Origin of the sequence: Streptomyces sp. NPDC055966, from assembly GCF_042269865.1 — a bacterium.
Classification (GTDB): domain Bacteria; phylum Actinomycetota; class Actinomycetes; order Streptomycetales; family Streptomycetaceae; genus Streptomyces.
In genome coordinates, this window is record NZ_JBHJYK010000027.1 from 1 (window position 1) to 57671 (window position 57671).

At 70.2% G+C, this 57671-nt stretch carries 50 protein-coding genes and 4 pseudogenes (1 of these 54 running past the window's edge); 29 read left to right on the top strand and 25 right to left on the bottom strand.

Annotated features, from left to right (window positions below):
• From ACFC8N_RS40390 to ACFC8N_RS40400, 3 genes and pseudogenes are all read left to right on the top strand, one after another.
• A pseudogene (locus ACFC8N_RS40390) lies at positions 1-219 on the top strand (hypothetical protein); the annotation flags it as partial.
• A 446-nt stretch (positions 220-665) separates the two neighbouring features.
• Positions 666-1619 carry a LuxR C-terminal-related transcriptional regulator gene (locus tag ACFC8N_RS40395; RefSeq protein WP_376294288.1) on the top strand — a complete coding sequence of 318 codons (954 nt, stop codon included), beginning with the start codon at positions 666-668 and terminating at the stop codon, positions 1617-1619.
• Positions 1620-1806: 187 nt separating this feature from the next.
• Positions 1807-2358, top strand: coding sequence for a hypothetical protein (locus ACFC8N_RS40400; protein WP_356025272.1), 552 nt, complete (start codon positions 1807-1809; stop codon positions 2356-2358).
• Positions 2359-2728: 370 nt separating this feature from the next.
• Here ACFC8N_RS40400 and ACFC8N_RS40405 read toward each other — a convergent pair whose 3' ends face one another.
• From ACFC8N_RS40405 to ACFC8N_RS40460, 12 genes are all read right to left on the bottom strand, one after another.
• Positions 2729-3679, bottom strand: coding sequence for a JmjC domain-containing protein (locus ACFC8N_RS40405; RefSeq protein ID WP_376294292.1), 951 nt, complete (start codon positions 3677-3679; stop codon positions 2729-2731).
• A gap of 44 nt (positions 3680-3723) precedes the next feature.
• Positions 3724-4521: an ABC transporter permease gene (locus ACFC8N_RS40410; protein ID WP_356025276.1), complete on the bottom strand. Its 798-nt coding sequence runs from the start codon at positions 4519-4521 to the stop codon at positions 3724-3726.
• On the bottom strand, positions 4508-5269 hold the full coding sequence (locus ACFC8N_RS40415) for a hypothetical protein (protein ID WP_376294294.1): 762 nt from the start codon (positions 5267-5269) through the stop codon (positions 4508-4510). The genes ACFC8N_RS40410 and ACFC8N_RS40415 overlap by 14 nt, the downstream gene beginning before the upstream one ends.
• Positions 5266-6261 carry an ABC transporter ATP-binding protein gene (locus ACFC8N_RS40420; RefSeq protein WP_376294297.1) on the bottom strand — a complete coding sequence of 332 codons (996 nt, stop codon included), beginning with the start codon at positions 6259-6261 and terminating at the stop codon, positions 5266-5268. Before ACFC8N_RS40420 ends, ACFC8N_RS40415 begins: the two co-directional genes overlap by 4 nt.
• Before the next feature lie 33 nt (positions 6262-6294).
• On the bottom strand, positions 6295-7926 hold the full coding sequence (locus tag ACFC8N_RS40425; protein WP_376294299.1) for a B12-binding domain-containing radical SAM protein: 1632 nt from the start codon (positions 7924-7926) through the stop codon (positions 6295-6297).
• A 72-nt stretch (positions 7927-7998) separates the two neighbouring features.
• Entirely contained in the window at positions 7999-8940 is a 942-nt protein-coding gene (locus ACFC8N_RS40430) for an asparaginase (protein ID WP_376294301.1), read from the bottom strand.
• Between the two features lie 27 nt (positions 8941-8967).
• Positions 8968-10005, bottom strand: coding sequence for a hypothetical protein (locus ACFC8N_RS40435; protein ID WP_376294303.1), 1038 nt, complete (start codon positions 10003-10005; stop codon positions 8968-8970).
• Positions 9993-11186, bottom strand: a complete 1194-nt coding sequence (locus tag ACFC8N_RS40440) for a cytochrome P450 (protein ID WP_376294306.1) — start codon at positions 11184-11186, stop codon at positions 9993-9995. Before ACFC8N_RS40440 ends, ACFC8N_RS40435 begins: the two co-directional genes overlap by 13 nt.
• Before the next feature lie 74 nt (positions 11187-11260).
• Positions 11261-12280, bottom strand: a complete 1020-nt coding sequence (locus ACFC8N_RS40445; RefSeq protein WP_376294309.1) for an amino acid--tRNA ligase-related protein — start codon at positions 12278-12280, stop codon at positions 11261-11263.
• Between the two features lie 82 nt (positions 12281-12362).
• A complete protein-coding gene (locus ACFC8N_RS40450; protein ID WP_376294311.1) occupies positions 12363-13811 on the bottom strand; it encodes a cysteine peptidase family C39 domain-containing protein in 1449 nt (482 codons plus the stop codon).
• A gap of 375 nt (positions 13812-14186) precedes the next feature.
• Complete coding sequence (locus ACFC8N_RS40455) at positions 14187-15557, bottom strand: hypothetical protein (RefSeq protein ID WP_376294312.1); 1371 nt, start codon at positions 15555-15557, stop codon at positions 14187-14189.
• 150 nt (positions 15558-15707) lie between these two features.
• Positions 15708-15929 (bottom strand): helix-turn-helix transcriptional regulator, encoded by a 222-nt coding sequence (locus ACFC8N_RS40460; RefSeq protein WP_356025294.1) that lies wholly within the window; start codon positions 15927-15929, stop codon positions 15708-15710.
• Positions 15930-16441: 512 nt separating this feature from the next.
• Here ACFC8N_RS40460 and ACFC8N_RS40465 point away from each other — a divergent pair.
• On the top strand, positions 16442-17137 hold the full coding sequence (locus tag ACFC8N_RS40465; protein WP_376294314.1) for an alpha/beta fold hydrolase: 696 nt from the start codon (positions 16442-16444) through the stop codon (positions 17135-17137).
• 19 nt (positions 17138-17156) lie between these two features.
• On the opposite strand, the gene ACFC8N_RS40470 is transcribed toward ACFC8N_RS40465, so the two are convergent.
• From ACFC8N_RS40470 to ACFC8N_RS40480, 3 genes are all read right to left on the bottom strand, one after another.
• Entirely contained in the window at positions 17157-17780 is a 624-nt protein-coding gene (locus ACFC8N_RS40470) for a response regulator (RefSeq protein WP_376294539.1), read from the bottom strand.
• A 101-nt stretch (positions 17781-17881) separates the two neighbouring features.
• Positions 17882-18046, bottom strand: a complete 165-nt coding sequence (locus ACFC8N_RS40475; RefSeq protein WP_356025300.1) for a hypothetical protein — start codon at positions 18044-18046, stop codon at positions 17882-17884.
• 28 nt (positions 18047-18074) lie between these two features.
• Positions 18075-19238: a sensor histidine kinase gene (locus tag ACFC8N_RS40480; protein ID WP_376294316.1), complete on the bottom strand. Its 1164-nt coding sequence runs from the start codon at positions 19236-19238 to the stop codon at positions 18075-18077.
• A 237-nt stretch (positions 19239-19475) separates the two neighbouring features.
• Here ACFC8N_RS40480 and ACFC8N_RS40485 point away from each other — a divergent pair, with 237 nt between their 5' ends.
• The 8 genes and pseudogenes from ACFC8N_RS40485 to ACFC8N_RS40520 all read left to right on the top strand — a co-directional run.
• Entirely contained in the window at positions 19476-19859 is a 384-nt protein-coding gene (locus ACFC8N_RS40485) for an MmpS family transport accessory protein (protein ID WP_356025304.1), read from the top strand.
• Between the two features lie 4 nt (positions 19860-19863).
• Positions 19864-20628 (top strand): ABC transporter ATP-binding protein, encoded by a 765-nt coding sequence (locus ACFC8N_RS40490; protein ID WP_376294319.1) that lies wholly within the window; start codon positions 19864-19866, stop codon positions 20626-20628.
• A 2-nt stretch (positions 20629-20630) separates the two neighbouring features.
• On the top strand, positions 20631-23153 hold the full coding sequence (locus tag ACFC8N_RS40495; RefSeq protein ID WP_376294322.1) for an FtsX-like permease family protein: 2523 nt from the start codon (positions 20631-20633) through the stop codon (positions 23151-23153).
• 500 nt (positions 23154-23653) lie between these two features.
• On the top strand, positions 23654-24961 hold the full coding sequence (locus ACFC8N_RS40500) for a molybdopterin-dependent oxidoreductase (RefSeq protein WP_376294324.1): 1308 nt from the start codon (positions 23654-23656) through the stop codon (positions 24959-24961).
• Between the two features lie 2 nt (positions 24962-24963).
• Positions 24964-25467 (top strand): hypothetical protein, encoded by a 504-nt coding sequence (locus tag ACFC8N_RS40505; RefSeq protein ID WP_376294541.1) that lies wholly within the window; start codon positions 24964-24966, stop codon positions 25465-25467.
• Entirely contained in the window at positions 25464-26141 is a 678-nt protein-coding gene (locus tag ACFC8N_RS40510; protein ID WP_376294326.1) for a class I SAM-dependent methyltransferase, read from the top strand. The genes ACFC8N_RS40505 and ACFC8N_RS40510 overlap by 4 nt, the downstream gene beginning before the upstream one ends.
• 264 nt (positions 26142-26405) lie before the next feature.
• On the top strand, positions 26406-28229 hold the full coding sequence (locus tag ACFC8N_RS40515; protein WP_376294329.1) for a glycoside hydrolase family 15 protein: 1824 nt from the start codon (positions 26406-26408) through the stop codon (positions 28227-28229).
• 69 nt (positions 28230-28298) lie between these two features.
• A pseudogene (locus ACFC8N_RS40520) lies at positions 28299-29372 on the top strand (transposase); the annotation flags it as partial.
• A gap of 506 nt (positions 29373-29878) precedes the next feature.
• Here ACFC8N_RS40520 and ACFC8N_RS40525 read toward each other — a convergent pair.
• A pseudogene (locus tag ACFC8N_RS40525) lies at positions 29879-30927 on the bottom strand (fatty acid desaturase family protein).
• A gap of 238 nt (positions 30928-31165) precedes the next feature.
• Between ACFC8N_RS40525 and ACFC8N_RS40530 the strand changes: the two are divergent.
• The 4 genes from ACFC8N_RS40530 to ACFC8N_RS40545 all read left to right on the top strand — a co-directional run bounded on the left by ACFC8N_RS40530 (position 31166) and on the right by ACFC8N_RS40545 (position 34179).
• Entirely contained in the window at positions 31166-32143 is a 978-nt protein-coding gene (locus ACFC8N_RS40530; RefSeq protein ID WP_376294332.1) for a magnesium transporter CorA family protein, read from the top strand.
• A gap of 194 nt (positions 32144-32337) precedes the next feature.
• The gene (locus tag ACFC8N_RS40535; protein ID WP_376294333.1) at positions 32338-32874 is read left to right on the top strand and encodes a DUF5994 family protein; all 537 of its coding nucleotides are present in this window, start codon (positions 32338-32340) and stop codon (positions 32872-32874) included.
• Between the two features lie 7 nt (positions 32875-32881).
• Entirely contained in the window at positions 32882-33409 is a 528-nt protein-coding gene (locus ACFC8N_RS40540) for a hypothetical protein (RefSeq protein ID WP_376294335.1), read from the top strand.
• 284 nt (positions 33410-33693) lie between these two features.
• Complete coding sequence (locus ACFC8N_RS40545) at positions 33694-34179, top strand: DUF5994 family protein (RefSeq protein WP_376294338.1); 486 nt, start codon at positions 33694-33696, stop codon at positions 34177-34179.
• 38 nt (positions 34180-34217) lie between these two features.
• On the opposite strand, the gene ACFC8N_RS40550 is transcribed toward ACFC8N_RS40545, so the two are convergent.
• From ACFC8N_RS40550 to ACFC8N_RS40565, 4 genes are all read right to left on the bottom strand, one after another.
• Positions 34218-35486 carry an ATP-binding protein gene (locus tag ACFC8N_RS40550; RefSeq protein ID WP_376294340.1) on the bottom strand — a complete coding sequence of 423 codons (1269 nt, stop codon included), beginning with the start codon at positions 35484-35486 and terminating at the stop codon, positions 34218-34220.
• A 118-nt stretch (positions 35487-35604) separates the two neighbouring features.
• Entirely contained in the window at positions 35605-36468 is an 864-nt protein-coding gene (locus tag ACFC8N_RS40555; RefSeq protein WP_376294342.1) for a slipin family protein, read from the bottom strand.
• A gap of 150 nt (positions 36469-36618) precedes the next feature.
• Positions 36619-36900, bottom strand: coding sequence for a hypothetical protein (locus tag ACFC8N_RS40560; RefSeq protein WP_376294345.1), 282 nt, complete (start codon positions 36898-36900; stop codon positions 36619-36621).
• Between the two features lie 10 nt (positions 36901-36910).
• Complete coding sequence (locus ACFC8N_RS40565) at positions 36911-37600, bottom strand: DUF5994 family protein (RefSeq protein WP_376294346.1); 690 nt, start codon at positions 37598-37600, stop codon at positions 36911-36913.
• Between the two features lie 379 nt (positions 37601-37979).
• On the opposite strand from ACFC8N_RS40565, the gene ACFC8N_RS40570 reads away from it, so the two are divergent.
• Positions 37980-38528 carry a DUF5994 family protein gene (locus ACFC8N_RS40570; RefSeq protein ID WP_376294349.1) on the top strand — a complete coding sequence of 183 codons (549 nt, stop codon included), beginning with the start codon at positions 37980-37982 and terminating at the stop codon, positions 38526-38528.
• 347 nt (positions 38529-38875) lie between these two features.
• Here the strand turns inward: ACFC8N_RS40570 and ACFC8N_RS40575 are convergent, their stop codons facing one another.
• Both ACFC8N_RS40575 and ACFC8N_RS40580 read right to left on the bottom strand, forming a co-directional pair.
• The gene (locus ACFC8N_RS40575) at positions 38876-40117 is read right to left on the bottom strand and encodes a PP2C family protein-serine/threonine phosphatase (RefSeq protein WP_376294352.1); all 1242 of its coding nucleotides are present in this window, start codon (positions 40115-40117) and stop codon (positions 38876-38878) included.
• Between the two features lie 463 nt (positions 40118-40580).
• Positions 40581-41378: pseudogene (locus ACFC8N_RS40580) on the bottom strand (SRPBCC family protein); the annotation flags it as partial.
• A gap of 269 nt (positions 41379-41647) precedes the next feature.
• Here ACFC8N_RS40580 and ACFC8N_RS40585 point away from each other — a divergent pair.
• The 9 genes from ACFC8N_RS40585 to ACFC8N_RS40625 all read left to right on the top strand — a co-directional run bounded on the left by ACFC8N_RS40585 (position 41648) and on the right by ACFC8N_RS40625 (position 48775).
• Positions 41648-42142, top strand: coding sequence for a hypothetical protein (locus ACFC8N_RS40585; protein ID WP_376294354.1), 495 nt, complete (start codon positions 41648-41650; stop codon positions 42140-42142).
• Between the two features lie 13 nt (positions 42143-42155).
• Entirely contained in the window at positions 42156-43445 is a 1290-nt protein-coding gene (gene pcaC / locus ACFC8N_RS40590) for a 4-carboxymuconolactone decarboxylase (protein WP_376294357.1), read from the top strand.
• 46 nt (positions 43446-43491) lie between these two features.
• Positions 43492-44127: an MBL fold metallo-hydrolase gene (locus ACFC8N_RS40595; protein ID WP_376294359.1), complete on the top strand. Its 636-nt coding sequence runs from the start codon at positions 43492-43494 to the stop codon at positions 44125-44127.
• Positions 44128-44163: 36 nt separating this feature from the next.
• Positions 44164-44943, top strand: coding sequence for an exodeoxyribonuclease III (locus tag ACFC8N_RS40600; RefSeq protein ID WP_376294362.1), 780 nt, complete (start codon positions 44164-44166; stop codon positions 44941-44943).
• A 15-nt stretch (positions 44944-44958) separates the two neighbouring features.
• Complete coding sequence (locus ACFC8N_RS40605) at positions 44959-45378, top strand: DUF6278 family protein (protein ID WP_376294364.1); 420 nt, start codon at positions 44959-44961, stop codon at positions 45376-45378.
• A 170-nt stretch (positions 45379-45548) separates the two neighbouring features.
• Complete coding sequence (locus tag ACFC8N_RS40610; RefSeq protein ID WP_362820773.1) at positions 45549-46292, top strand: amino acid ABC transporter ATP-binding protein; 744 nt, start codon at positions 45549-45551, stop codon at positions 46290-46292.
• Between the two features lie 16 nt (positions 46293-46308).
• Positions 46309-47259, top strand: a complete 951-nt coding sequence (locus ACFC8N_RS40615; protein WP_376294367.1) for a glutamate ABC transporter substrate-binding protein — start codon at positions 46309-46311, stop codon at positions 47257-47259.
• Positions 47256-47900, top strand: coding sequence for an amino acid ABC transporter permease (locus tag ACFC8N_RS40620; RefSeq protein ID WP_376294370.1), 645 nt, complete (start codon positions 47256-47258; stop codon positions 47898-47900). Before ACFC8N_RS40615 ends, ACFC8N_RS40620 begins: the two co-directional genes overlap by 4 nt.
• Entirely contained in the window at positions 47897-48775 is an 879-nt protein-coding gene (locus ACFC8N_RS40625) for an amino acid ABC transporter permease (RefSeq protein ID WP_376294372.1), read from the top strand. The genes ACFC8N_RS40620 and ACFC8N_RS40625 overlap by 4 nt, the downstream gene beginning before the upstream one ends.
• Before the next feature lie 49 nt (positions 48776-48824).
• On the opposite strand, the gene ACFC8N_RS40630 is transcribed toward ACFC8N_RS40625, so the two are convergent.
• Together ACFC8N_RS40630 and ACFC8N_RS40635 are read right to left on the bottom strand one after the other, a co-directional pair.
• On the bottom strand, positions 48825-50411 hold the full coding sequence (locus ACFC8N_RS40630; protein ID WP_376294375.1) for an alpha/beta fold hydrolase: 1587 nt from the start codon (positions 50409-50411) through the stop codon (positions 48825-48827).
• A gap of 108 nt (positions 50412-50519) precedes the next feature.
• Positions 50520-51263 (bottom strand): hypothetical protein, encoded by a 744-nt coding sequence (locus tag ACFC8N_RS40635; RefSeq protein WP_376294378.1) that lies wholly within the window; start codon positions 51261-51263, stop codon positions 50520-50522.
• A 142-nt stretch (positions 51264-51405) separates the two neighbouring features.
• Between ACFC8N_RS40635 and ggt the strand changes: the two genes are divergently transcribed.
• Positions 51406-53205 carry a gamma-glutamyltransferase gene (ggt, locus tag ACFC8N_RS40640; protein ID WP_376294381.1) on the top strand — a complete coding sequence of 600 codons (1800 nt, stop codon included), beginning with the start codon at positions 51406-51408 and terminating at the stop codon, positions 53203-53205.
• A gap of 22 nt (positions 53206-53227) precedes the next feature.
• On the opposite strand, the gene ACFC8N_RS40645 is transcribed toward ggt, so the two are convergent.
• On the bottom strand, positions 53228-55765 hold the full coding sequence (locus ACFC8N_RS40645) for an ATP-dependent Clp protease ATP-binding subunit (RefSeq protein WP_376294384.1): 2538 nt from the start codon (positions 55763-55765) through the stop codon (positions 53228-53230).
• A gap of 616 nt (positions 55766-56381) precedes the next feature.
• Between ACFC8N_RS40645 and ACFC8N_RS40650 the strand changes: the two genes are divergently transcribed.
• Both ACFC8N_RS40650 and ACFC8N_RS40655 read left to right on the top strand, forming a co-directional pair.
• Entirely contained in the window at positions 56382-56633 is a 252-nt protein-coding gene (locus tag ACFC8N_RS40650) for a helix-turn-helix transcriptional regulator (protein WP_356025348.1), read from the top strand.
• A gap of 116 nt (positions 56634-56749) precedes the next feature.
• On the top strand, positions 56750-57671 hold the 5' portion of the coding sequence (locus ACFC8N_RS40655; RefSeq protein WP_376294387.1) for a hypothetical protein. The gene runs 638 nt beyond the window's last position; the window shows 922 of its 1560 coding nt (coding positions 1-922); it begins with the start codon at positions 56750-56752; its stop codon lies beyond the right edge, outside the window.

A 57671-nucleotide genomic window follows, 5' to 3' on the forward strand; every position in this document is an offset into this window, starting at 1 on the left:
CCGGATGACCGGGAAACCGTCATGTCCGGTTCGGCGGGAGGCCGCGCGGAACAGGACCTGCCCCGGCGGGCACCTCACCGCGCGGCCGACCCAACCTCCTGGCTCCATGGCTTCCACCGCCTGCGCATCCGCTGGGAACGACGTGATGACCTCCATGAAACCTTCCTCGGCCTCACCACCTGCCTCATCACCCACCGTCACGTCCAGCGACTTCGTTAGGATCTCTTAGGAAACCAGGGTCATGTGGCATGTCGTGCACGAGCCTCCCCAGGAGCTGTCTCCCTCCGTTGTCGAGCCGCCGCTCGCAACGACCTGGTGTGTTGCGGCGGGACCAGGAGCCGTGGCCGAGGCGAGGGCCATCATGGCGCAGGTGAGGGCGGCGAGAACGAAGCGGCGCAGAACCATTGTTAAGCTTCCTTAGGTGGCGTGAGCGGCCCGGATCCCCGCAGAGCGAATCCCCGGAACGTGACTGAATGGCTTCAGCCTGTCGGCTCGGCGGGAACATGGCCATACGGGACACGCCTCACCAAGTTGCCTGGCATGAAGGCGAGCCGGACCCAAGGGGGGACATAGTGTGCGATTCCTCTGGCAATGTGCCGTCCGGACAACTCGGAGTGCATGAAACCGCCTTGTACGGGTGGGTGTTGGAGCAGCGGAGTGCGGACGTGGAACGTGCCGCAGAGCACCTGGGCCTCCCGGTCGGCGCAGTGTCCGCTGCCCTGGCGAATCTGACCTCAATGCGTCTGGTCATTCCCGACGGGACTACTCCGTCGGGAGCCAGGGCGGTGGACCCGGATGCGGCCAAGGCCGCGCTAGCCAGGCCGCTTTGGGATTCCATCCGCTATCAGCAGGATCAGTTGGAGCGCTTGGAGCAGGGGTTCGGCGTCCTCCGTGACCGCTTCTTGCGTCGCTGTGACCATGAGGCGCTCTCCGCCGTAGAGACCATACCCAGCATGGAGGAGGTGCGAGCGGCACTCAACCGTGCCTCCGCGGAATGCCAGAAGGAGATGCTGAGCAGTCAGCCGGGCGGCACCCGCGTACCGGAGGCCATGCAGGAGGCCCTGAGTCGCGACATAGCCATGCTTGACCGTGGTGTCCGTATACGCACGCTCTATCACCACACCGCGCGATTCAACGGCCCCAGCCAGGCGTACGTCGCTGCCGTCGGCGCACGTGGTGCCGAGTACCGCACTGCGCATGAACTGTTCGGTCGCATCATCGTCTTCGACCGGGAGGTGGCTTTTATCCCCGACCATCGCGGGACGTGGGGAGCTGTGGTGATCCGTGAACCGTCCATAGTCGCCTACCTGTGCGAGGTCTTCGAGCAGACCTGGACCCACGCCACGCCTTTCGCCGATGCCGGGCAGGACGGTTTGGAGCAGGTCGCCAAGGACTTGGACCAAACCATCCTGCGCCTGTTGGGGTCCGGTCTGAAGGACGAGTCAATCGCCCGGCGCCTCGGGATCTCCCTGCGCACCACGCGGCGGCACATCGCTGACATCTTGGAGACACTGGGAGCCGAAAGCCGGTTCCAGGCAGGCGTGCTGGCGGCCAACGCCGGCTTGATGAACGCCGACTGCGCACCTGGTGGGGAAGACGAGCAGGCCGCCGGGCTCTGACGGTTCTGCCGCACCGCCCAGACTTCGGTGCCGCGAATCCGTGACTGGTCCGCGAGGAGCGCCGCACACGACACTGGAGGTCTACGGATCTTCGCGTCGACACGCTGTAGTTCCCGGCCTCGACGGGCGATTCGGCCTGCCGTGCATGTGGGTGGCGACGCGGGGGCAGCACGGGCGGAGGGGCAGAATGAACAGCGATCCAGACGCGGCGGCGCTGGACTCGGAACTCGACGGTTTCGTCAGGGAAATCGCGTTGTCCGTCTCCATTCATCGCGATCGCAGCCCTGCCATGGTGTGGCCAGAACACGAACCCGTGGCCCTGCTGACGGGACTCGCCGATGTGGCGGCCGCCCGCCTGGAACTCCTGTCCGGACGCTGGTGGAACGTATTGTCAGCAGGTCCCGAGGCCACTGTGCTGGCCGACCGGCTTCAGGCCGCGCTGGGCCGCCTGGTACGTGCCGACTACGCGGCGGCTCCGTCCTGGCAGGACAGCAGTGAGCTGAACGTGGACGGTGAAGCCTTGCTCCTTCCGCTGCGAGGCGGCTACGACTTCACTGTCTTCCCGCCGGCTGCCGCAGGGCGGCTTGGGGAGTCGCCGGCCGGTTCGACGACTCCCCTGCGGCTGCGTCTGCACACCGCCGAAGTCCTCTACGCACCGACGGGGTGGCGCTTGTCGGTCTCCGGCGGCACCACGGCCGCTGTGCTGCTGGTGCTGCACCTGACGGCACCCGGCGCCTGAGGCGAGGACTCCGGGGACCGGCGGCGGGATGGGGAGGCGGGTGCCGAGTGTTCATGTCAGCGCCGGGTGTGAAGGACGGGCCCAGAGGTCAGGCCGTGGTCACGGTGCGGGGCGGCAGCCGGACTTGCCGCTCACAGTGATCACGGCCACCTTTCTGATCTGCCGCCGGACCTTGTCGGGGCTTGCGGGCCCCGATCGCCTCCTTCGCAGCGACACCGCCGGTCGTGGGCTGCGGCCTCTCGCGTCCTGGTCACACCGTTCGGTGTGGCCACAAGGTGCCTCTGCTCCGAAGCCGGGATCCGAGCGAGAGGTTCTGCGGCGAGAGGTCCGGGCATTGGCGGCGCCACTGCGGGCTGCCTGCCGGGAGGGATCAGCTCTCTTTCGCAGCCAGGTGCCTGGCCATTGTCATCAGGCCAGGGTCTGGGTGTGCGGCGCTCTCCTTTCGCAGGCTGTCACGGGCAGATGCGACCAGGCCTTCTGCGGTGGTCTGTTGCAACTCGCCGGTCAGACGGCCGATGAGAACACGGGCTTGATCGATCAGATCTGCGTCGTCGAGCGGACGCGGTAGTGGCCGGTGTCTCGCGGAGATCAGGCGCAGCAACTCCTTGTGCAGATGCGATCCGCCGATCTCCCGGACGGTGAACGACAGATGGGCGGACAGGCCGCGGGACCCGGTGGCGCAGTGTGCGAACCCTCTTGGGATGTACAGCACTTCACCGGTCTGCAGGGGCGTGGTCAGCAGCACCGGACCCGGGTCCGAGACCGGGCCTGGGTGCCAGTTCCCGTCGGCGGTTCCGGGGTGGATCTGCCAGTCCTTGCTGCCGTTGACCTGGAGCACGAACACGTCAGCGTCGTCACGGTGGACGCGCAGCCCCTGCCGGCCAGGAGGGGTGACGAAGAAGAACGCCTCTGTCTTGCGGCTGAGTTCCCGGCCGAACCGGTCGGCCAGTTCGGCGGTCGCGCTGTGCCACTGGTCGACGCATCGCAGGAGTAGCGTCGCCCCCTCAGACAGCAGCTCTCGCACCTTTGTGGCGTCCGCGAAGCCGTTGTGCGCCGTCTGGTTGACGGTACGTGAGGTGCAGTAGTCATCCTCGGGAATCATCCGGTCCGGGCGCGTCATCTCCAGGTAGGGCGTGCGCAGCAGGCCCTCCTGGAGCATCGTGTCCACGGAGCCGAGCGTCAGGGGCGGGACGAGCGGTGCTGCCGGGTGGAAAACGCCTGGTTGCCGACGCCAGAAGCACGCCAGAAATGTCTCGGCGTCGCCGACCCACCGGGCTAGTTCGGGCGAGGGTGCAGTGCGGTCGGTGTCCGTGATCGTCACGTAGAACTCCACTTGTTCTCGTCGTCGTTCGGCGGTGGGGGAACTCAGAGCAGAAAGTCCCTGCCGGTCCGCCTCGATCGGCTGTCCTGGAATCGCAGGCCCACCATGGCGAGCACGCACCACAGGGCGCCGACCAGGGCTTCGCCGGACGCGGTGGCGAGCACCGGACCGTGCCCGGAGTTCAGTGCACGCAGCGCGGCGATGCCGTGCGACAGCGGTAGCGCGGCGCCGACCACGGCTCGCATCCCGCCGCCGGGCACCGGCGAGAGCACCCCGCTGAGCGCGAGGACGAGGTAGGTGGCCAGATTGGTCAGGAAGACGTCGGCCCGGCCGTTCATGGCCAGGACGGCGATGGTGAAACCGAATGCGCTGCTACTGAGGACCATCAGCGTGTACAGGGGCAGGGCTGCGGGCAGCGTGCGCAGCATCCGTCCGTCTCCGGCCACGAGAGCGGCGACCGGGGCTGCCACCAGTACCGCTGTCAGCGCTTCCGCCGCGTACACCGCCCAGCGCGCGGCTACCAGGCCCGGCAGCGGGAGAGCTGTCATCCGAAGCCGGTACAGCGTGCCCTGCACCTGCTCGTTGATGAGTACATCGGGCGCTTTGTTGACAGTGGCGGTGACCATCGCGAACGCCGACGCGCCGACGCCGGCGGCCGACGCACCGGCCGGGCCGCCCACCGCCCGGCCGAGTGCGGTGAGGAAGAGGACCTGCAGGATGGTCCGCGGCAGAACGGCGGCGAGAAGCACTCCGGGTGGATACTCCACCAGGTACTCGCGCAGGCCGAGCCGAGCTGTGCGGGCGAATGCGCTCGCGAGCACCGGAAGGTCAGAAGATTTCAAGGGTGCCCTCCCTGCGGGCGCGGTGCAGAACGCGGATGAAGGCCAGCCGTGCCGCGACGGTGTAGCAGAGGCCCGTCGTCAGAAGGCCTGCCCAGGCCGCCCCGTCCACTGGTCCGGTCATCGCACCCGCCAGCAGCACGTAGGCCCAGTGCAGGCTCAGCGCGTCGGCCGGCGGGCGCAGCACAGGGGGCAGCATGCTGAGCGGCACGAGCAGGCCGCCCATGAGGACGACCGGATAGACCAGGGTCTCGGCGATCCTGATCGCCGACCGGGTGAGCAGAAACAGGCAGGAGACCAGCAGGCCGAGAGGCAGAGTACTGACCAGTGCGGCCGCCAGCGCGGCGGCGAAGAGCGCGGGTCGCTCGACCGCGAGCGGGTGCCCCTCGAGGGCCGAGGTCGCCACGATCGAGATCGCCGTCATGCTCGCCGACAGTGCCACCGATGCCACCGACTTGCCGACCAGCACGGGGCCGAGACCGCCAGGACGGGAGCAGATCGAGGGCAGGGTGCCCGACCAGAGCTCCCGGCGCAGCACCATCCCCGCCTGCCACAGCGTGATCGTCCAGACGGCGAGCAGGCCGCTGCCGAGCACCACGGCCTGGGGTGCGACCCCGCCGGGGCGGTCGGCTGCGAGCGTGATACTCACATATGCGGCGGGCTGGACGGCGGCGGCGATGAGGATCGACAGCCAGGAGGTCCCGCGCAGCTGTAGCAGGAAGGAGTTCCACGCGACCCGGACACCGGTCATGCGCCCACCCGTGTGCCGTCGGCGAGTTCGTTGAAGACCTGCTGCAGGCTGGAGGGGGTGACCCGGACGTCCAGGAGCTGTCCCTCGGGCCAGGCGTCGGCGAGCGTGCGCAGCGAGTCGGGGGTCCAGCTACGCACGTGCAGGACCATCGTCCATCCCGAGGCCGTGGGTTCGACCTTCTCGACCCACGCCTGGTCGGCGAGGCCGTGCGGTGGCACGGCCGGTGCGTGGCCCCGCCCGTTCAGGGTGATCACGGCCGCGCTCGTCGCCCGTTCCAGGAGCCGGGGCAACGGCAGATCATGCAGGACACGGCCCCGGTGCAGGACCACGACGCGCTCTGCGAGTTGCTCGATGTCGTTGAGGTAATGGCTGGTCAGGACGATCGCCGTACCTTCGCTGCGCATTCGAGCCACCGCAGCGCGGATGTTCTGTGCTTCCGCCGGATCCAAGCCGACGGTGGGTTCGTCGAGCAGGAGCAGGTCGGGACGGGTCACCATGCCGATGGCCAGGTGCAGCCGCTGACGCATGCCCTTGGAGTACGTCTCCACCGGCCGGCCGGCGGCCTCGGCGAGACCGACCGACTCCAGGGCCTGCACCGAACGCCGCGCCAGATCTCGGCCGCGGACCCCCGTGAGCATGGCGAAGAAGCGCAGGTTGTCGTGGGCAGACAGGCGCAGATACAGGCCGCGGTCGCCGCCCAGCACCACGGACAGTCGCTGCTGCGCCGCGCGCGGGTGGCGGGCGACGTCGTGGCCGCAGACCTCGACGGTGCCGCTGGTCGGCAGCAGCAGGGTGGAGACGATCTTCAACAGGGTTGTCTTTCCGGCACCGTTGAGACCGAGCAGGCCCACCAGCTCGCCGGGGCGGACATCGAAGGAGACCCCGTCCAGTGCCTGCACCTGGCCGGTGCGCGCGGGGAAGCTTCGTGTGACCTCGCGCACCCGAAGGACGTTGCCGTGGGCGGGTGGAGACGATACGGCGGTGGAAATCATGGCGTACGGAATCCTCGGGTCGGGAAGGAGCCGTCAGGCGGCGGTCGCGAAGAGGGAGAAGCCGGTGCTTGCCTGGCGGGCGTCCCTCACCAGAGCGGTGATGTCTTCGCGGCCCAGGTCGATCGCCGGGTCGTCGAGCCGCCGCAGCAGATGACGGTAGTAGTCGCTCACCACCTGGACCTGTTCTGCGGTCCGGCCGGCGGTCAGTGCCTGCCAAACGTGCTCACGGAAGTAGAAGCGGGCATCCACCACGGCCTGCAGCCGGTTGAGATCAGCCTTGCCGATGCCCTCGCAGACGGTGGGCAGACCCACCGGTGAGGCCAGCCCGTACTTCTCGACATTCGGTACCAGCCGCAGCATCCGGCCTCGGCGGACCACCTCGTCCCCGTAGTGGCCCGCCTTCTTCGCCCGCACGAACTCCACCGTCGCCGGGTCCGGAGAGAGGATGGTGCAGCTCATCGCGTAGAGCGGCAGGTTGAGGAACTCCTCCATCTCGTGCACGACCTTCTCCACCGTGTGCTGGGGTGCGCCGATGATGAAGCCGGTGACGCAGTTGATGCCTGCCTCGGCGAGTGCGGCGATCGCCGAGCGGTTCTGCTCCACCGTCACCTGCTTGTTGTAGTAGTCGAGGACCGCCTGGTCCATGGACTCCAGTCCCACGAACGCCCTGCGGCAGCCGGCGGCAGCCATCCTGCGGGCCCGCTCGGCGCTCATCCCGTCCACCCGCAGATAGCAGAACCAGGGAAGTCCCAGCTCACCCATGACCTCGACGAGTTCGTCGAACTCAGGGTGCTGGGTGAGATCGTCGTCATGGAATTCGACGCTGTCACAGCCCGTGGTGCGCACCATGTCCTCAAGGTCGTTCCGGACCAGCCGCAGGGGCCGGGCCACCGTGCGCCCGTGGATCAGGTAGGTGGAGCAGAAGGTGCAGCGCCCCCGGCAGCTCTGGGTGCAGATGTACAGCTGGGGCCGGTCGCCGAGCATGCGGGTGAAGTTGGTGGCGTATACCGGCGACTCGACGACCTGCGGCGGCAGTAGGTCGTAGGCGAATGCCGGGCCCTTTGCCTCCTGCAGTGAACGGTCGAAGCACGGTGGTGAGACGACCTGCCGGTCCTCGGTGCGATAGTGCAGCCCCCGCGTCCCTGCGCCCTGTCCGAACGAGGGCGTGCCGAAGGTCGACAGGACGTGGAGGAGGGCCGGCGCGCCCTCGCCGCGCACCGTCATGTGGACGTTGTCGATATCGGGCGCGACCGACGCATGGGCGCCTCCCACCATGACCAGATAGCGGTCGGCTGCGAAGGAGCCCAGGAAGTCCTCCAGGCGGTCGATCGTCCCGGTGTAGGAACTGGCCGCGATGACCGGCCGTGCACTGCCGTCCAGCCAGTCGCTGATCGCTTCGCGGAAGGCCACCTCGTGCGGGTGGGCGTCTTCGTCGAAGTATCGGACCTCGACCGGGGGGATGCGCCCCTCGGCGGCCGCCGTGCGGACCGCCTGGGCGAGGTTGAGCAGACCGAGCGCGGGAAAGTGAGCCTTGAAGAAGGACTCCTCCAGCCCGCGGCTCAGCCCGACGGAACGGAAACTGCGGTGGATGAAGGCGATGCGGGTCCCGGCTTCGGGATCGGCTGCGAAGTGTCCGCCCTCGAGCAGCGTTTCAAGTGTGTACATGGCCATCTTCAGGTGTTCTCCGGGAAGTCGGGCACAGGGGGGAGGGGATGAGCAGAGCTCGATGCGGCGGCTTTACGACAGGGCGACGGTGGCGCGTACCTCGTCGGCATCCGTCTTGGCGCCCGGCAGCCGGGACCGGCATACGGCTTCGACCTCAGGGCCGGCGATGCCCAGGCGGCGCAGCACGGCGGCGACCACCGGCCCCACGGCCCGGCGCGCGCCGTCCTCCACTGACAGCGCGAGCGCTCGACCGTCCGGGAGCGCCACGCACTGCATGCCCTCGGCTCCCGACTTCGCCAGAAGTCCGGGCACGGTTTGCATCAGCCGGGTGTCGAATCCCTCCGTGCCGGCGACGAACCGCGGATGAGCGATCATGGCTGCCGCCACCTCGGCGGCGGGGGTGCCGGCGGGGGCGGTGGCAAGGCGTTGGAAGGCACGGGCGAGGCCGAGGAGGCTGAAGGCCGGAACTGGCACCCCGCAGCCGTCCACGCCGACATGAGCGGTCCGCTCCCCGGTCAGCTCCTCCAGCGCGGCGCGCACCCGCAGCTGCACCGGGTGTCCGGGACGGAGATAGCCCTTGGTCGTCCAGCCCTCGGCTACGCAGACGGCGAGCATCGCGGCGTGCTGGCCCGAGCAGTTCATGAGGATGGACCGGGCACGGCCCCCTTGGCGCAGATAGGGTTCGGGCGGCCAGGGAAGCGCGGCGGGCGTGCCGAGGCAGGTCTCGTCGAGGCCCGCCGCTCGGAGGATCTCGCGTACCGCCGCGACGTGGTAGGGCTGGCCTTCGTGGCTGCCCGCAGTGATCGCCAGCGTCTGGCCGGCGAGCGCGACGACGGGGTGCACGAGCGCCACGGCCTGGAGCGGCTTGGCCGACGACCGAGGGAAGACTGGTCGCTGCACGTCGCCGGCCCGGAGGGTGGGCGAGCCGTCCGTGTCCAGGACGACAAAAGCGCCGCGATGGCGGGATTCGACGAACCCGCTGCGGACCGCTTCGGCAATAACGGGGCTGTCCATGGGGTGCAACACCTCCGGTCACACTGGTCAGCAGGGAACAGGACGGGTGGCCGCGGCCGCTTCATCCGCGCGATGGTGGTGGCGGTCGCCGAAGAGGAACGCGTAGGCGTTCTCGTGCAGCAGTCGCTCCCGGGGCGCGCCGACGGCAGCAGCAGCGGCCAGCAGGTGTGCGAGTGACTCCTCGGCGGGCGCACCCAACAGCCGTCCGCTCGCCCAGTGCTCAAGGTGCCAGGGGGAGTCGAGTGAAAACATGAGTCGGCTACCGCTGGAGGCCAGTAAGGTGCCGAGCCGCTCGTCGTGGCCGGTCGGCGCGGGCGCACCCAGGGTGCGCTCCCGCAGGGCCTCCCACGGGCCCAGGTCCGCGTAGACGCCCGGCGCTGTCAGGACCTGCGGCAGGGCCGGGTCCAGATGTCCGGCGTGCGCGACGCCGATCCGTACGCCCGCCTCGGCCGCGCGGGCCAGCAGCTGCGTGCGTAGCGCGGGTAGATCGCCCATCCGTCCTGCGGGGGCGCAGTGCACGACGATCGGCACGTCCCACTCGGCGGCCAGTTCGAGATAGCCGAGTGCCACATGGGCCGCGGGTGAGCGCAGATGGGCTGCCGGATGCCACTTGAGGGCGAAGACCTCCTCGCGGCGGTCGGCGTACTCCTGAGCGAAGATCTCGGCGCTGCGGAAGGGATCGGCCAGCAGCGCGGCCAGCGGGACGGCCAGGCCCGGACCGAGTCCCTCCGTGGCCCGGTGCTCGGCGCAGGCATCGAGCGTCTCGTGGTTGCGCCGCCGGATCGCGCGGACCGCGGTGACGGGGTCGACGGCGGTCCCCTCGGGTTTGAAATACCGGTAGAACGGCATGGGGAGTGCCAGGGCCGCGACTGTGCCCGCACCGTCGAGCAAGCGGTCTCGGAGCCGGGCCATCAGCGACATCAGTTCGCCGACGGACTGCCGGTAGGTGTGGCGGTCCGCCGCTCCGTGCTGGATGAGTTCGCTGCCGACATGCTCGTGTGGACTGATCAGGCTTGCGTCGGCGCGCAGCAGCGCGGAGACCTGAGAACGTGTCAGATCAGGCATGGCAGCTCCGCCACGGCGGTCATGCCCAACGACGGGAGCAGCAGTGGTGTCCCCGGTGCGATGCCGGCTGCCAGCACTTCCCTGACGAGCACCTCGATCTCGCGTCGCGCGAGTACGGAGCCGAGGCAGTAGTGTCCGCCCCGCCCGAAGGACAGGTGGCGGTCGGCTTCCGCACGCCGGACGTCGAACCGGTCGGGATCGGGGAAGACGGCGGGGTCGCGGTTGGCGGCGGCCAGGACGAGCACGACCCGCTGGCCTCGCTCGATGCGTCGGCCCGCGGCGCTCAGGTTGTGCGTAGCGGTGCGTGGTGCGTAGTGGAAGGGCGCGCAGAAACGCAGGATCTCCTCGACCGCCCGGCCGTGGGACACGTTCCCGGAGCGCACAGCCCGATGCTGCTCGGCATCGCCGACGAGCCGGCTGATTCCGGTGGCCGCAGCTACGGCCACCGGCTCGATGCCGCCGGTGAGGATCTGCGCGAACACGGCGGCTGCGTCGGCGGCCGTCAGTTCGCCAGACCGGACAGGTTCGGCGAGCGCCTCGGCGATGGGTCCCGCGGGACTGGCCAGCGCACGGGTGGCCACGTAGTCGGTGAGCTGCGCGGCCGCGTCGGCCGCCGCGCGGGCTGCTGCCGTCTCGATTCCGGGTCGGCTGAGGTAGTGCACCAAGGCGTCGGACCAGGCGAGCACGCTCTCCCGGTCCGCATCCTCGATCCCCAGGACGCGGCACACCACGTCGAGTGCGAACGGTCGGATGGCCTCGGCGAGCAGGTCGTGCGTGCCGGCCCCCAGGCCGCGCACATGGTGCCGCGCGGCAGAGCGGACCACCTCGTCCAGGGCACCGATCACGCGCGGGGTGAGCCGCGGTGCGACGATCCTGCGCACCCTCGTCTGAAACGGCGGGTCGGAGAAGACCAGCCATCGGGCGAGGAAGTCCTCCACGGCGAACACCTCGGCATGCCCGGTCGGGTCGAGCCGCGCCAGTTGGGCCTCTTTGGACCGTGCGCCGAGCCGCGGTTCGAGCAGCAGCTCCGACACATGGGCGTGCGAGGTCACGTACCACGCCCCGGTCGGCTCGTTCCACTGGACGGACCCCGTGTCGCGAAGCCAGGAGTAGAAGGGGTGGGGGTCCAGGGACGTGTAGGGGTCCAGGATGTGCTCGGGACGCCAGCGCGCAGGCTTCACGGGCTGCGCTCCGTCCGGCACATCGCTGCGGGGGGCTGTATTCAAGGACATGGCGACGCCTCCGGCGGGTCGGGTCAGGGGACCAGGGAGATTCCGTTCAGGCGGGGGGCGAGTTGCATGTCACGGATGTCGGTCTGGCCGAGCACCCACATCAGCCAGCGCTCCACACCGAGGCCGAAACCGGAGGTCAGCATCGGTCGGGCTTGCTTCATCCGCAGGTACCAGTCGTAGGAGGCCGTGTCCACGCAGTGATGCCGCAGGGCCGTGCGCGCCGCGATGTCGTCGATGTGCCGCTCACCAGCGCCGACCACCTCACCGATGCCGAACAACAGGTCGGCGTTGCGGGCCCGCTTGCGGCTGTCGTCCGCGTAGGCCTGGTAAAAGGGCACCGAGAGATGGTCAAAGTGGGTCACCCACAAAACGGGCGCCACCTCGGCCATCAGCCGTCGCTCACCGTGCCGGGTCAAGGTCCGCCAGCCGCCCTCGTCCCGCACCGCTGAGGGGTCACCGCCGAGGACACGGACGGCCTCATCGAAGGTGAGCCGGGGGAACTCCTTGAGCGCGGCCATGTGTTCGACATGACCGGTGGCGCCGGCCTGCCGGCTCACCGTGGCGGAGTGCTCGGCCAGGACAGCGCCGGCGAGCCGGCGCACGTAGTCCTCCACGGTGGCGATGACCTCGTCGAGGCCGCCGGGTATCTCCGCCTCGCTGTGAAAGAACTGGTTGAGGTGGGTGGCGTCGCTGTCTTCGCCGCGGAAGCTCGGCATCAGGTACCAGGCTCCGGAGGGGCTGAGCCGACAGCCGTACTCCAGCATGAACTGCATGGAGTCCGCCAAGTACGTGGGACGTCCGAACAACTCCACCTGGACGGGCAGGGAGTCGCTGCCCAGTCCCATCGGACTGGAGACACTGTCCGTGGTGATCGGCAGATGCATCGCCTGCACCCCCCGCTCGGCCCAGAAACGGGTGCTGACCACGGTCATGAGGTTCTGGAGCTCGGCGACCGTGCGGTGCAGCGGGCTGTCGAGGATCGCAAGGAAACGTTCGGGGTCGGCATGCCAGCCCGGGTGGGCGAAGGTGGCTGCTGTCTGCATGGGTGCCTCCGGGGCGCAGGATGAAACGGTGATGGGGGTGTGTTGAGCGGCCTGGCGGCCGCGGTGTACGGCAGGTCGGCCCTCACGGGGCGGTGGTGTGCCGGAGTGGCGGAGCGTGTCGGTCCCGGTCGGGCGGCGTACATGTGAGATCGGCCAGGCGGGCGTGACGGACCGCGTCGACCCGACGTCGCACCAGCGTCCGCACGGCCCGCGTGGGGACGGCGATGGGGGAGGCGGCGAGGACCGCCAGGACCAGTGGGCCCTGCGGGCCGCAGCCGTGTCGACGGGCCAGTGCGACGGCTGCGGCAAGCAGCGGCACCACGGCACCGGCCCCCCGGACCGCCTCATCCGCCTCCCGCTCCGTCGCCGCAAGGCCGGCGATCGTTTCCAGCAGAGGGCCGGTCCGCCGACGCCACTGCGCGACGAGGCCCTGCTGGGCGCGACGGAAGTGCTCGGCGCCGGCCGGCTGCGCCTGTTCGAGGCTGGCCAGCAGCTCTGCCGTCGCGTGGTGACTTGACTCCTGAGCGAGCAGCCGCTCCCGGCGCGCGATGCCGGCCCGGTACTCGGCTGCGGCAACCAGCACCGTGTGTGCGCTCCACACAGCTGCCAGCCCTGCCGCGGTCGGCCGGTCCTGGCGGCCGACGAGAACCACTGCGGCCGACACATACCCTGTCGCGGCGAGGCACCACGGCAGGACGAGCCGCTGCTCGGCTCGGTCTGCCGGGGCCGTACGCCACCTGGCGAGCAGATCACTGTTGCCCCGTGCGACGAAATAGCCGATGTCTGCCCGCGCCAGAGTGCGCCCGACGTCGTCCGCCGCACGGTAGCGGGCGGCGCTGTGCGCTGACCGCGTCAGTGGGCCGTCGGCACCGCCCCAGACGGCGCACGCGAGCGTTGCGGCGAGCCCGACCGCTGTCAGGGGTGCCGACGCCCTACGGGACGCCGGGTGTCGTTGGAGCGCAGCCGCTGTCACCAGGGCTGGGAGCCCCGGGGCAAACGCGGCGAGGATGTCGCCAAGGAGCGCCCGACCTGCGCCCGGACGCCGCGCGCCCTTGCCCGCCCCAGTCGGCAGGTCCGCGCCGCGGTCCGCGCTCACCGGAGCAGGCGTGGACCGGCCCGAGGGCATCGACATGTCGGCGAAACGTCCGAAAACCAGTGCCACACCGCTCAGTTGGGCCGCGAGGACCGTCCAGCGCAGTCTCCGCCGGCCGATGCTCGGGTCGAGCACCACCGCGTGCCCTCGGCTGAGGGAGTCCAGTACCACATAGTGGCCGACCCGCAGATGGAGGATGCTCGCACGCGGCAGAGGCGGCACCGAACCGTCGAGCGGTATCCGCACGGCCCGGGCCGCGAGCCCGGACTCCCGCGCGAAGGACAGGAGTTCCCTGGCGCTCCAGCGCCGGTCGGCCAGTTCCTGCGACTGCAGGGCCGCCGGGCGCCGGCCGGCGTGGTGGCCGAGCACCATCAGCAGACAGGCCGCGCCACAGCCGTGCAGAGTCACCTGGGAATGAAAGGGAATGCGCCGACGCATGGCGGGAGTTCCTTGTCGCTCTGATCACATGGCCGGTACCGGGCGGGATGACGCGCAAGCACGTCATCCCGCCGCGGCGCGTTCGGACGAGTGGGCCGCCCGAGCGTCAGATGGTCTCGGCGAGCATGGCGCTGCCGATGACGTCGTCCAGCTCCTCGTCGGCGATGGCCGCGAGAACCTCGTCCACGATGTACTCGACGTTCTCCATAACTTTCTCCTTCACAAGAGGGAAACCGAAAAGGGTTTCCAGCGAACGGACGGTCAAAATTCCGTCCGAGGTTGGTACGGCCATCGGTTCCGGGAATTGCTCGCCGGCAGGCCCGTACCATCCGGCCCACATACGTGGTCCGGAAATCCATGGGTTCGCCGTCGCACTCAGCGGGTCGCGAGCGGCGGGACGGCGGAGGAGTCACCGGTGATCTCGATACGCAGCTCACAGGCGCATTCGGTCACCAGGTGCATCAGTTCGGGTGAGGAGGCGAGGACCGCCGCACGCAACTGCTCCAAGACCCCTGCGGCGGCCTCCGGCAGGAGGCGGGGCGGGAACCCGACCGCGGCGCGCACTGTCAGGCGGTGCGGCGCACGCCCCGCTGCCGGCCGGAACTCACAGGCCACCAACGGGATCGTCCCCGCCGTGGACTGCCAGGGGGCCAGACTCGACACAGGAGCGTGGCACAGCTCGGGCAGCCGCTCCGCGGTCTCCCGCAACGCGTAGGGCCTGAAGACCGGTACGCGGCCGCCCCTCGCGCGCACCGTCGGCACGAGAGCGGTTCGGCCCAGCAGGGCCACTGACAGCTCGCCGGCGTCGCAGTCGGAGCGGACCGCCTCGACCAGGTCGCCGGTGTCATAGCGGATCAGCGGCTGCGCCTGCGAGAAGGGATACAGCTCGGTCAGCACCAGGCGGCCCACCCCCTCACGCACCGGATCGCCCCCGTCCAGGGGGACGACCTCGGGCACCACGATCGCGTCGAAGTGAAACAGGGAGCAGCGCTCGCACCGGGTGGCACCTCCCGCCACCTCCGAGAGGCTGTAGCGGTGCACGACTCGTCGCGACTCCGGCACGGTCCGGGTCAGAAGATCTTGCTGGGCGCGGGAGAGGAAGTCCGCCACAGCGACGATCCGCCGGATTCTGCGCCGCGCGGCCTCGTTCCCCGGCTCGGACAGCACCATGGCGAGGAGCGTCAAGTCCTGTGGCGATCCGCTCAGTTCGTATTCACAGAGGTGCTCCGGGAGATCGGGGAAGAGGCGGTCGCGGGCCAACAGGGCAACTGACCGCTCCACCTCCCGGGCTGTCAGCAGACTGAGCGACACTGCACGCTGGGCGCCGGTGCGGGCACCGAGGACAGCACCATGGTGGCGGGCCGACAGAGTCGTGAAGTGGACGATCGGATTGCTCTCACCCCTTCGCGCCCGGGCCTTGGCGCTCAGACGGTGCCGGAAGGAGTCCAATGCCGCCAATTCCTCGGCGCACCGGAAGCGGCGCACCGGCTGTCCGGTCGTCGTACCGGTGCTGTGGAGCATGACACTGGGCGTCCGCTCCGGATGCACCATCCGGTCGCCGTGCTCGGCCAACTCGTCCCGTCCGACCACCGGCAGCTGGGCCAGGGCGTTCGTCGTGGCGATCTCTCCTGAGGCGGACCTACCCCAGTGTTCGGCGTAGAACGGGATGGCTTCGGCATGCCGGATGGTTTCCGGCAGGAGCCGATCGCGGAGTGCTGATTTCGCTCCCCGTTCGTTCCCGCGCATGCCCGCATCTCCTCGTTCTCGGTGGCCGGCGCATTCGCCCCTGGCGTCGTGGGCCTTTCCTCGGCCCGGGAACAACATTTCCGTATCTCCGCAAGACCGGCTAGTCACGAAATTCCGGTCCCGGAGGCCGGGGCTCCGCTCTGTGTCGGTTCAGGAGAGGTAGCCGTGCCGAAAGGCGAGCATGATGAGTTGGGTGCGGTTCGCACTCCCCGTCTTGGTGCGGAGCCGGCGCAGATACGTGTCCACGGTGTGCCGGCTGACACCGAGGTTCCGGGCGATTTCCCGGTACGTTCCCCCAGCCGCCAGAAGTGAGAGGACCTGCCGTTCGCGAGGGGTCAGGGAGAACGGCTCGGCGGTGGCGTCAATGGTCAAGGGGGTCTCCTTTCAGCCGGCTTCAACCGGCCGGACGGAACCAGGACAGGCCGGACGGCGAGCCCCTGACAGCGGACCGCAGGGAGCTCCTCCCTGGGGGGAGCGCGTGACCTGTGGACGGGACCCAGCATGGCCCGCTGCGAGCGGATTCCGGGCTCTCGGAGGGACCTCACCAACCTGTCTGGCATGAAACTGGCAAGCCCTCAGACACTATGAAAACGTCCGAAACCTCTTCATTCGGCTCGACGAACGCGGGGAATCGGCGCCCAGGAACCGCCGGAGACGTGCCCTACCGGTACCGGCGGTCACCGTGGCGGCCCTGAGGAATGACAGGCACCAGCGGCATGGAAGCGCGGCGAGCCGCACCTTCCTCGCGAGTTTTAGCACCGCACCGCCACAGGACCCCTGAAGGGTGCGTCTCGCACGATCTCCCGGGTCCGGCAGCCCTCCACTGTCCAGTCACCGCGCGGGAACGCGCGCACCACCAGCTCTCGTAACCAAGGAGTCTCAGCATGTCAGCGGACATCACGGTCGTACTCCCCCACGGCGCATGGGCGGACGGTTCCAGCTGGAGCAAGGTCATCGCCCGGCTCCAGGCTCAGGGCATCCGCGCCGTCGCTGCGCCGCTGCCCCTGACGTCCCTTCAGGATGATGTGGCGGCCCTGGAAGACACCCTTCAGCACGTGGGCGGGCCGGTCGTCCTCGCCGGACACGCCTATGCCGGCGGGGTGATCGGATCGACCACGGCGGACAGTGTCCGTGCGCTGGTCTACGTCGCGGCGCTCGCGCCGGACGAGGGCGAGGCCGTCGACGAGGTCTTCATGCGCGGCACCCCGCACCCCGACGCGCCGGCCGTGACGCCGAACGAGCGCGGCCTCGTCTGGCTGCCCTACGAGGCGTTCCCCAACGCGTTCGCGCACCTGGCCACCGCCGAGGAGCAGGCCCTGCTGCGCGCGGTCCAGCGTCCGATCGCGGCAGCCGCGATCAGCACCCCGGTGGGTCGTCCGCTGTGGAAGGTCCTCCCGAGCTGGTACCTGCTCGCCCAACAGGACCGCATGATCCCCGCCGAGAACCAGCGCTTCATGGCTGAGCGCGTGGGCTCCACGGTGCGGGTCCACGACGTGGACCACACGCCGCTCGTGACCGCTCCGGACATCGCCACCGACCTCCTCATCGAGGTCGTGGAACAGACGAGGAAGACCCTCTAGTGCGGCCGCCGGCCCGGTCTCAGCCCACGATCCCGTGTTCCCAGGCCCACGCCGCGATCTCCACGCGATTGCGAGCCTGGAGTTTGTCCTGGATGCGGCTGAGGTGGCTCTTGACGGTGCTGAGGGCGAGCGTCAACTGTTCGGCTATCTCGTTGTTGGTGCGGCCACGGGCGACCAGTGTCACCACCTTCAGCTCCTGCGCGGTCAGCCGCCTCGCGGCCGCGGCCCTGGTGTCGGCGGGGGACGAACTGCCGAGGTGTTCGAGCAACCGCACCGTGACGGAGGGAGAGATGAGGGAGTCGCCGTTGACGGCGGCGTACACGGCCTCGGTCAGCAGCCGGGGGCCGGAGTTCTTGACCACGAAGCCGCTGGCGCCGGCCCGCAGCGCGCCGTAGACGTACTCGTCGAGGTCGAAGGTGGTGACGACGACGACCTTCGTCCGGGATGTCGCGCCTCCGGAGTCCTGGCGCACCAGTTTCGTGGCCTCCAGGCCGTCGAGCTTCGGCATACGTATGTCCATCAGGCACACGTCCGGCCGCAGCCGACGTACGGCTTCGACGGCCTGCACGCCGTCGGCGGCTTCCCCGACCACTCGGATGTCGGGCTGGCTCTCCAGGATGAGACGGAAGCCCGTCCGCACCATCTCCTGGTCGTCGGCGATCACCACTGAGACACTCACGGCGCTTCTTCACTCCGTCGCTTCACGGGGTAGGTCTCTGTCGAATTCTGCCCGTTGAGTTGAACTCAGCGGAGGGCGGCCCCGGTCAGTGTCCTTGCGGTCCGCACGGCGCTGGCGACAGCGTCGTCGGGACAGAGCCCGCACAGGTCGGTGAGGGTGAAGAGGGCCTCGGCGCTCACCACCACCGCAAGGTCCTGCTTGAGCTGGGCGAACGCCTCCGGCTCCGTCACCCCCAAAGGGTCCTGGTGGCGGAGTCCGTCACCGCATGGGTATGGAAGCCGCCAGTTCCCAGCCGCCCTCGGGCATCGGCCCGCTGGTGAGCTCACCGCCCAGTTCGGCCACCCGCTCGGTGAGGCCGACCAGGCCGAAGCCGCTCGGACCGAACCGCATCCGGCCGCGCTGTGGCCGGGCCGCGTCGTCGCGCACACGGACGACCAGCCGGTCCCCCTCGGTGGCCAGCAGGACATGCACGGTGGTGGCCGTGCGGGCGTGTTTGCGGATGTTGGTCAGACCCTCCTGCACCAATCGCTCGACGGATTTGGCAAGTTGCGGCGACCAGGTGGAGCTGTCCACTCCGTCGGCCACGTTCAGCCAGGCGTGCTGCCCGGGGCTGGAGAAGCGGTGCACCAGCGCCTCGACCGTCGTCATGGCGGGTGCGACCGGTGCCGCCCCCGCGTCACCGGTGTCCCGCAGTAGCCGGACCATACGGCTCATCGCCACCAGCCCGTCCTGGCCGGTCCTCTCGATGTTCGCGAACAGCTCCCGCGCCGTACCCGGATCGCGCTCCACGGTGTGTTCTCCGGCCTGGGCCTGGACGACCATGGCCGTGACGTAGTGGGCCACGTGGTCGTGCAGGTCGCGAGCGAGATCGAGGCGCTCGGACTGGCGCACCCGCTCGGTGGCGGCCCGGCGTCTGCCGTCCTCCGCCCGCAGATAGCCGCCCAGCAGTGCGAAGCCGATCGGCAGCAGCGTGAACAGCCCGTCGATCCGGTCGAGCACGGGCAGGTCCGTCAGCGCCGGAGCCCGGCCCTGCATGCGCACCACCGCCACGAACAGCCCCACCGCCGTCAGGACGAGCGGCAACCGCCGTCCGTACCGGCAGGTCAGACACAACAGCACCAGCAGTCCGAGGAGTTCGGCCCAACCGGGGGTGCGCTGCAGCACCGTACGTTCCACCAGCGAGGTCATCAGCAGCGAGACAGCCGCGGCGGTGGCGGCCAGTGCCGCGGCCGGCCATTCCCGTCCGGTCCGGTACGCGTACAGCGTCCCGGCGGCCAGGCCCGACACCACGGCGCCGCTCGCGAGGAACGCGGCGCCGAGGCCACTGCGGCTGACCACTGCCCCGTCCAGGAGCAGGAGAAGAGCGCAGGGGCCGGCCATGGCGAGGGACCCCGGGGCGGAGCGCGGGCGCAGTGGGAACATGGCGCGAAGGATAGACGGCCGTTCGGCCCGGAGACGGTACCCCTCAGTCGGACGGAGCCGCACATGGACACAGCCTCGCGCCTTCTGCGGAGTGCCCCCGACCGGGCTTGAGCCGGCCACATACGTACTTTCGGCCGATGCGGCTTTGCCGAATGCCGTCTTTCGACCGCACCGGCACCCGTGGGCCGCGATCCAGACTGGGGCACACCCAACGACGGCGCATCACAAGGAGTTGCAGTGCAGGCCAACGCCATGAAGTCCCGCACGTCTCGTGTCTACGTCAAGTCCGCCCTGCTGGCGGGCGCTTCGGCCGTGGCAGCCCTGTCACTCACCAGCTGCGGCCTGTTCGGCGACAGCTGGGACGTCAAGCTGGAGGTGACCGGAAAGGGGAGCGTCAACGTCGACTACAACTTCTCCGGTGAGACCGTGCCGAAGCACGACACCGGGAAGCAGCTGCCCTGGACCAGGACACAGAACGTCGGCTACGGCTTCAACAGCGTCTCGGTCAGCGACGCGGCCCCCGGCACCGTCTGCCGCATCTATGTCGACGGCAAACTGAAGGAAGAGAAGAAGCCCGACGCCAAGGGCAACCTGTCGTGCAACGTCAGCGTGCAGAACTGATCCGATGACCGCGAACCTGCTCACTCCTACGACGATCCGCGCCGCCGGCGTCACCAAGGTGTACGGCCCCGGGGCGGCCGGCAGCGGCGCGACAGCGACGGTGCACGCTCTGCGGGGGGTCGATCTGGGGATCGCCCAGGGACGATTCATGGCGATCATGGGACCCTCCGGCTCCGGGAAGTCCACCCTGATGCACTGCCTGGCCGGCCTCGACCGGCCGACCTCCGGAACGATCACCATCGAGAACACCGAGATCACCGCACTGTCCGAACGGCAACGGACAGACCTGCGCCGCGATCGTATCGGCTTCGTCTTCCAGCAGTACCACCTGCTGCCGGAGCTGAACGGCTCGGAGAACATCCTGCTGCCGTTGGAGATCGCGGGCCGCCGTCCCGACCACGACTGGCTGGACACGGTCGTGGGCGCACTGCAGATCGGCGACCAACTGGACCGTAAGCCCTCGGAGTTGTCGGGCGGCCAGCAACAGCGCATCGGAATCGCAAGGGCATTGGCGGCCCGGCCGGCCGTAGTCTTCGCCGACGAGCCCACCGGCAATCTGGACGCCTCGTCGGGCCGCGACGTACTGGAGTTCCTGCGTTACTCCACACGCGAGTTCGGCCAGACCGTCGTCATGGTGACCCATGACCCGACCGCCGCCGCGTACGCCGACCGGGTCGTGCTGCTGCTCGACGGCCGGGTCGGCGGCAGCCTCGACGCGCCCACCCCCGAGACCGTCCTCAATGCCCTGCAGAAGCTGAAGGGGAGATGACGATGACGACACCAGCATCGGGACTGGTCTCGGCGACCGTACGCAGGATCGGGCAGCGGCCGTCCAGGCTGCTTCTCACCGGCTGCACACTGATCGTGACGGCTTTCTTCCTCACCGCTTCCACAGTCTTCACCGCCACGCTGAAGCGGCAGTTGGGGGACACCCTGTCCACCGTGGCGGCGGGCACGAGCGTGGTCGTCGGTACTGACGGCGAGCACCTGCTGGACGACGCACGGCTGGCGCGGCTGACCAGCCTTCCGGGGGTGACCGAGGCGCAGCCGGTCGCCAGGGGCGAGGCACTCGTCGAAGGCGCCGGCCGTGACCCGTACCCGCTGATCGGTACGGCGCTGACAGGGCCCCAGGCCATCGTCCGCCCAGTGCGCGGCACCCTGCCCGAGCGGCCCGGAGAAGTCGCGGTGACCAAGGCGATGGGCGAGCGCCGGGGGCTGGGCGTCGGCAGCCGGATCACCCTGGTGCCGCAGGAATCCTGGCTTACCTCCGCGACCCGGCACCGCGCACCGCGCACCGTGACGATCACGGCCGTCGTGCAGGCGCCCCAGGCCCTGGCTACGGGGGTGTTCACCACCCCCTCGAACGCCCGCACATGGCTGGGCACCAAAGGCTGGCAGCAGGCGCTGCTGCGCGCCGGCGACCGCCCCGCCGCCGAGGTGAAGGCTATGGCAGGCAAGGAGTTGGGCGCGGGCTTCACCACCTGGACCGGTGCCGAGATACGCACGAAGGGGAGCGAGAGGGGCTCCGTCGGCGCACTGTCCACGCTGCTCACCGCCTTCGTCGTGGTGGCGCTGCTGGCCGGAACCGTGATCGTCTCCACGACGTTCCGGGTGCTGCTCGCCCGCGACCAGAAGCGGCTGGCCCTCCTGCGCTGCATCGGCGCCCGCCCGGCGCAGGTGATGCGGTCCGTGCTGACGGAGGCGGCGCTCGCCGGGCTGGTCGCCGGAATGCTCGGGGTCGGTGCGGCCGTCGGCTGCGCCGCCGCTGTCACCGCACTCAGCGGCCTGCCGGGCCCGCAGCTGCCGGTGCCGACCCTGTTCGGCTGTGTGCTCGTCTCGGTGCTGGCCGCCGTCGGCGCAGCCACACCGGCGGCCTGGGCGGCGGCACGCATTGCGCCGGTGACCGCGCTGTCCAGCGCGGCGACCCGCAACGCTCCGGACCGGACCGGCCGGGTGCGCACGCTGACCGGGGTGCTCTGCCTGGCCGCTGCGCTGCTGCTCGGCACGGCGGCCGAGTTCGGCGGCGGCGCGGACTCCGGCGCGGCGGCCATCGGCTCCGTCGCCTCAGGAATCGCCCTGTTCGGGTGCTTCCTCGCTCTCGGGCCCACGCTGCTGCGCGCCACGGTGCGCGTCGCGCACCGGCCCGTACGGGCGGTGGCCGGGCTGGACGGCGCGCTGGCGCTGCGCAACCTCGGCCGCGCCGGACGCCGCAGCGCGGCCTGTGCGGTGGTCCTGATGCTGGGCATCAGCATGGTCGCCGCGGTGCTCGTGACGCTGACCTCCGTGCAGAACGGCATGGACCGGCGGCTGGCGGCGCGTGACCCGGCCGACGTGGTGATCGACGTTCCGCGGACGGGGAAGTCGGCTCTCACCGCGGACGTGGTGAGAGACGTCCGGGCGCTGCCCGAGACCGGCGCCGTGGTGCCCGTCACCGTTGGCGACGGCTCGGCCGCCGGGCCCAGGGGCCGCTACCGCGACTACGAGATCCACGGCATCGACCCGAGCGCGGTGCCCGAACTGCTCACCGGCACCGTCCCCGTCCCTGACCGGGGAACGCTGCGGCCCGGACAGGCCAGCCTGTCCACGACCACGGCGGCGGCTCTCGGCGTCCGGACCGGCGAGAGGATCTCCGTGCGCACGGCCGACGGCAAGACGATCAGCGCCCAGGCGGCCCGGATCCATCCCGCGAACAACCCCGCCCTCGGTGATATCGCCCTCCTCCCACAGGACTTCGCGAAGCTGGCTCCCCACGCGTCCGTACGATCCCTGTACGTCAACGCCACCGACCGCGCCGACCCGGCGTCCCTGCGCGGCCCCCTGGACCGTGTCCTGCCGCTCGACCCAGCGCTGCACCTCACCTACACGGGTGAGGACCGCATCACCACCCGGCAGTCGATCGGCGACCTACGGATCATGGCCCTGGGCCTGGTCGGCATCACCGTTCTGGTCTCGCTCGTCGGCGTCGCGGTCACACTGACCCTGTCCGTCATGGAACGCGCCCGTGAGAACGGCGTACTGCGCGCTGTGGGCATGCGCGGTTCGCGGCTGCGCTCCGTACTGGCCTGGGAGGCCGGACTGCTGGGCCTGTACGCGGCTGTCCCGGGCACCGCTCTGGGCGCGCTCTACGGCACCCTGCTCCTCGGTGCGCTGCCCGACCTCAGCATCCCCACGATCCCTTACGGCCAGCTCACTCTCACGGTCGCGGTCGCGTTGATCCTCGCACTGGCAGCCTCCGTCCTGCCGGCCTCCCGCACGGCGACGACGTCACCCATGCTCGCGCTGCAGGCGGACTGAACCGCCGCGCGACACCCCCTCTCGGCCGTTTTCGCCGCGCGTACAGCATGGCCTGGGCCGCCGTGGAGGCGACGCCGATCACGACGAACCAGAACGCTTCCCTGGTCAGCGCGGTGCGGCCGAGCCAGGTGGTGGCGCTGCGTCGTGCGCTGAGGCGTCGCACCCCACCATCATGGGGCCGCCGTGCGACCCGTCGAGCCGTGCGGAGCGCCGGTTCAACCATTCGGCTGACGGCAGACGCCCGCATGCACGACAGGCGCGGAGAGTCGACCCGATCTGCGCCGGTGTGTGGCTGACGATTTGACAGGCCCTGATGGAGCGGTGGGGTTCGATGCCCACGTTGAGAGACGGTCTGGGTATAGGGGAGGCAGTCGTTGGACAGTGGCGGACGGCCGCCGGCTGCGGGCTCCGGCGGGTCGCAGCGGCGGGGATCGGACGAGGGTCACGCGCAGGGGCGCCTCGAGCGCGTTCGTGCTGCCGCGGCGGCGCGGGCCACCAAGGTGGCCGCTCGTGCCAGGGCCCTCGTGCGCCGGGCCGAGCAGGCTCCTCCGCCCCCGGGACCGTTCCGCCCCGGCTTCTGGCGCAGTCCCATCCGCGGCCCCTGGCTGACGTCCGTGTTCGGCCTGGTGCTGCTGATCGGCATCCCGCTGCTCTTCGTCACCGGGCTGCTCTCCTACGCCTCCTACAACCCTGACCTGAGCCCCCTCAACGACGAGACTGCCGACAAGGGTGTCCTGGGCTTCTACCTCTTCAGCTGGCCCACGCATCCGTACTGGCTGTACCGGCTGCTCCAGGGCGTGCACGTGACGCTGGGCGTGGTGCTGGTGCCGGTGCTGCTGGCCAAGTTGTGGTCGGTGATCCCGAAGCTGTTCGAATGGCTGCCGGTGCGCTCCATCGCCCACGGCCTGGAGCGGCTTTCCCTGCTGATGCTGGTCGGCGGTGTCATCTTCGAGTTCGTCACCGGCATCGTCAACATCCAGCTGTACTACGTCTTCCCGGGCTCGTTCTACCGCCTGCACTTCTACGGCGCCTGGGTGTTCATCGCCGCCTTCGTCGTCCACGTGTGCCTCAGACTCGGCCGGATGACGCGGGCTCTGCGCTCGCGCAGCCTGGGCGCCGAACTGCGCACCGACCTCGCCCACACCGTGCCCGAACCCCCCGATCCCGACGGCCTGGTGGCAGCCTCTCCCGCACCGCCCACGATGACCCGCCGCGGCGCGGTGGGCATGGTGGGAGCGGGATCGCTGCTCCTGTTCGTCGTGACCGCGGGACAGAGCATCGGCGGCCGGCTGCGCGCCACCGCGCTGCTCGCACCACACAACCGCGACCCGGGCAGCGGCCCGAACAGCTTCCAGATCAACAAGACGGCGGCGAAAGTCGGCGTCACCCCCGCCCTCGTCGGCCCCACCTGGCGGCTGGAGGTCCACGGACGCGGAGCGCCACGGGTCTTCACCCGCGAGCAGCTCCTGGCGATGCCCCAGCACGCCGCCGCACTGCCGATCGCCTGCGTGGAGGGATGGTCCACCGAGGACCAGCACTGGAGCGGCCTCAGGCTGGCCGACCTCGCCGCCTTGGCCGGACTGCCCGACGCCGCAAGCGTCCTGGTCCAGTCCATCCAACCCCCCGGCCCCTTCACCCGGGTGGTGCTGCGCGGCAACCAGATCCACGACCCCCGAGCGCTGCTCGCCCTCCGCGTCAACGGCGCTCATCTCTCACTCGACCACGGCTACCCGGCCCGCATCATCGTCCCGGCCAACCCCGGCGTGAACAACACCAAGTGGGTCCACCGGCTCACCTTCAGGGCGTGACCATGGCACGAATCGTCCGCTGGTACGGCTCCGGCTCCCTGCACCTGCTCGTCCTGATCGCCTCGTTCGCCCTGACCGGCTACGCCATGGTGCGCCTGTTCGCCGTACGGCCCTGGGAGGTGGCGATCTGGTTCGTCGGTGCGGCCATCCTCCACGACCTCATCCTGCTGCCCCTGTACTCGCTGGCCGACCTGTCGGCTCTCTCCGTACTGCGGCACCGAGCCCCCGCCGGACCGACGGTGCCGTGGATCAACTACCTGCGCGTTCCCGCCTTCCTGTCAGGTCTGCTCCTGCTGGTCTGGTTCCCCCTCGTCCTGCGTCTGGCGGTCCCCTACCCCGGCGACACCGCTCTGTCCGACAACGTCTACCTCGGCCGATGGCTGGCGATCACCGCCGTGCTCTTCACCGCCTCCGCAGCGGCCTTCGCGATGAGACTGCGCCGCCTGAGGCAGGCCGGCCGCGGCGACGAGAGCCGACCCGCCGCAGGGCATGGCGCAGCACCGTGACAGCGGACGAGGACGAGCCGTACGACGCCGACGAGGATCCCTACGCGCTCGCCCTGCGACCCGGCCCTGAACCGGTATTCCTGCGGCTGGCCGACGGGCGCCGCATCCGGATGCCGGTGCACCGCTGGCACGAGCAGCCCACGGCGGCAGACAAGACCGTGCTGAAACACTGCATCGGCCCCGTCCTCGACGTCGGATGCGGCCCGGGCCGCATCTGCAGAGCACTCCTGAGCCGCGGAGTCTTCGCCCTCGGGGTCGACATCACACCTCGCGCGGTCGCCCTGACCTGTGCCCTGGGCGGGCTCGCACTGTGCCGATCGGTCTTCGACCAGCTGCCGGCCGAGAGAGGCTGGAAGACGGTACTGCTCATCGACGGCAATATCGGCATCGGAGGCAACCCCCATAGCCTGCTGCGCCGCTGTGGCGAACTCATCGCCCCCACCGGGCGCCTCGTCGTCGAGGTCGACCCCCATGACGTCGAAGAGCTGTGCATCGTCCGGTTCGAGAACCTCCAAGGCCAGAGCGGTCCGTACTTTCCCTGGGCGCGGGTCGGGCGACCAGCGCTCCACAGGATCGCCGAAGACCTTGCCCTCAGCGTCACCGACCAGTGGGGATACGGCCGCCGACGCTTCCTCGCCCTCGGCCGCCCGGATTCGGCCTCGTGGCCTCGCTGATGACGCGGGGTCGGCCACGCCGCGGCGGGGAGACACGACGCACGCCGAGCGCGGCACCAGCTCGTGCCACTCGCTCGGAGCAACCGTCGGCAACCGGCACGTGCGATCGACCGATCGTGCTGATTGGCTGGAGGTGAATCCGCTGTTCAGGGAGGCTGGGATCCATGTCACCCGTCAGGCACCTGGAGAGACCTGCGGCGCGGGCGACTGCTCACGTCGTCCCGGCCGGGCCGCGTCCGGCCCGAGGTGGACGGGCTGCGACGCATGAGTGCGCGACCGATCGGTGACCACGCCCTGCTGTCCGACTGCCGCTCGGCCGCGCTGGTGACCTCCGACGGCTCGGTGGACTGGCTGTGCGTGCCAAGGTTCGACAGCCCGGCGATCTTCGCCCGGCTCCTCGACGAAGACGCCGGCCACTGGTCCATCCGCCCTGTCACCGGCTCGGTCGACATCAGCCGCCGTTACGTCGAGGACACCCTCGTTCTGGAGACGGTCTTCCGTACGACCGGGGGCACTGCGGTCCTGCGGGATGCCCTTGCCCTGGGACGGCGCGAACGCGGTCACGCGCTCGGCACCGCTTCCCCCGGAATGCTGCTGCGGCAGATCACCTGCACCGAAGGGCGGGTGGACATCGAGATCGCCTACGCGCCGCGCCCGGAGTTCGGACTCGTCCACCCACTCCTCTCAGCCGTGCCAGGTGGGCTTGCGGCGTACGGGGGCGCCCATGTTCTGCTGTTGTCCAGCCCTGTCGACCTGCGGATGAGCGGCTCCACGGCCCACGGCCGAATCCCGCTCACGGCGGGACACCGCCTCGGATTCGCCCTGCACGTCGGGACGGCATGGGAAACGGAGTCGGCGGCCTGGCGGACGGGACGGATCCGGCGTCGCATGTCCGACACCGTCAAAGGCTGGCGCTCCTGGTCCAAGCTCCACCGCGGCTACGTCGGCCCCTGGCAGGACGAAGTGAGCCACAGTGGACGCGTGCTACGGGCCCTGACCTTCGCACCCACCGGGGCCATCGTCGCCGCGGCCACCACCTCTCTGCCCGAGAAGACGGGCGGAACGCGCAACTGGGACTACCGCTACACATGGGTCCGCGACGCCAGCTTCACCATTCAGGCACTGGCCACGGCCGCCTGCGAGAAGGAGAAGAACCGCTTCTTCGGCTTCCTCGCCCGAGCCGCGGCAACCCAACTCGACCGCGGCGCCGACCTGCAGATCATGTACGGCATCGGCGGAGAACGTGACCTGAGCGAGCGGCCCCTGCCTCACCTGACCGGCTGGCGCAACAGCAGCCCCGTCCGGATCGGCAACGACGCCTGGCGACAACGCCAACTCGACGTCTACGGCGAACTCCTCGACGCCGCCGCCCAGACCCTTCCGCCCGATGAGCCTCTCGACCCAGCCACCCGTACCTTCCTGCTCCAGGCAGCCGAGACAGCCGCCCAGCGGTGGACGCAACCGGATCAAGGCATCTGGGAAAGACGCGGACCCAGTAGACACTTCCTCCACTCGAAACTGATGTGCTGGGTCGCCCTGGACCGCGCCATCAGCATGGCTCCTGCCCTCCAGGCCGACGAACGCCTGCCCCACTGGCAGCACGAGCGCGACCAGATCCGCCAAGCCATCGAACAACGCGGCTGGAACCCCGACCTGGGCGCCTTCACCCAGGCATTCGACACTGACGACCTCGACGCCTCCGCACTGATGCTGCCCATCGTCGGCTTCCTGCCACCACACGACCCCCGCATCCAGTCCACCGTGCTGGCCATCGCCACCCAACTGACCGACCACAACGGCCTGGTCCGCCGCTACCTCACGGACGAACTACAGGAGGAAGAAGGCACCTTCCTGCTGTGTACCTTCTGGCTTGCCCAAGCCCTCGCCCTCACCGGCCACACCGCCCGTGCACGACACGCCTTCCAAACCGCCCTCGCACACGCCAACGACCTCGGCCTGCTGGCCGAGGAGACCGACTCCACCACAGCAGAGGCCCTCGGCAACTTCCCCCAAGCCTTCAGCCACATCGGTCTCATCAACGCCGCTCGCGCCATCCGCGATGCCGAGCGACAAGAAATGCCCGCCTAGAAGGCTCGTGAAGATCTTGGGGTTCTGGCGCCGCCGCGTGAGCGGCGGGGCCAGACTCGTTTCGTGGTGATGGGGGAATGGGCCGGGGAGACGGTCGGGCCGGATGTGTGGGAGACCTGTCGGGAGTTGATCCCGGTCGGGAGTGTGTTCGCGTTTCTGGCCGAGCATCGTGGTGCGCTGTTCCCGGCGGAGATGTTCGTGGACATGTACCCCTCGGCGAACGGGCGGCCGAGCATGCCGCCGCAGGTCCTGGCCGCGGCGGTCACGCTGCAGGCCCTGCACGGGCTGTCGGACTTCGAGACGGTCCAGGAACTGCGGTGTGACCTGCGGTGGAAGGCCGCGTGCGGGCTCGGTCTGCACGACATGGCGTTCGACCCGTCGCTGCTGGCCTACTTCCGCCGCCGCCTTTCCCGTTCTGCCCGGCCGAACCGGGTGTTCGAGGCGGTGCGGGAGGTCGTGAAGGCCACCGGTGTGCTCAAGGGCAAGCACCGGCGAGCGCTGGACTCCACCGTTTTGGACGACGCGGTCGCCACTCAGGACACCGTCACACAGCTCGTCGCCGCCGTCCGCGCGGTCATCCGCGAGGTCCCCGGCGCCGACCAGGTGGCAGCCGTGCAGTGCACCGCACATGACTACAGCGACCCCGGCAAACCCCGCATCGCCTGGAACGACGAACAGGCCCGTGCTGATCTCGTCGACGCCCTGGTCGGTGACGCGCTCAGGCTGCTGGGGCATCTGCCGGACCAGCAGCTCGGTGAGAAAGCCGCGAACGCGGTGGGCCTGCTGGCCCTGGTCGCCGGACAGGACGTGGAACCGGCCGAGGACTCCGACGGCCGTGACGGACGCTGGCGCATCACCTGCGGCACCGCCTACGACCGGACAGTCTCCACCGCCGATGCCGAATCCCGGCACATCCACAAGACCCGCACCCACCAGCAGGACGGATACAAAGCCCACCTGGCCATCGAGCCGGAGACCGCGTTATACACCGCTGTGGCCCTCACTCCCGGCGTCGGGCCCGAGCACCACGAGGCCACCGTCGGCGTGGACCTGCTCGCCGCAGAAGACGGGCCGGTGGACGCATTCGGTGATACCGCCTACTCCACCGGCGAGGCCCGCCAGGCCCTCGAAGCAGCAGGCCACCGACTGGCGAGCACAAGATTGCAGGTCAGGTCCCTATGGTTCGCGGGTGTCCGCTCAGTTCGTGACAGCGGTGTGAGAGAGGGCGAAGCAGTGAAGCCCTTCCGGGAACCATCCCGCGACGGGGCTTCTGCTCGGAGCCATGAGACGAAGCCCCGCCGGAGCGCTCCGGCGGGGCTTCGCCGTGATCTCGACTGTGCTTGCGCGCATGACCGCGTTCGGCTCCGCACACAGTGCGTGCTCCCGCGATGCTCGCGGGACGCTGGATTTGCGATTGCGCCCATCTGGGAGGGGAGCCGTAAGACGACGCAGCCGCGCCGGGAAGCCGACGGGGCTGTTCCAGCAGCTGGGTCTCACCGGATCACTTCAGCCGGGCACCGGGACAAGGTGCTGGAGTACGGCAAGGGCATCTGGATGCGTTACAGCTGCCGATTCATGCAAGCGGTTCGACGGAATTGCCTCCTGGTTCAGACAGGGCGGCGAGATTATCTACCGCCGGCGCCGGTGCGTCATGCTCGGGCGCTGCTGATACGGGCTCGCCGCAGTGGCGCTCCTGCTCGGTGGAGACTGGCGAGTGCTTGCCGGTAGGAGGCGATCAGTCCGGTTTCCAGACAGTCGACTCCCAAGTCCTGGCAGTAGCGGCGGACGATGGGCCGGGCCCTGCGCAGGTGCGGGCTGGGCATGCTGGGGAACAGGTGGTGTTCGATCTGGTGGTTCAGGCCGCCCAGGGCGAGGTCGGTGAACCAGCTGCCGCGTACGTTGCGTGCGGTGAGGACCTGGCGGCGCAGGAAGTCGGGGCGGTCCTTGCCGGTCAGGATCGGCATGCCCTTGTGGTTGGGGGCGAACAGACAACCGAGGTACAGGCCGAACAGGCACTGGTGGACGGCCAGGAACGCGATCGCCATGCCGGGTGGGAGGACGAGGAACACTGTGGTCAGGTAGGCGGCGGTGTGCCCGTAGAGCAGCGTGCCGTCCAGGGCGCGGTTCTTCAGGGTGCGGTTGCCCAGTGCTCGCGCGCTGGATACATGAAGGTTGACCCCTTCGGGCAGGAGCAGGGGAAAGAAGAGGAACGCCTGCCGACGGCCGATGATCCTCGGCAGTCCGGTCGCGGCGCGGGCCTGGTCCTGGGACCACACCAGCAGGTCCGGGGCGATGTCGGGGTCGAGGTCCTCATGGTTGGGGTCGGCGTGGTGGCGGGTGTGTTTGTCCTGCCACCATCCGTAGCCCATCCCGATCGCGGCCCGGCGATGCGGTCGGCCGTCTCGCTGGGCCGGCGCCGGCGGAAGACCTGGCGGTGCGCGACGTCGTGGGCGAGCAGAGCCACTTGCCCGAACATCACGGCGAGGAACGCGGCGACCGCCAGGGTCCACCAGCCGGCGCCGATGACGGCGAACGCTCTCCAGCCGCCGGTGTAGGCGATGGACCGGACGGTGTAGTCGCCGGGGCGCCGGTTCATGAGGCCGGCCTCGGTGATCTTCTTGGACAGGCGGGCGAAACCGCTGCCGCCCCCGCGCAGAGGCGGGCGACGGGGCGGGGTATGCGCGGTCGTGTTGCCGATGTGTCCTTCCCGGCTGTCGGGCCCCGACCGAGAGGGCGGCGTATGCCGGATGCGAGTCGGCAGCCGGGTATCCGCATCCCCGCCTTCGGCCCGGCAGCCCGGTGCTCGTCGGTCTGAGTCTGCGGACGGCGCTCGGCGTAAGGTCTTCCCCCTGAGGGTGGCCGCTGTCGATGAAGCTGCCGCGCTGGCAATTGGGGCGAAGCGGCACGATCAGGGTGTAAGACACTAGCCTCGGGCCATGGTGACGCACACCCGGCTGTATCACGACGGCACTCTCGTCCTGGAGGACTTTCCCGCCAGTGACGTCGCCGCGCATCTCGCCGATCCGGCGTCGGTCCTGTGGCTGGACCTGTACCGGCCCGGGCCTGCCGAATTCACCATGCTCGGCCAGGAGTTCGGCATCCACGAACTGGCTCTGGAGGATGCCGCACAGCGTGGGCAGCGGCCGAAACTCGACCGCTATCGCACCCACGAGTTCCTCAGCGCCTATGCCGTGACCGTCAGCCCGGACGGTGCGGAACTGTCATACAGCGAGATCGCCGTATTCCTCACCAGTCAGGCATTGATCACCGTCCGCAAGGACGACGGCCTCGACATCGAGGACGTCGTCGCCCGCTGGGACGAGAGCCCGGACCTGGCCGGCCACGGTGTCGGATTCCTGTTGCACGGCCTACTCGACCATCTCGTGGACGGGCACTTCGCTGCTGTCCAGCAACTGGACGACAGTATCGAGGCACTGGAGGGTCTGCTCTTCGCGGCCGGGCGCCGCGAGATCGAAGCTGTGCAGCGCCGGGTTTTCGCACTGCGCAAATCGCTCGTCCGGTTGCGCCGCGTCGTGCTCCCGATGCGTGAGGTGGTCAACGGACTCATGCGTCCCGGCCTGCACGTGATCACCGACCCCCTCGTTCCGTACTACCAGGACGTCTACGACCACGTGCTGCGTGCCACCGAATGGACGGAATCACTGCGGGACCTGGTGGCCTCGGTCATGGAGACGAACCTCTCGGTCCAGGCCAATCGCATGAACCTGATCATGAAGAAGGTGACGAGCTGGGCCGCGATCATCGCCGTACCCACCGCGATCACCGGCTACTACGGCCAGAACCTTCCCTATCCCGGTTTCGGCCGCCAGTCCGGATTCATCACCTCCGCCGCCGTCATCGTGGTCCTGTCCGCACTGCTGTATGTGACGTTCAGGCGAAAGGACTGGCTCTGACCGGCCCGGTACCGGGCACCGGCGACCAGGCTCCGAAGGCAGGAAAATACCTGGTCGCCCTCAGCTTTCGGGCCGGTGAGCGGAGTAGTGTGAAGGGACCGGGAGTTCTTCGCGTACCGGCTCCGCCGCGGGTGCCGTTTCCGGTGATCGACAACGCCGGGCCGCACCCACGAGCCCGGGGACAGGTCCGCGCCATGCCCGTGACCATTGACCGTACGACATCTAGCAGGCGCGCGCCGCCGCAGTCGGCTCGGCTGTCGCTGACGCCCGCGCCGGGCGGGCTGGACGGCACGTGGTGGCCTCGCTCCCGTGCCCTCACCCGTGAGCTGCCACCCTTGACAGCTGCCCTGGGCGATCTCTGGGGTCGCATCACGCGTATCGCGGTGAACCCTGCCCACTGGCCCGTCATCCCGTGTCGGGTGTCCGTCGCCGGGCGTACGGTGCACGTGGGCTGGTCCACCGAGGAGCAGGATCCGCACAGACTGACCTTCTTCTCCGCCGATGGCCGCCGGGACGTCCTGGTGATTCCGCCGGAGACCGGTGCGGATGCCGCCGCGCAGCTGATGGCGGGCGACGGCATCCCTGCCTCGGCCCGGGGGGAAGCAGCAGACAGGATCGATGCCCGGATCAGGGAAGAGGCGTGGGAGACCGACGGGGGAGCGGGTCGACCGTCGTTCCTGCCCCGGCCCGTCGGCTCGACAGGGCCTTCGCCCGCCGGTCGGCGGAGGTGAGAGAGCCATGACTGTCATCGCGGTGGCCGTGCTGCTCCTTCTGATCGCCGTCGGAGTCGTTCTGATCCACCAGCTCAATGCTCAGCACGACGAACGGATCGCTGCCTTCCACTACAGCGATGTTCTGCCGGGGATCGGGCGTCGGCCCCGCAGGCACCGTCGGTCGGCGGTGGACGCCACCGTTCCGACGAGCCCCACCGCGACGGCGACTGCGGATGACATCGACTTCGGCCCGACCGTGGGCAGTAGAGGAAGGCGCGTCATGGCGATATTGCGAGACCGGAAGACGTACCGCGAGAGGATCATGCAGGCTCTGTACCAAGCCGCCGAAGGCAATCGGCTCCTGGGCGTCGATGGGGCGCAGCTCCGCACCGACCTTGGTATCCCTGAGCAGGACATGGCCGCTGCCTGTATGTACCTGGCAGGTGAAGGTTGGGTCGTCGTGGACTGGGGGAGGGGCAACACGCCCGCGATGATCACGCTGACGCACCAGGGGATCCGGCAGATGGAGACAGAAGAGGAAGGGCGTGGCTGAGCCGCCGCGTCGGCTTCTCGGACCGAGGTGAACCTTCGCAAGTAGTGTTCATGCCGGGTTAGTCCCTTTGGCGTAACGTGGAAAGCGGGTCGGCGCACGCTCACGTGCAATGACCCGGAAGGGCGGCTCCGGCGGGTATACGCCGGAGCCGTTACCTGTTTCCGTCACGGTGCCCTGGGGCGAAGCGCTCGCGGGCGTGTGGTGCGGAGTACCGTGAGGTAGCAGGGCCGTATCGCGGTCGCACGCCCTGCGGTCGCACTGTTCTCTGCGGACGGGCGGACACCATGGCCGACTCCGACACCCCCGACCTTCCCAGGCTCCTGCCGGATGCCGTTCACCGGTCGGTGAAACCCGGGACGGCCCTGCTGCGGCTGGAGACGACACACGCACGCGAGGGAATCCTGGACGGCGCATGGTGGCCGCGGTCCCGGGACATCGGCGCCGAACTCCCCTCGCTGATCTCCGCGTTGACCGAGCACCTCGGACCTGTCAACCGGGTCGGTCTGGACGGCAGCGCCTGGGACGAACTGCCGACCCGGGTGATGATCGACGGCCGAGTCGTCCACATCGATTCCTTCCCGGTGGGTGACGACACCGTCCTCATCACCCGGGGCGACCGGGACCATTTCTCCCTGATGCTGGTCCCTCCGGACACGTCGCCCGACGCGGCACGCGCCGCGATGGCCAGGGCCGTACGGGCCGACAACGTCACCGAGGCCAAACAGATCCTCATCGATACGGCCGGCGGCATGCCTCCTGCGCCGGCCTGACACGTCCGTCGCAGATCGACTCCCCATCGGCCTGGACGCTAGATGCGGGCGTACTTTTCCGTTTGCTGGGCGAATTCCTGAGCCATGGCGGAGCTGACCGTGGGCTTGGTGTCGCGGATCGTGTCCAGGTAGTCGTCGGTGGTGGGGGTGGTCCGGGTTCCGGTGTCGAAGGTGCGCTCGAACTGGGCCTGGGAGACGGTTCGCGCCGCGTGGGCGATGTCGGCGGGGGTGAACCCCTCGCTGGCGGACGCGAGTACCGCGCTGTCGGCCCGCGCGCCCGCTCGGGCCAGGTAGCTCTCCCACAGTGCGGTTCTGGCGGTGTGGTCGGGAGGGCCGATCGGCAGCACGTAGTCGAAGCGGCCGTGCCGCAGGAACGCGGAGTCGAGCGTGGTCACGTTGTTCGTGGCACACACGAGCAGCCGTCCGTCCTGGCTTCGGAACCGGACGATCGCCTTGAGCAGTTCGTTGACGACGCCGACAGCGGTCGCGTCCGCGCCGCCGCGTTCGCCGGCGATCTCCTCGACCTCGTCGATGAAGACGAGGACGTGGTCGAGCCGGGCGATCTCGTCGAAGCGCCGGTTCAGCCCGGTCGCCAGGCCGTACTCGGCGGCCAGACGGGCGGGGAACAGTTCGAGGAAGGGCCATCCCAGGCGGCTGGCGATCGCGTGCGCGAACGTGCTCTTGCCGGTCCCGGGCGGGCCGAACAGCATCACCGCCCGTGGCAGTTCCACTCCGTGCTGGGCGGCCAGTTCGGGATGGGCCAGCGGCAGGACCAGGCGCCGCTCGATGAGCTGCTTCTCCCGCTGCATGCCCGCGACCTTCTGCCACAGTCCCCCTGCCGGCAGCTCCGCTCCGAGCGAGGACAGCGTGCCGGCCGACTGCGGGGTCACCGGCCCGCGCTTTTCGAAGAAGACCAGCCCGGGGCGGGCGCCGAAGTCGCAGTTGCGCAGGGCGGTGGCACCGGTCTCGCCCTCGGGAAGGACGGCGTGCACCGCCCGGACGCCGGCGGCGAAAAGCCGTTGCTCAAGGGCAGTGATCAGGGCACTGCCCAGCCCGCGCTGCCGCCAGGTGGGCGCCATGCAGATGCGCAGGATCCATGCCCGTTCGCCCTCCACCCTGCTCACCGCGGCGCCGATCAGCACGTCGTCGGCCGTGGCCACCACAGCCGGGTGGCGGGCCTGGAGGGCCGTCACGGCGTCCGAGAGCGGGAAGAGCGGCGGCTCCTCGGTCGTGCTGCTCTCCATGTCGACTCGGATCAGGGCTTCGAGATCGTCCTGGGTATAGTCCCTGACCCGCCAACCCGTCATGATCAGCTCCGCGTGTTCGGCTGTACTCCCATCATCAGCCGATGCCCGGAGGACGCGCGCGACAGACGTCGGCCACGAGTCCGCCCTGGCGGCACGGATCGCTCGGGCCGTAGTCGGGTCACGCCGCGGTGCCGGGCGCGTTGTCGGCCGGGCTGAGGGACTTGTCGGTGCGGCCGGTGCCGGCCGGTGGCGCTGCCGCGGCGGGTGCGGCGGCAGCGGTTTCCCGGGCGAGGAAGGAGCCGAGCTCGCCGATCGTGCTCATGAGGGGGGCCGGGAAGACGACGGTGGTGTTCTGGTCGACGCCGATCTCCACCAGGCTCTGGAGATTGCGCAGTTGAAGCGCCAGGGGGTGGGCCATCATGGTGTCCGAGGCGTCGCCGAGCGCGGCTGCGGCCAGGGACTCGCCCTCCGCGTTGATGATCTTCGCTCGCTTCTCCCGCTCGGCCTCGGCCTGGCGGGCCATGGCGCGCTTCATGGTGTCGGGCAGCTGGATGTCCTTGAGCTCGACCAGCGTGACCTGCACACCCCAGTCGACGGTGGTGACGTCGAGGATCTGGCGGATGTCCAGGTTGATACGGTCCGTCTCCGACAGCGTCTCGTCGAGCGTGTGCCGGCCGACGACCTTCCGCAGGGTCGTCTGGGCGATCTGGTTGATCGCCGCGTTGACGTTCTCGACGGCGACGACCGACTTCACGGCGTCGACGACCCGGAAGTAGGCGACCGCCGACACGTCCACGCTCACGTTGTCCCGGGTGATGATGCCCTGGGACTGGATCGGCATGGTGACGACCCGCAGCGACACCCGGTGCAGGGCGTCGACGAACGGGATGATGAACCGCAGCCCCGGGGAGCGCGTTCCGACGAGTCGGCCGAAGCGGAACAGCACTCCCTTCTCGTACTGCTTGACGACCTTCACGGACAGGGCGAGGCCCAGGACGGCCAGCAGGCAGATCAGGACGATGGGAACGATCAGGGCTTGCATGTGCTGCTCCTCGGTACGAGGACCACGTGGGGCGGGGACCCGCCGGTCAAGATCCCTGCACGTGCCTGCGCCGGTTCGTGAGGCAGGTCCGAAACCCGTCGGTACGGGCCGCGCCGACGGTCGGTGCGCGGGGCCGGGGACATCGCCTCGTCACCCGTGGTGAGTGGTGCGGTCGCGGCGGCGGCGCGGTGGGAAGCGGCCCCGGCCCCCGTCACGGTGGTCACGTCGTTCGTCGACGGCCGGCGACTTGGACAGTGGTGGTCCTGCAGGGGGACGTGCCCCGTCGGTGCCGTGGCGCGGGCCGCCGGGCAGGGCGCGACTGTACCGGTGCAAGGCGATCCTTTCCGCGTGCTCGATGTCGAGCCGGTGGATCACGATTGCCGCCGCTGCGATGAGGACCAGGAGGCTGCCGGTCGTCAGGAAGGTGTTCATGGCGACTGTCTCACATGCCGATGATCAGGCGACTGACGCGACCGGTCTGTGCCGGAACGGCCGCAGAGGAGGGGCTGCCCTCGTACTTCCCTGCCTCGTCCGGTTCGAGTGGTCGGTCGGCAGCGGAGACTGCGCGCCGGGTCTCGTCCGCGCCGATGAGAGCGCTTGCGGTCAGCGGCGGACCGTCGCAGTCGGACGCGGCCGCCATCAGGCGGGCCGCCGACTCCGCTCCGGTCTCGGGCGGGATGACCAGCAGATCCCAGCGACCGGTGCCGTAGGAGAGCAGCAGCAGCTTGTGCGGGTCGATCTCCGGGGTGAACCAGCCGACCTTGACGACATGACCGCCCACGGGAATCTCGTGCGGGATGACCGGCCAGGACTTCGGGTTGACGGCGATGCGGGTGATGCGGCCCCACAAGGCGTCCAGGACTTCGGTCAGTGCGGGCAGCTCGCTCAGCAGGTCTCGGGAGCGGGGCCACCAGGCACCGTCCAGGAGGCCGCGCGACGTGCCGTCGGCCTTCAGGGCGAGACGTGCGGCCGGGGCTGCGGCGGGCTCGTGGTGTGGCAGGGGTTGGTGCAAGGTCGCCGACATGATGCGGACCCGTCCCCGGGCCGCCTTCGCGGCGGCCCGGGTTTCATCTCTCGCCGAGAACGACCCGTCGTGGAAGCCGGTGTGCGAAATGCCCTCGGTGTTGTCCACGGTACTCCGCACACGCCGGGGCGGTTGAGGAGGCGACGCCGCACTCCGTGAAGTGGCTGTCGATACCGGCGGGGGCGCGCTGCGGGTGCCGGGGCATGACGTATGCCGGTTGCCGGACCGGTCTCACGCCCGACGGCCCGCATGCCCTGGCCCAGCACTCCTCGGCTGCCCTGGCCCGGCACTCCTCGGCTGTGTTACATGGGAGGTGTTCCTCGTGTTCCGTTCAGCCCATCGCTCTCCATCAGTCCGCCGGGCCTCGGCGAGGAGTATCCTGGTGATTACCGAGAGCATCTCGTACACCGGCTTCAACGCTGACGTCGTTCTCGGCGATTCACGACAACCGGGCCGGCCGTGACCGGCCCGGGGTTGGGTCCGCGCCATGACCGCGACCATTCCGTTCACACCCGCAGTCGAAGGCCGGGCTCCTTCTTCGTCACCGCTTCGACTCACCCTGGCGCGGGCCGGCGCCCCTCCGGCCCTGATCGACGGTGCCTGGTGGCCCCGTTCGCGCAACCTGACGGAGCAGCTCCCGGCGCTCGTCGAATGTCTCGACCCGCTGTGGGGGCGGATCACCCGGGTAGCGGTGAGCCGCACGTTCTGGCCGGTCATTCCAGGAGAAGTGCCCGCGCACGGCCACATGGTGCGCGTCGGCTGGTCCAACGCCGGGCAGGACCCGCACGAGTTGTTGCTGCTGTCCTACACCTTCGGCCGCTGGGACCTGCTGGTGATTCCACCGGAGACAGACCCGGCCACCGCGGCCCGGCTCATGGTCACGGCCACCGACCCGTCACGGAACCTCACGGCGAGCGGCCTGATGCATGAGGCCGAAAGCTTCCGGGCCATGGCAGAGGACGAGGCCGACTCGGACTCGATGCGGGAGGCGGTCTGGGAATCCGAAGGCGGGCATGACGCCCGCCGTCCGACGTGATTCAGCTGTTCACGCGCCACGACGATCGCACGGCGACCTTGCCCCCCTGACCATACCCGGCTGTGGCGGCTCCGGTCGTGGCACCGAACCGAGAAGTGCCACCCCGCACATCCGGCCGAGCCTGCACAACGGCTCAGGGGAAGGGGGCTCCTGCGTAGGACGCATGCCATGAGGAAACCGGTCGGCCCTGCGCCTGGAACGCAGGCTGCCGAACCGGCCGTTGGCCTCTCTGCACGAGAGCACGACCGTGCAGGAAGGCGCAGGAAGAGCCGCGAATCCAGTCCGTGTAGCGTCACCCGGCCGGTCTCCTGAACCGAGCCGCCATTTATGGTGGTTTGAGAGCCGCCTCACTCCAGGAGAGCGAGGTGGTCGGCGGCGTCCCCGCGCCATTCGATCAGGAAGAGGGTCGCGTCGTCGCTGGTACGGCCGCCCCGTTGCTGCTTCAGAGCGTGGGAGAGTGCGCGCACCACCGCGCGTACTCCCTTCTCTGTGTGTTCGATGCGGTTGACCCAGTGGATGAGTTGCTCCTCGCCGAACTGCTCTTCACCGGCTTCGTGCTCCTCGATCAGGCCGTCGGTGAAGCACAGCACCCGGTCGCCGTGTTGGAGCATCTGCTCGCAGATCTGGGGCTCTTCACCGCCGAAGCCGACCGGCAAGGTGGTCGGGCCTGTCAGTTGCCGCACGACCTGGTGGTTGCGGATCAACAGCGGTGCGGGGTGGCCCGCGTTGACCCACTGCAGGTGGCCCGTCGCGATGTTCAGGCGCATCATCTGCGCGGTGACGAAGTGCTCGGGCCCGAACTGCGCCGCGATGGCCCGGTCCATGAACGCATAGATCTCGGAGAGGCCGATGTCGGCACGTCTGGCGTGCCGGTAGGCCCCGACGGCGACGGTCGCCATCGTGGCGGCGTCCAGGCCATGGCCCATCGCATCGACGATGGCCAGGTGCAGGATGTCCTCGTTGAGGGCGTAGTCGAAGCTGTCGCCTGCGACGCTGTAGACGGGCTCCAGGATTCCGGCCACTGCTGCCTGTGGGACGGACATCGCCAGCGGCGGCAGCAGGGACCACTGGATCTCCGCTGCCACACTCATCGGTTCGCGGCGCCGGGCGAAGAAGAACTGGTCGGTGTAGCTGTGCTTGGTGACCAGCATGTAGGCGACCAGACTGGCGAGCCTGCGCAGCAGCCGACGGTCGTCGTCATCGACGGTGTCCAGGGTGAGGGCCATCACTCCCACCTGGCCGCTGCCGTCCAGCAGCGGTAGGTACATCCGGACGCCGTCGGGCTGCGGTACCTCGACAGTGGTCGCCTGCAGGAAGGCGGTGCCGGCGGGAGAGCCGCCGATCGGCTCGGGCTCGCCGACCATCAGCCGCCGACCCGGCAGCGGCACCAGCACCAGCTGGCCGTAGTCCTGCAGCAGGATCGACACGTCGCGACCACCGACCGTGGCCACCTCGTCCACGACCAGCGGGGCGATCAGCTGCGGCGGCATCTCGTGTGCCCGGTCCAGCAGCACCCCCAGCAGCCGCTCACCGAACCCTTCCGAACGGTCCGTCATGCTGTTGTCCGGTCGCCGCTCACCTTGTGCCATGGCCGCGCTCTCGTACCGGTGTCCTCGAAGTCTCGGTCATCATGTTCCTGCCGACCTCGTGCCGCGGATGCAGCGCCGCCCCGACACGCTCGGGGGCCGTCCGGCGGTCACAGCCGATCCGCTCGACCCTCTCACGTGATCTGTACACACGGGCTCCCGACACGACCGTGATCAGCCCCTCCAGAGTGACGCAGCCGACCAACCCAAAGTGCCCATTACGTCAAACGTGGCATGTCACATGTGATCAGGACGGATGGCTTTCAACCAGGTTGCCGCCGTGAGGCCGGTCAGCCTGAGCCACGGCACTCGATCAGCAGGAGCGTCGTGTCGTCCGTCGTGGTCCCGCCCCGCGCCCGTTGCAGCGTGTGGGAGAGGGAGCGAGCCACCGTCCGGATCTCCTGCGCCCCTGGGTTCAATGCGGTTCACCCGGCCGATGAGCTGTCCCTCCGCATCAGCGCTCGTTCCCGTCGTCTTCTTCGTCGTACTCCTCCTGGTCCTCGTCCTCCCCTGTTGCTTCCTCCTCTTCCAGTGCCTCCTCATGGCTGCGGACCACCTCGCCGTCGCGGATCTCTCCGCGCCAGCCCTCGACTTCCTCGTCGGCGAACGTGACGTAGCGCTGGAAGTTCTTGAAGTCCAGCCGCGAACGCCAGCCTTGGGCGCGCCACAGGTTGCCTGTCTTCTCGAAGAAGCCCGAGGGGTAGTGCTCGACGACGAGCACGATGCGCGTCAGGTCGGGCGTGAGTTCGTGGAAGCTGACACAGCCGTGAGTGGTGCCTGTCGCGCCCTCGGAGCTCCATACGATGCGCTCGTCCGGCACCTGCTCCTCAACTGGTGCCTTCCAGCCCCGAGCCGACGGACCGACCTTCATCTTCCAGGAGCTGGCGACCTCGTCGTTCTTGGACACACTGCGTACGCCCTTGGTGAGGCCGCCGGACTACTCGTACTGGGTCCAGTAGTTGTACGCCGTGCGCATCGGGACACCCACGTCGAGTACTTCGATGATGTTCACGACCTTGGTGCTGCCGGCCTTGCCGCCGCCCCCTCCGCCGAAAATGCCCTTGACCTTGCCCATCACGTTGTCCTTGAGCCCCTTGGCCTTCTGACCCACGAATGCCTTCAGCGGGGAGTCGCTCTGGAGCATCCGACCGCCGACGCCGGCGAGATGTCCTACCTGAGCACCGAGGTAGTCGACGAGTTGTTCGTGCAGCAGGTCCAGACACGAACTCTCTTCGTGGTCGGTGTCACGCACTTTGCCGGCCATGACCTACCTCCGCCGTGCGGTCGTCTTCTTGGCAGCGGTCTTCCGCGCCGGGGCCGTCTTCCTGGCCGGGGCCTTCTTCGCGGTCGCCATCATCGCCGAAGACTTCTTGGCAGCCTTCTTCGCCGCTGCCTTCCTGGCGGGGGGCCTGTGCGCTGCGGTCTTCTTCGCAGGGGCCGCCTTCCTTTTCCAGGAGCAGCCTTCTTGGCGGCCGCCTTACGGGGAGCGGGGGCGTCCGGGCGCTTCCTCGCCGCGGTTCCCGTCCGCCGACGGTGACGCTGTGGCGGTTCCTCCTCGGCCTCTTCCTCAGCTTCTTCCTCTTCGGGTTCCTCCTCCGGCTCTTCTTCCTCCGGTTCCTCCTTCCCCTCTGCCTCTTCCTCCTCGTAACGCCCCTCGCCTTCCTCCGGCTCCTCCTCGTACTCCTCTTCGTCCTCTTCCTCTTCGTCCTTTTCCTGGCCTATGCGTTGCGTCCGCTCGCGGAGCGAGTCGGCGAGGTCAGTGAGGCGCCGATCGGCAGGGTCGTCGGCAGTTCCGTCGTCTCAACCGTGGCGGCGATCGGCAGGCCAATGCCGCGCTGCATCGCATCGTGTTCACCCGCCTGCGGGTCGACCCGCGCACCCGGGACTACTACGAGCGCCGGATCAAGGAGGGCAAGACCCGTCGCGAAATCGTCCGATGCCTCAAACGCTACGCGGCCCGAGAGGTCTTCCACCTGGTCAGACAGCCACAGTCAGGACCCCGCTCATAGGGGCTGTCGTGACAGATGAGAGGCTCGGGCGGGTGAGCGAGACACCACCGAACACCCTGCAATACCGCTTTGACGGGCCAGAAGACGCTCCTGTCCTGATCCTGGGTCCCTCACTGGGTACCACATGGCACATGTGGGACCGGCAGGTGCCGGAACTGACCAAGCAGTGGCGGGTCTTCCGGTTCGACCTGCCCGGGCACGGCGGCGCCCCCGCTCACCCGGCGGGTTCCGTCGCCGAGCTGACCGGCCGGCTGCTGGCCACGCTGGACGCGGCCGGCGTGCAGCGGTTCGGGTACGCGGGCTGTGCACTGGGCGGCGCGATCGGGCTGGAGCTCGCGCTGCGCCACCCGGAGCGGCTCGCCTCGCTGGCGCTGGTCGCTGCCTCGCCCCGGTTCGGGACCGCCGACGAGTTCCGCCAGCGCGGCGTGATCGTCCGGACCAACGGGCTCGACCCGATCGCGCGTACCTCCCCGGACCGCTGGTTCACCGGCTCCTTCGCCGCCGCCCAGCCCGCGATCACCGAGTGGGCGGTGCAGATGGTCCGCACCACCGACCCCGGTTGCTACATCGCCGCCTGCGAGGCCCTGGCCGCCTTCGACGTCCGTGCCGAGCTGGGCCGGGCCGGCGCGCCGACCCTCGTGCTGGTCGGCTCCGACGACGGTGTCACCGGGCCCGCCGAGGCCCGCACCCTGGTCGCCGGCATCCGGGACGCCCGGCTCGCGGTCGTCCCCGGCGCCTCCCACCTGGTCCCCGTCGAACAGCCGGCCGCCCTCACCGACCTGCTGGTCCACCACTTCTCCACCGCCTGGCAGCAGCCGTACGACACCGGTCAGACGGCCCTGCCGAGCCTCGCCGCCCTGCCCGTCCCGGTCGCGCCGCCGCCGGTCGTGCCGGTCGCCGAGATCGCGCCGGCCCCCGTGCCGGCCGCGCTGCCCGCGCCGGCCGACCGGTACGAGACCGGGCTGAAGATCCGCCGCGAGGTGCTCGGCGACGCGCACGTGGACCGGGCGCTGGCCGCGGCCGACGCGTTCTCCGGGGACTTCCAGGACTTCCTCACCCGCGTCACCTGGGGCGAGGTCTGGGACCGGCCGGGCCTGGACCGCCGCACCCGCAGCTGCATCACGCTGACCGCGCTGGTCGCGGGCGGCCACCTGGAGGATCTCGCGTCCCACACCCGGGCGGCGCTGCGCAACGGCCTCACCCCGGACGAGATCAAGGAGGTGCTGCTGCACACGGCCGTGTACTGCGGGGTGCCGGCCGCGCACCGCGCCTTCCGGGTGGCCCAGGGGGTCATCGCGGAGGAGACCACGCCCGACGCGTGAGGAGTCGAGTGACCGCCGGGCCGCCGCAGGCGGCAGGATGGCGGGCATGAAGCTCACGAAGAAGTCCCATGCCTGCGTCCGCCTGGAGAAGGACGGGCGGACGCTCGTCATCGACCCCGGCGGCTTCAGCGAGGCGGACGCGGCCGTCGGCGCGGACGCCGTCCTGGTCACGCACGAGCACCCGGACCACTTCGACGAGGGCCGGCTGCGCGCCGCCCTGGAGGCGAACCCGGCCGCCGAGATCTGGACGCTGAGGTCCGTGGCGGAGCAGGTCGCGGCGGCCTTCCCGGGCCGGGTGCACACCGTCGGCCACGGCGACACGTTCACCGCGGCCGGCTTCGACGTGCAGGTCCACGGCGAACTGCACGCCGTGATCCACCCGGACATCCCGCGCATCACCAACGTGGGCTATCTGATCGACGACGGCAGGGTCTTCCATCCCGGCGACGCCCTCACCGTCCCCGACCGGGCGGTTCAGACGCTGATGCTTCCCGTGATGGCGCCCTGGAACAAGATCTCCGAGGTCATCGACTTCGTCCGCGAGGTGCGCCCGCAGCGCGCCTACGACGTCCACGACGCCCTGCTCACCGACCTCGCCCGGCCGATCTACGACCGCCAGATCGGCACCCTGGGCGGCACCGACCACCTGCGGCTGACCCCGGGAGCCTCGGCGGAGCTCTGAGGCCCGTTGTCAGAGCCTGCGGGTAGGTTGTGGGACATGCGCATCGCAACCTGGAACGTGAACTCGATCACCGCCCGCCTCCCGAGACTGCTGGCCTGGCTGGAGAGCAGCGGCACCGACGTGCTCTGCCTCCAGGAGGCCAAGGTCGCCGAGGAGCAGTTCCCGTTCGACCCGCTGCGCGAGCTGGGCTACGAGGCGGCGGTGCACGCCACCGGCCGGTGGAACGGCGTGGCGGTGCTCTCCCGCGTCGGAATGGAGGACGTGGTCAAGGGCCTGCCCGGCGACCCCGGGTACGACGGCGCGAGCGAGCCGCGCGCTCTCTCGGCGACGTGCGGCCCGGTCCGCGTCTGGTCGGTGTACGTGCCCAACGGCCGCGAGGTGGACCACCCGCACTACGCGTACAAGCTCCGGTGGTTCGAGGCCCTGAAGGCGGCCGTCGCCGGTGACGCGGGCGGCAGCCGCCCGTTCGCCGTCCTGGGTGACTACAACGTGGCGCCGACGGACGACGACGTCTACGACACGGCCGCCTTCGAGGGCCTCACCCACGTCACTCCCGCCGAGCGCGCCGCCCTCGCCGCGCTGCGCGAGACGGGCCTGGACGACGTCGTGCCCCGCCCGCTGAAGTACGACCACCCGTACACCTACTGGGACTACCGCCAGCTCTGCTTCCCGAAGAACCGCGGCATGCGCATCGATCTGGTGTACGGCAACGAACCCTTCGCCAAGGCGGTCAAGGACGCGTACGTCGACCGTGAGGAGCGCAAGGGCAAGGGCGCCTCCGATCACGCGCCGGTGGTGGTCGACCTCGACGTGTGATGCCAGGCTGGGGCCATGAACCTTCCGTTCCTGGGCCACCGGCACAAGAAGAACGGCGAGGCGGCGCTGCCGGCCGACCCCGAGTCGGTCGCCGCGCTGCTGTCCGAGTGCGAGCTGCTGCGCGCACAGGCGGATCGGGCGGGTGTCCGCCTCGACGACACCCCGGCCTCCCTGGAGGCCCTGGACCAGGTCGTCCCGCGCTGGCGCGACGACACCGAGACCCTGCCCGGGCTCGGCCATGACGCGGGGCTCTATCTGGGCACGGTCGTGGTGCGCACCGTGCCCGGCGCCCGCTGGCGGATCCGCCCCGGCGGGGAGCCCGTCGTCCTCCTGTCCTCCGGCCGGGAGATCGAGGTCGCGGACGCCGGTCAGGAGTGGGCGGCGAGCGGCGTCCCCGAGCTGTCCCAGCTGTACGCCGAGATCGCCGAGAGCTGAGCCGGTTCCTGTCGCCGGTCCCCGCCGTCGGCACTCGCCCCTCTCGTACCATCACCCCATCTGCGGCAAATACGGCTAATGCCCGAAAAGTGCGTGTCGTCCCTCGACTCCGCTGGCGTCTGGATAGGTTGCGGCAACCACGACACAGCTGAGAGTGAGTAGGGCTGCGGATGGCCGTCGATCCGTTGATCGAACTGCTGGGCGTCAACAAGTACTACGGGGAACTGCATGTCCTGCGGGACATCGACCTCACCGTCGGCAAGGGAGAGGTGGTCGTGGTCGTCGGCCCGTCCGGGTCGGGGAAGTCGACGCTGTGCAGGACGATCAACCGGCTGGAGACCGTCGAGTCCGGCACCATCACCCTCGACGGCGAGCCGCTGCCCCAGGAGGGAAAGGCGCTCGCCCGGATGCGCGCCGAGGTCGGCATGGTCTTCCAGTCCTTCAACCTCTTCGCCCACAAGACGGTCCTCCAGAACGTCTCCCTCGCCCAGGTCAAGGTCCGCAGGCGCACCAGGGACGACGCCGACCGGCGCTCGCGTGAACTCCTCGACCGGGTCGGCCTGCTCGCGCACGCCGTCAAGTACCCGGCGCAGCTCTCCGGCGGCCAGCAGCAGCGCGTGGCCATCGCCCGCGCCCTCGCCATGGACCCCAAGGCGATGCTCTTCGACGAGCCCACCTCCGCCCTCGACCCGGAGATGATCAACGAGGTGCTGGAGGTCATGCGGACGCTCGCCCGTGACGGCATGACCATGGTCGTCGTCACCCACGAGATGGGCTTCGCCCGCGCCTCCGCCAACCGGGTCGTCTTCATGGCCGACGGCCGCATCGTCGAGGACCGCACCCCGGAGGAGTTCTTCACCGCCCCGCGCAGCGAGCGCGCCAAGGACTTCCTCTCCAAGATCCTCAAGCACTGACCGGGGGAGTGCGACCATGATCCGTACCACCCGTGTGCCCCGCGCCCCGGGCGCCGCCCTCGGCGCTGTCCTGTGCGGCGCGCTCGCGCTGCTGGCCGCCGCCTGCGGCAAGGAGGGCAGCCCGCCGAGCAAGGGCCCGGCGGCCGACAGGCTCCCGCACTACCGGGTCGACCGGAGCTTCAGCCTGCCCGCCTCCGGCACCTGGAACCGGGCGAAGCGGCGCGGCTATTTCGTCGTCGGCGCCAAGGAGGACCAGCCCTACCTCGGCGAGAAGGACCCGGCGACCGGCACCTACTCCGGCTTCGACATCGAGATCGCCAGGATGATGTCCGCCTCCCTCGGCCTCGCGCCGCAGTCGGTGCACTTCAAGACCATCGCCTCCGCCAACCGCGAGACCGCCCTGCAGAACGGCCAGATCGACTACTACGTCGGCACGTACACCATCAACGCCAACCGCAAGAAGCTCGTCGGCTTCGCCGGGCCCTACTTCATGGCCGGCCAGTCCCTGCTGGTGCGCAAGGACGAGAACGCCATCCACGGCCCCGGCGACCTCGACGGCAGACGCGTCTGCTCGGCCGCCGGCTCCACGCCGTACCAGCGCATCCAGGCCGACTACCCGAGGGCCGTCCTGGTCGGCTACGACACCTACTCGGTCTGCGTCGACAACCTGCTCACCTATCAGGTCGACGCGGTCACCACCGACGACGCCATCCTCATCGGCTACACGGCCAAGGCCCCCGACGAACTCAAGGTCGTCGGCAAGCCGTTCTCGAAGGAGCCGTACGGCATCGGCGTCCCGCGCGGCGACGACGCCCTGCGCTTCGCCCTGAACGACGCCCTGGAGGCCCGGCAGAAGAACGGCGACTGGAAGAAGGCGTACGAGGCCACCCTCGGCCTGTCCGGCGTGCCCGCCCCCCACCCGCCCCCGATCGACCGCTACCCGGCGCCCGGTGCGAGGACGGCATGAACGTACTGACCGACAACTTCTCCCTCTACGGCAAGGGTTTCCTCGGCACCGTCGAACTCACCGTCTACGCCGGGCTGCTGGCGCTGGCGCTGGGCTTCCTGATGGCGTCCTTCCGGGTCGCCCCCGTCGCCTCCCTGCGCGTCTTCGGCACCGTGTGGGTCACCGTGCTGCGCAACACCCCGCTCACCCTGCTGTTCTTCGCGGTGGTGCTCGGCCTGCCCCGGTTCGGACTCGTGCTGCCCTTCCAGGTGTTCGCCGTCCTCGCCCTCGGCTGCTACACCTCGGCGTTCATCTGCGAGGCCCTGCGCTCCGGCATCAACACCGTGCCCAGGGGACAGGGCGAGGCGGCCCGCAGCCTCGGCATGACCTTCGGGCAGACCCTGAACCTGGTCGTGCTGCCCCAGGCGTTCCGCTCGGTGATCTCGCCGGTCGGCTCCACCCTCATCGCCCTCGCGAAGAACTCCGCCATCGCGGGCGCGTTCAGCGTCACCGAACTGCTCGGCACCTACAAGACCCTCAACGAACTGGGCTACAACATCGTCTGGACCTTCGTCTGGATCGCCCTCGGCTACCTGATCATCACGCTCGCCGTCAGCGCGCTTTTCCACGCGCTGGAGCGCACCTGGGGAGTCGCCCGATGACCGGCACCACCGCCCTCTACGACATCCCGGGCCCGCGCACCAGGCAGCGGCACCGCCTCTACGGCGTGCTGGCCGCCGCCGTGCTCCTCGGCCTGATCGCCTGGATCCTGTATCTGCTGTTCGACACCGGCCAGTTCACGTACACCAAGTGGATGCCCTTCGTGTACAAGGGCATCCAGGAACTGCTGCTGCGCGGCCTCGGCAACACCCTGAAGGCCTTCGTCATCGCGGCCGCACTCTCCCTGGTGCTCGGCGCGGTGCTCGCCGTCGGACGGCTGTCGGACCACCGGCCGGTGCGCCTCGTGGCCGCGGTCCTCGTGGAGTTCTTCCGCGCCATGCCCGTCCTGGTGATGATCTTCTTCATCTTCGTGGCGCTCAAGGCGCAGCCGCTGACCGCGCTCGTCGCCGGACTCACCCTCTACAACGGCTCGGTGCTCGCCGAGGTCCTGCGCTCGGGCGTGAACGCCGTCGAACGCGGCCAGCACGAGGCCGCGTTCGCGCTCGGCATGCGCAAGACGCAGGTCATGACGCACGTCCTCGTCCCGCAGGCCGTGCGCGCCATGCTGCCCGCCGTCATCAGCCAGTTGGTGGTCGCCCTGAAAGACACCTCGCTCGGCTACCTCATCACCTACGAGGAGTTCCTCCATGCCGGGAAACTGATCGCCTCCAACCTCGACTACGATTTGCCGTTCATCCCTGTGGTGATGGTGATCTCGCCGATCTACATCGGGATGTGCATGCTGCTCTCGTGGTGCGCCGTCCGGGTGTCCCGCCGTGAGCAGCGCAGCCCCAAGACCGAGGCGGTGGCTCTCGCCACACCGGGTCCTGGGGCGCTGCTGCCGGGCGGGGAGCCCCCCACGGTCCCGAAACCCTAGGAGGGGCGGCAGTTCACACGGGCCAGGCTCGTCCGGCGGCAGCCGGAGATCACTGCTCGCGCACGGGGACGGACACGTACGACGGGTCGTCCGAGGGCGAGGAGAAGGTCAGCTGCGCGCCGGACGGGTTGTGCTCGATGTACAGCGGGTCGACCGTGTCGACCACCAGCGCGAGGCGGTGCCCGGAGGGTACGTCGTAGGCCGTGGAGAACAGGTCCAGGTCGACGTCGAACGGCGTGCCGGGTGTCCGCCCGTGCCAGGTGTACGGCGCGTGCGTGACCAGCTTGCCGACGCCGAGCGGCCCCACGTCGTACAGGTAGGCGACGAGGGTGCCGCTCTCCGCCGTCGGGGTCAGCGTCGTGTGCAGGCTCGCCGTGCCCCGCACCTGTTGCGCGGTGCCGTGGCGCGGCGACTGCCACACGGCCGCCCAGCGGCGCGGCAGCAGCGGGATCGAGGCCATCGGCGGCAGCTGGGCGACCTGGTCCAGGATGCTGGAGAGGAAGACGATCCCGCCGTCGGCGCCCGAGTCGACGCCTGCGTGGATGGTGGTGGAGCCGGCGAGCGCGATCTTCTCGCGGGTCGCGCCGACCGACTTCCAGTCCGGGTAGCCCTCGTATTCCCCCGCGCTACGGGACTTCAGCCGGACCGGTTCCTCATGGTCGACGCCGGTGTCCGCGCCCTTGAGATAGTGGCCGAGCCAGCGCTCGGTGTCCGTCCAGACGTCGTTGGGCAGCCCGAACAGGCCGGTCAGCTCGGCGGTCGCGTGGTCGCCGGGGCGCAGCTCCAGCCGCTTGGGCACCTTCAGCTTCTCGTAGAAGGCGGTGTACTCGTTGGGGTTGAAGATGGTGTCGCCCCAGGCGTTGGCGAGCATCACGGCGGCGCCGTTGCGGTTCAGCTGGTCGAGGTAGGTCGCGGGAGAACGTTTCTTCGCCCATGCGATCATCTCCTGCTCCTTCGAGAGGTTCGAGGAGTACAGGTTCTGGAACATCGCGCGCAGTTCCGGGCTCTCGCGGCCGGTGAGCCGTCCCAGGCCGTCCAGCACGGCGAGCGCCTGCACGTGCTGGGTGCGGCCCGAGTAGATCGAGTCGACCAGGTCCGCCCAGCCGCTCAGCGCCGCCACCGCCCTGATCCGCCGGTCGTGCGCGGCGGCGAGCAGGCTGATCCCGGCGCCGTACGACACCCCCGCCATGCCGATGTGCCGCGGGTCGGCCGGGGTGTGGGCCAAGGCCCAGTCGATGACCTTGGAGGCGTCCGCCACGTCCGGCGGACCGGCCACTTCTATCTGCCCGCCGGACTGCCAGAACCCGCGCACGTTGTAGCTGAGGACGACGTAGCCGGCGTCGGCGAGCTTCTCGGCCTGCGCCAGGTACTCCACCTGCGGCAGGGACCAGCTCGTGGGCAGCACGACGAGCGGGTAGCGGTGCGTGGCGCTCGCGTCCGCGGGGGCGACGACGTTGGCCTTCAGCACGGTGCCGCCGTCGCCGGTGATGTCCACGAAGCGCACGGACGGGGCGGCGGCCGGGGCGGCCTGGGCGGCCGGGGCCAGCCCGACGACGCCTCCCGCGACGAGCGCCGCCGATACGGCCGTGGCGGCTGTGGTGCGCAGGGCGGTGCGGCCGTGTCCTGCGGATGCCATGGGTCACTCCTTCACTCGTGTCAGTGCAAAGTGACCCGACGGTAACCGTGCCCCTTTACCGTAAGTAACCCGTCGGTAAGTTACGTGCGGGTAAAGATTGTTGAAGGGCTAAGCGGCCGTGTCGGCGGAGGCCGTCGCGGGGGCGGGGGTGCGCGCCGCGCGGGTCACGTCCGCCACCAGTTCCACCACGTCCGGGCCGTACGCCTGCGAGTTGAGCACCTTCAGCAGCAGTACGAACGAACCGGTGCCGTACTTGCGGTGCAGCCGCTCGTGGTGGCGGGCGAGATAGCGGGTCGCGGCCTGGTTGGTGATCGCGCTCTGGCCGCAGAAGAGGAACACCGGCCGGGCCTGGCCGCTCGTGGTGACCCGGGCGAGCAGTACGTGCTCGGCGGTGCCGCGCGCCATCGGGTAGTGCTCGCCGCCGATCCGGAAGGCGCCCCGCTCCGGCCCCGGTTCCGGATCGGTGTTGACCGCGAGACCCGGCAGCATCGCCGACATGTGGGCGGCCGTGCGCCGGTTGGAGGCCGGCCCGCCGACACAGAACTCGGTGCGCTCGCCGAAGCCCTGCTGGACCGTGTCCTGCGTGACCACATGGGCGTTGGCTCCGCACTCCTTGATGAGCGCGGACAGTTCCAGCAGCGCGAACACGTCGAAGCGGTGCACCGCCGGTTCGGCGGCGGCCGGGTCGCGGTTGACGACGAGCAACGACTCCGCGTTCTCCGGCAGCCCGAAGAACGCCTGCTTGCGCCGGAGTTTGCGGCGCCACAGATACGTGCGGGCGAGCCAGCCCAGCGAGGCGGAGATGCCCGTGGCCACCAGGCCGAGGACGATGTTGCGCACGTCGTCGTTCATGGGCGCGCATGCTAGCGGTCCCGGGCAACGGCAACGTACCGGTGTTCGATCCGTGACGTTCGTGCGGCCGGTGGCCGAGGCGTACTGTCGGTACTGCGGCAATCTCGTTACGCTGCGCGGACTGTCCCGACGGGAGGCACGGATGGGTCGTCCTGGCACGCGGAAACTTGCGGTTGTGGCGGTCTCGGCCGCCCTGGTGTCGGTGGGGGCGGCCGCGCCGCCCGCCGCGACGAGCAGCACCCCCACCAAGGCCCCGGTGGCCGTCGGTTACGGCGGCGCCGTCGCGAGTGTCGACGCGGACGCCACCGCGGCCGGTATCGAGGTCCTGCGGCACGGCGGCAACGCGGTCGACGCGGCCGTCGCCACCGCGGCCGCGCTCGGCGTCACCGAGCCCTACTCCTCCGGCATCGGCGGAGGCGGCTACTTCGTCTACTACGACGCCAGGACCCGCAGCGTGCACACCATCGACGGCCGGGAGACGGCGCCGCTGAGCGCCGGCTCCGACCTGTTCGTGGAGAACGGCAAGCCGCTCTCCTTCGCCGACGCCGTCAGCAGCGGGCTGAGCGTCGGCACCCCGGGCACGCCCGCCACCTGGCAGACGGCGCTGGACGACTGGGGCACCGAACGGCTCGGCACGGTACTGAAGCCCGCCGAGCGGATCGCCCGCGACGGCTTCACCGTGGACGACACCTTCCGCTCGCAGACCGCGTCCAACGAGACCCGGTTCCGCTACTTCCCCGACACCGCGAAGCTGTTCCTGCCCGGCGGCCGGCTCCCCGCCGTCGGCTCCATCTTCAAGAACCCCGAACTCGCCCGCACCTACGAGGAGTTGGGCCGAAAAGGCATCGGCACGGTCTACCGCGGGGACATCGGCGACGACATCGTCAACACCGTCGAGCACCCGCCCGTGGACCCCGCCTCCGGCTGGACGGCGCGCCCCGGGAAGCTGGCCGAGAAGGACCTCGCCGTCTACCGGACCAGGCTCCAGGCCCCCACGAGGACGTCGTACCGCGGCCTGAACGTCTACTCCATCGCACCCTCCTCCTCCGGCGGCACCACGGTCGGCGAGGCGCTCAACATCCTGGAGAACACCGACCTTTCGAAGGCGAGCGAGGCGCAGTACCTGCACCACTTCATCGAGGCGAGCCGCATCGCCTTCGCCGACCGGGGGCGCTGGGTCGGCGACCCCGCGTTCGAGGACGTGCCGACCAGGCAACTGCTGTCGCAGCGGTACGCCGACTCGCGCGCCTGCCTGATCAAGGACGACGCCGTCCTGACCAGCCCGCTCGCCCCCGGCGACCCGCGCCATCCGAAGGCCTGCGGCACGGGCGGCACGGCGGCCCCGACGACGTACGAGGGCCAGAACACCACGCATCTGACGGTGGCCGACAAGTGGGGCGACGTCGTCTCCTACACGCTCACCATCGAGCAGACCGGCGGCAGCGCCATCACCGTGCCCGGCCGGGGCTTCCTGCTCAACAACGAGCTGACGGACTTCTCCTTCACGCCGGCCGACCCGGCCGTGCACGACCCGAACCTGCCCGGTCCGGGCAAGCGGCCGCGCTCGTCGATCGCGCCGACGATCGTCCTGGACCGCCACAACCTGCCGGTGGTGGCGCTCGGTTCGCCCGGCGGAGCCACCATCGTCACGACCGTGCTCCAGACCCTGACCGAGTTCCTCGACCGGCACCTCCCGCTGGTCGACGCCATCGCCGCCCCCCGCGCCAGCCAGCGCAACGCGGCCCGGACCGAACTCGAACCGGCCCTCTACGACAGCGACCTGAAGAAGCAGCTGGAGGCCATCGGCCACTCCTTCTCCCTCAACCCCGAGATCGGCGCGGCCACCGGCGTCCAGCGCCTGCCCGGCGGCGAGTGGCTGGCCGCCGCCGAGAAGGTACGCCGCGGCGGCGGCTCGGCGATGGTGGTGGACCCGGCGCGGTGAGCGCGGCCGCCACAGGCCGCTGCTACGGCTCCGGCGGCGGAGGCTGGGAGCGGGCGGAGCGGAAGTCCAGGTGGCCGTCCGTCACGTCCACCGTCACCCGGCTGCCCTCGGAGATCGTGCCGTCCAGCAGGAGGCGGGACAGCTGGTTGTCCACCTCCCGCTGGATGGTGCGGCGCAGCGGGCGGGCGCCGTACTCGGGCTGGTAGCCGCGCTCGGCGAGCCAGTCCACCGCCGGGTCCGTGAAGTGGACCGTGACGCCCTGGCCCTCCAGCAGCCGACGGGTCCCGTCCAGCAACAGCTCGGTGATCTGCCGCAGTTGGGCGCCGGTGAGCTGCCGGAAGACCACGATCTCGTCGATGCGGTTGAGGAACTCCGGCCGGAAGTGCTCGCGCAGCGGCCGCAGGATCTGCTCGCGCCGCGCCTCCTCGTCCGCGTCCGCACCGCCCGGCCCGAACCCGATCCCGGCGCCGCGCCGGGTGATCGCCTCGGAGCCGAGGTTGCTGGTCATCACGATGACCGTGTTGGTGAAGTCCACCGTCCGGCCCTGGGAGTCGGTCAGCCGGCCGTCGTCCAGGACCTGGAGCAGGATGTTGAAGACGTCCGGGTGCGCCTTCTCCACCTCGTCGAGCAGGAGCAGCGAGTACGGGTGCCGGCGCACCACCTCGGTGAGCTGCCCGGCCTCCTCGTGGCCGACGTACCCGGGCGGGGCGCCGACCAGCCGGGAGACGGTGTGCCGCTCCTGGTACTCGCTCATGTCCAGGCGGACCATCCGTTCCTCGCTGCCGAACAGCGCCTCGGCGAGGGCCCGGGCCAGTTCGGTCTTGCCGACGCCGGTCGGGCCGAGGAACAGGAAGCTGCCGATCGGCCGGTTCGGGCTCGCGAGGCCCGCGCGGGAGCGCAGCACGGCCTCCGAGACCACGGCGACGGCCTCCTCCTGGCCGACGACCCGCTGGTGCAGATGCCGCTCCAGGTCGAGCAGCCGTTCCTTCTCCTCCTGGGTGAGCCGGGCGACCGGGACCCCGGTCTGCCGGGACACCACCTCGGCGACGGCCTCCGCCGTCACCTCCAGATCCAGCCCCTCGTCGGCCTTGTCGCCGCCGCTGACCTGCTCGATCCGCTGCTTCAGCTCGCCGATCCGGTCCCGCAGCTGCTTGGCCGCGTCGTAGTCCTCGGCCGCGACCGCCTGGTCCTTGTCCAGGACCAGCTGATCCACCTCGCGCTCCATCGCGCGCACGTCCGTGCCCTTGGTCCGGGCGCCGAGCCGTACCCGGGCGCCCGCCTGGTCGATCAGGTCGATCGCCTTGTCCGGCAGCCGCCGGTCGGTGAGATAGCGGTCCGAGAGCTGGACGGCGGCGACCAGCGCCTCGTCGGTGTAGCGGACCTGGTGGTGGGCCTCGTACCGGTCGCGCAGCCCGCGCAGGATCTCGATGGTGTCCGGGACCGTCGGCTCCGGCACCAGGATCGGCTGGAACCGGCGGGCCAGCGCCGCGTCCTTCTCGATCCGGCGGAACTCCTCCAGTGTGGTCGCGCCGACGATGTGCAGTTCGCCGCGGGCGAGCGCCGGCTTCAGGATGTTCCCGGCGTCCATCGCGCCGCCCTCGCCGCCCGAGCCCGCGCCGACGACGGTGTGCAGCTCGTCGATGAACACGACCAGCCGGTCGGAGTGGGCGCGGATCTCCTCGACGATGGTGTTGAGCCGCTCCTCGAAGTCGCCCCGGTAGCGGGTGCCGGCGACGACCCCGGTGAGGTCCAGCGCGACGACCCTGCGCCCGGCCAGCCCGTCCGGTACGTCCCCGTCGCCGATGCGCTGCGCGAGCCCCTCCACGACGGCCGTCTTGCCGACCCCGGCGTCGCCGATCAGGACCGGGTTGTTCTTGCCGCGTCGCGACAGCACCTCGATGGTCTGCTCGATCTCGGTGTCCCGGCCGATCACCGGGTCGATCCGGCCCTGCCGGGCCAGTTCGGTCAGATCACGGCCGTACTTGTCCAGCGTGGGCGTGCCGGTGGGCCGTTGCCGCTCCGGGCGGGGCTGTGTGCTCTCCGGCGCCTCGGGCGGCAGCCCGCCCGCCGAGAACCGGGCCGCGTTCAGGATGTGCCCGGCGGCCGAGTCCGGGTTCGCGGCCAGCGCGCTGAGCACGTGCTCCGGGCCGATGTACCCGGCGCCGCTCGACCGCGCCAGGTCGTGCGCGTCCAGCAGGGCGCGCTTGACGGCGGGGGTGAGCGACAGCGAGGTGGGCGGCGGTGCCTCGCCGGGCGGGTGCTGGACCGGGCCCGCCCGGTCGTCGATCTCCGTGGCGAGCGAGTCCGGGTCCGCGCCGGCCCGGCTCAGCAGGCTCCGGGTGGGCTCGGCCGACACCGCCGCGCGCAGCAGATGCTGGGTGTCCAGGTCCCGGCTGCCGTGCTCGGCGGCGTACTGGGCGGCTCCTCTGACCAGCTCCCGGGCCGGCTGGCTGAGCAGCCGGCCGATGTCGATGTGGCGGGGACCGGGGGCTGCGCCGGATCCGCCGAAGAAGCGGGCCAGGAAATCGCCGAAGGGGTCGGGAGGGTAGCCGTTGGTCATGGCGTTCCGTTCCTCGCTGGCTGTTCATGCCCACGATGACACGATCCGTGGGGGCGGGCATGTTCGCCTGCGGGGGAGCGGGCGCCGGGCGGCTGCGGGCGCGCCGCGGCCGTGCGCGTGGCTCCCGCGCCGTCCGCGCCACCAGCGCCCGGGGGCCCGCTGCCCACGCCGTGGCCGCAGAGGCCCTGAGGGATGCCGTAGCCGGCGCCGCGGCAGACCCGGGGTGTCGTCTAGATCATGCCGACCCGAGCGGGGTCTGGCACGCGCTCCCCCGGAGGGGGGACCCCAGCGGCGTTGTCGTCGGTCGCCGACTCCCCCCGGCTCGGCTTCGCGCGCGGGAGGGACCCCGCGACGCCAGGGCCCGCTCGGCGGTGCCGGTCAGCCGCACGTCCGCCGGACGCGGCCGGTCCACCGTGATGCTGAGCGCCGAATCGGCGGCCCAGCCGTCCAGGACGGCGCCGCAGCCCGTCGCGCGGGCGGTGGCCCGAGGAACGGCGAGGTCGCACCGGCTGCGTGCATCGTCTCGATCGGCGCGTCCGGCTTCGACGCCCTCGCGCCGATTGGTATACCGGTATTTAAATGGGGCGCACCGGGTGGCCGGTATTAGAATGGCGGCATGGTGCGCACCCCCCTCACCCCCGAAGAGCGTGAACGCGGCGAGCGGCTCGGGCGGTTGCTGCGCGAGGCGCGCGGCGGCCGGAGTATGACCGAGATCGCCGCGGCTGCGGGCGTCTCGGCCGAGACGCTCCGCAAGATCGAGACGGGCCGGGCGCCGACACCGGCGTTCTTCACCGTGGCCGCGCTGGCCGCGGCCCTCGGACTGTCGATGGACGAACTGGTCACCCGCTGCGCACTCGTCGCCGTGTGAGCCGGTGTCCGGGGTGAGGGGTCCGCGCGCTGCCGGAAAACCGTGCGTAGCAGAGCCGTAACACGACTGGTGTTGCCTGGTGGCCGTAGTGCCGGTGGTGGGGCGGGAGCTGGGCGATGGCGGTGGATCAACTCCCCGGTCCGGTGCGGGAGTTCGCGGGCTGTCTGGACGGCCTGCTGGCCCGCCTGGACCAGGGGGAGGGCTGGAGCGGCGTTTTCTGGCAGCGGGACCCCGAGGGCATGCGGGCCTGCCTTCAGGGGCGCGAGGTGCCGCCGTGGGACGTCGTCGAGGCGCTGCTGGACGACCTCGCGACGGTGTACGGCACGCGCGCGGCGGACGCCGAGCGGACCCGCGCCAGGGGCCTGTACCGGGCGGCTCTCACCTCGTACGACGCCCGCCCCGGGGCACGCGCGGCCCTGGCCGACCGGCTCGACGTCATGCTCCGCGAACAGCGCTACGCGGCCGAACGCCAGGCAGAGCTGACCCGTCTGCTCACCGCGGGGGCCCCGGGCGCCTCGGGTGCCGGCCTCGACTCCCTCCGCCTCGACCTCGCCTGGGCCCACGACGACCACGCCCGCGCCTCCGCGAGGTGCGAGGAACTCCGCGGCCGCCTGGCGGAGTTGGACCGACAGGCGGCGGGCCACTGGACAGGGCCCGTGCGGGAACGGCCGGCTCCGGGACCGGGCCCGTCGGCCGACGGGCCCGGTCTGGAGGGGGAGTCGGCGAGGGCTGGTGGCCGGGCCGACCCGCGGGTGCGTGGTGGTGCCGGTTCGGTGGAGGCGCCGGCGGCCGCCACTCCGTTTCCCCCCGCCTCCCCGGCCGTCGTGACCCCGGAACCGGACCCCGTCGTCCCGCCACCGCCCGCCCGGCATGCCCCGCCCTCCGCCCCGCCCGCCCCGGGGCCACCCCCCGATTCGGGGTCACTTCCCGCGCCGGTCGCCACTGCCCGGAAACGCCGGCGCGGCAGTGCCCGGTTCGCCGGGATGGCCGAGGACGTGGCCGCCCCCGTCCCCGTACCGCAGGCGCCCGTACCGGCGG

Coding starts and splice junctions, on each gene's coding strand:
- ACFC8N_RS40575 (WP_376294352.1), bottom strand. CDS start 40,117: ATGGCACAAGGTGAGCGGCGACCGGACAACAGCATGACGGACCGTTCG.
- ACFC8N_RS40445 (WP_376294309.1), bottom strand. CDS start 12,280: ATGCAGACAGCAGCCACCTTCGCCCACCCGGGCTGGCATGCCGACCCC.
- ACFC8N_RS40400 (WP_356025272.1), top strand. CDS start 1,807: ATGAACAGCGATCCAGACGCGGCGGCGCTGGACTCGGAACTCGACGGT.
- ACFC8N_RS40490 (WP_376294319.1), top strand. CDS start 19,864: ATGACCGCGAACCTGCTCACTCCTACGACGATCCGCGCCGCCGGCGTC.
- ACFC8N_RS40415 (WP_376294294.1), bottom strand. CDS start 5,269: ATGACCGGTGTCCGGGTCGCGTGGAACTCCTTCCTGCTACAGCTGCGC.
- ACFC8N_RS40610 (WP_362820773.1), top strand. CDS start 45,549: ATGGCCGTCGATCCGTTGATCGAACTGCTGGGCGTCAACAAGTACTAC.
- ACFC8N_RS40540 (WP_376294335.1), top strand. CDS start 32,882: ATGACTGTCATCGCGGTGGCCGTGCTGCTCCTTCTGATCGCCGTCGGA.
- ACFC8N_RS40480 (WP_376294316.1), bottom strand. CDS start 19,238: ATGTTCCCACTGCGCCCGCGCTCCGCCCCGGGGTCCCTCGCCATGGCC.
- ggt (WP_376294381.1), top strand. CDS start 51,406: ATGGGTCGTCCTGGCACGCGGAAACTTGCGGTTGTGGCGGTCTCGGCC.
- ACFC8N_RS40435 (WP_376294303.1), bottom strand. CDS start 10,005: ATGCCTGATCTGACACGTTCTCAGGTCTCCGCGCTGCTGCGCGCCGAC.
- ACFC8N_RS40605 (WP_376294364.1), top strand. CDS start 44,959: ATGAACCTTCCGTTCCTGGGCCACCGGCACAAGAAGAACGGCGAGGCG.
- ACFC8N_RS40450 (WP_376294311.1), bottom strand. CDS start 13,811: ATGCGTCGGCGCATTCCCTTTCATTCCCAGGTGACTCTGCACGGCTGT.
- ACFC8N_RS40430 (WP_376294301.1), bottom strand. CDS start 8,940: ATGGACAGCCCCGTTATTGCCGAAGCGGTCCGCAGCGGGTTCGTCGAA.
- ACFC8N_RS40625 (WP_376294372.1), top strand. CDS start 47,897: ATGACCGGCACCACCGCCCTCTACGACATCCCGGGCCCGCGCACCAGG.
- ACFC8N_RS40555 (WP_376294342.1), bottom strand. CDS start 36,468: ATGCAAGCCCTGATCGTTCCCATCGTCCTGATCTGCCTGCTGGCCGTC.
- ACFC8N_RS40595 (WP_376294359.1), top strand. CDS start 43,492: ATGAAGCTCACGAAGAAGTCCCATGCCTGCGTCCGCCTGGAGAAGGAC.
- ACFC8N_RS40465 (WP_376294314.1), top strand. CDS start 16,442: ATGTCAGCGGACATCACGGTCGTACTCCCCCACGGCGCATGGGCGGAC.
- ACFC8N_RS40600 (WP_376294362.1), top strand. CDS start 44,164: ATGCGCATCGCAACCTGGAACGTGAACTCGATCACCGCCCGCCTCCCG.
- ACFC8N_RS40530 (WP_376294332.1), top strand. CDS start 31,166: ATGGTGACGCACACCCGGCTGTATCACGACGGCACTCTCGTCCTGGAG.
- ACFC8N_RS40635 (WP_376294378.1), bottom strand. CDS start 51,263: ATGAACGACGACGTGCGCAACATCGTCCTCGGCCTGGTGGCCACGGGC.
- ACFC8N_RS40645 (WP_376294384.1), bottom strand. CDS start 55,765: ATGACCAACGGCTACCCTCCCGACCCCTTCGGCGATTTCCTGGCCCGC.
- ACFC8N_RS40470 (WP_376294539.1), bottom strand. CDS start 17,780: ATGGTGCGGACGGGCTTCCGTCTCATCCTGGAGAGCCAGCCCGACATC.
- ACFC8N_RS40570 (WP_376294349.1), top strand. CDS start 37,980: ATGACCGCGACCATTCCGTTCACACCCGCAGTCGAAGGCCGGGCTCCT.
- ACFC8N_RS40505 (WP_376294541.1), top strand. CDS start 24,964: ATGGCACGAATCGTCCGCTGGTACGGCTCCGGCTCCCTGCACCTGCTC.
- ACFC8N_RS40535 (WP_376294333.1), top strand. CDS start 32,338: ATGCCCGTGACCATTGACCGTACGACATCTAGCAGGCGCGCGCCGCCG.
- ACFC8N_RS40630 (WP_376294375.1), bottom strand. CDS start 50,411: ATGGCATCCGCAGGACACGGCCGCACCGCCCTGCGCACCACAGCCGCC.
- ACFC8N_RS40545 (WP_376294338.1), top strand. CDS start 33,694: ATGGCCGACTCCGACACCCCCGACCTTCCCAGGCTCCTGCCGGATGCC.
- ACFC8N_RS40560 (WP_376294345.1), bottom strand. CDS start 36,900: ATGAACACCTTCCTGACGACCGGCAGCCTCCTGGTCCTCATCGCAGCG.
- ACFC8N_RS40650 (WP_356025348.1), top strand. CDS start 56,382: ATGGTGCGCACCCCCCTCACCCCCGAAGAGCGTGAACGCGGCGAGCGG.
- ACFC8N_RS40425 (WP_376294299.1), bottom strand. CDS start 7,926: ATGTACACACTTGAAACGCTGCTCGAGGGCGGACACTTCGCAGCCGAT.
- ACFC8N_RS40620 (WP_376294370.1), top strand. CDS start 47,256: ATGAACGTACTGACCGACAACTTCTCCCTCTACGGCAAGGGTTTCCTC.
- ACFC8N_RS40495 (WP_376294322.1), top strand. CDS start 20,631: ATGACGACACCAGCATCGGGACTGGTCTCGGCGACCGTACGCAGGATC.
- ACFC8N_RS40515 (WP_376294329.1), top strand. CDS start 26,406: ATGAGTGCGCGACCGATCGGTGACCACGCCCTGCTGTCCGACTGCCGC.
- ACFC8N_RS40615 (WP_376294367.1), top strand. CDS start 46,309: ATGATCCGTACCACCCGTGTGCCCCGCGCCCCGGGCGCCGCCCTCGGC.
- ACFC8N_RS40550 (WP_376294340.1), bottom strand. CDS start 35,486: ATGACGGGTTGGCGGGTCAGGGACTATACCCAGGACGATCTCGAAGCC.
- ACFC8N_RS40420 (WP_376294297.1), bottom strand. CDS start 6,261: ATGATTTCCACCGCCGTATCGTCTCCACCCGCCCACGGCAACGTCCTT.
- ACFC8N_RS40455 (WP_376294312.1), bottom strand. CDS start 15,557: ATGCGCGGGAACGAACGGGGAGCGAAATCAGCACTCCGCGATCGGCTC.